Source organism: Levilactobacillus angrenensis (assembly GCF_003946085.1).
GTDB classification, from domain to species: Bacteria; Bacillota; Bacilli; order Lactobacillales; family Lactobacillaceae; genus Levilactobacillus; species Levilactobacillus angrenensis.
On sequence record NZ_RHOB01000004.1, the window covers coordinates 1 to 57,671 of the forward strand.

Below are 57,671 nucleotides of genomic sequence, written 5' to 3' on the forward strand. Positions count from 1 at the left end.
TTAATGTTTATAACGAGAAGTCTCTGAAGCGGATCCACCGAGGGTTCAAAGGACTCCAGGACACCTTGAAAGCATCATTTATTTAAGTTAGATACATATTATATGTACGAAGGCATTTCATTTACACAAGATTCTTGACGCTACCAATATGTTTGTACATCCCCAAGGATACCAACTTTCGGTTAAGCTTGTGGTAATCGGTAAAACTAAACGCGTTGCTGGACATCATGGCATTCCATAAACGGTTGGCATCTGAGTTTGACCCGTTGAGTGATTCCGGCGAAACAACAATAATTACTGGATCTGGAACACTGCTTGCATAATATCCCATATCTAAGCTCGCTGGATTGTAAGTCAGACGATTTTGATTGTTCTTGACCAAATGGACTGCCACCTTGGCATTTCCATCTTTAAACATATGACTTAGGCCCATCTGCTCTACATACTTTTGGGCCAATCTATTCGCCTGATTTTTCAGCTTTTCAGGGAATAAGAAATGCGTTACAGCATCATTTGCTTTAAACGACATTCCTTTTCCATGCCCATCCATCACATTATTGAGTCTGAGGTATTCCGCATTTACAACTAAAACATTTCCACCATTGTAGTAATCTGAATAATCATTGAAGTTTAAATGCCCGGAGCTTTCTGCACTATTATAACCAGCATAATTCGAAATTAAACCGTGATGCTTAGATGTCCATTCCACTAGCTTATAGGTTTGCTTATCTTCCGTATCCTGCTCCTCACTAGTAATATTCATGGAAAGACTTGGGCTATAACGTTCTTGTAATTTTGACCAAGTTGAAACTTGGCCCTTGATTTCTTGATTTGTAATTAACTGTTGTCCCAAAATTTATTTTTTATATTATTTTCGCCAGAAATTAACGTTTAGAAACAGGCCCTAACAACAATCATTAACTGAGCAATAAACGTGCCCCAGTACCGGTCAATTGACCTGGTGCTGAGGCACATTTGTTAACTTAGTCTTCTGGCTTCACAGCCCAGGCATCAACCGTAAAATGTTGACCGTCAGTCGTCGTCATGATTGTCACACTAGCAGTTGCCAACAGACCCTTCTGCCGAATGGCGTCAAGCGGCGTCCCGCGTAATGTCTCCAACAGACTGGTCAATAGCAAGCCGTGACTGGCAACCAAGATGTTGGCCGTCGTGGGTTGTTCGTGGCTGATTTGCCGCAGTGCTTGTCGACCACGAGTCGCCACATCGGCATACGTTTCGGCGTGTAGCCGTTCTCCGGAAAAGCGTGCTGGATGGTCAAAATAATCGGCATATTCCGGTTCGTTCACGTGACTGGCAATTGGCGTGCCGTCCCAGTCGCCCAGCGCCATTTCCCGCAGTAAGGGGGTGACCATTACTGCTGGCACCGGATGCGCATTTTCCGCTAAAATCAGTTGGGCCGTGGTCTGTGCCCGTTGCTGAGGCGACACATAGGCTGCATCAAAGGCCACTTGGCGGAGGTACTGTCCCAGACGTTGGGCGGATTGGCGACCAGCCGTCGTCAGTGGTGAGTCGACCCCACCACCATTGAAGGTATTGGCCTGATTATTTTGGGTCGCTCCGTGACGTACAAAGTAAACTTTCATTGTTTTTCTCCTATCGTAAAATCAATTCCGCCGCGACCGGCACGTGAGCCACCTGCCGACTTGCGGCCAGGTGAAAGGCCGCCGCCCCCACCTGTTGGAAGTGGTGATCGATGGTTGGCAACCCCAGCAATCGACCGGACAATTGGTTCTCCTGGCCCATCAATGGGGGTACCGTCAGCTGGTGATCTACGTAAAACTGCCGTATCCCTGCCGCAATATCGTCACCGTTACTAAAGATAAAATCCGGTTGACTGGCCTGCGTCGTCCACGTTTGTGCCGCTTGGTATCCGTCCGCAAAGGTCGTGACCCCCAGTGCCACTAAATCTGCTGCCGGGGCATGGCCAAAGGTCGTGGCGTACGTGGCCAGCGTCAGTCGGGTGGTCGCACTTAATTTATCCGAACGGCTAAAAGTCAGTCCAATGTGTCGGTAGCCTTGTGCTTGAATCCAGTGAAAGGCCGCCTGGTAAGCCGTGGCTCGCTGTGAATAGGCCGCAGCCAGGGGATAATCACCGGGGTCTTCACAGCAGATGATGGGGCCATATTTCCGGGCGGCAGCGAGTTCTGATAACGGAATCGCGCGCGAAGTAAAAATCAGTGCATCAAAGGCTTTACGGTGAAGCTGTTCCAGATAACCGCGCTCCAGGTCGGCATCGTATTTAGACTGTAGCAGGACCACGTTATAATCCGCCGCGAAGGCTGCCGTGAGAATCCCGTTGAACACCTGGGTGAAGTACGGGTGATTGAGGTGCGGGACCACCACGCCCACGTTGGCGGTACGTCCCTGACTCAGGTCCCGGGCAATGTCATTGGGCACGTAGTCCAGTTGGGCAATCACCGCTTGAATTTTAGCCGCAGCCTTCGCAGAAACGTAGCCACTGTGATTGATTGCTCGTGAAACGGTCGCCGGCGAATAACCGGCTAATTTAGCGACCTCTCTGATGGTTGTCACGGTCCACCCTCCTTTGTCAGGCTAATCTCGCGTTAGTAAATGCGTCAGCCCGTAAGCCACGCCATTTTCGTCATTGGTCTTGGTCACGTACCGCCCGGCAGCTTGAATCTCCAGGGCGGCATTGCCCATGACGATGGGCAGCCCGACTACTTGCAGCATCGGCAGGTCATTGTGACCATCCCCAAACGCCGCTGTCTCTGAAGCCTGAATCTTGCGCTGCTCCAAGATAGCCGCGATGCCCCGCGACTTTTGCGCCCGTTCGCTGGTGATTTCCAGATATTCTTGCCCCGACTGCTTGATGCTGACCGGCAGCTTCAGTTGCGTTAGTGCGTGTTGTAAGTTCACCATAACCGTTGTGTCGCCGACAATCAACATAATTTTCAAGAGTTGCTGTGTCTGGGCCAAAGTGGCTAAGCTAGTGCGCATCACCACGGGACTTTGGTGAGTCAACACTTGCTCATGCAAAATGCCGGCGTCCACGTGCTGCGTATACCAGGTCGTCTGGTCATACACACTGACACTCACACTGGGAAAGTCTCGTTCAATCGTCGTCAGTAAGGCGACACTGGCCGCCTTGGGCAAGGCCTGTTTCAACAGGGCCTGCCCATCGTGCGGCTGAAAGATCAAGCCACCGTTAAAGGCAATCTGCGGCGCTGTTAACCCCAATTGGCCAATCGCTTGCGCCATCTCCAAGGGGGCTCGCGCCGACACTAAGGTCACCGGCACTGGGCTTTGCTTCACGGCCGCAATCGTTGTGGCACTCAGTTCACCACGGCTATTTAACAAGGTTCCATCCATATCAGAAAAAATGTGTTTAATCATGAGAAAACTCCTCTCATCTTTTGAATACCCTTAGCATACCGTATGGAACGCGTTCCATAGCAAGCAAAACTTTTAGCGACTAGCGACTTGCTAGAGCCAAAACGGCGCCTGAAGCCAAAAAGAGGACCCAGGAAATCATCCCGGTCCTCCTACTGTTTAAGATTTAATGATCAGTCAACTTAAAGATCGGCACGTCCGGTACCCCACCGCCACCATTACCGTTGTCATTAGTTGGGTTGGTCCGTCGCGGTTCTTGGCGTTCTTTTTCGCGTTGGACCTGGGCCGCCGTCTTCAAGTTCTTGCGTTCCCAGGTGAGCAAAATACGGTCCATATATTTCAAACTGTACGCCTGGCTTAAGACGGCTTCCTTTAAGGCCAATTGAATCAGCTCGGGCCGGTAGTGGTCTTGATCCAGCCACTGGGTGATGCTTTCCATTTCCAGTGGTGATAGCGGCCGGCCAAATTCCGTTTCAATCTGGTTGAACACGGCGGAGCGGTCATTACTGACCGTCGCTTTGGCCTCCTGATGTGTCTCCTGCACGGCTAGTTGACTAAGCTTCTCCGTCAATAAGCGGAAGTCGTAGGCGTCTTGCTTTTGGCCCTGACTATCGGTCACCGTGGTAATCGTCATTAACTTATTGGTAATCAATTCATGTAATAGCTGATAGACTTTTTGCTTGTCCCAGCCCAAATGAGCCGCGATCTCATCGGCGTTGGGCAGTTGACGGCCGCGGTCCATGTAGCGCCGCAATTGAAAGTAGACCAGCAGTTGGTCGGTCGTCATCCCCACCTCGCGAAAATGGTCGAGCAGGTAGTTAGCCACGCTGGTCTGCCCCGCCTGCACGTAACGTTGGATAAAGTCATCCATGGTGAAAGCCTCCTGATTTGAATGAAAACGACCGAACCCAGTGCTGGCGGTCCGATCGTCATAAACGTGTTTAATCTGTTGTCATAAATGTTTGGAGCCGCGCCAGCGCTTCTTTCAACGAAGCCAAATCTGTCGCGTAGCTCAAGCGAATGTGGTTGGGTAAGCCAAAGGCCGTGCCCGTCACCACCGCCACGTGAGCCTGGTCCAAGACGGCTGCCACAAAATCTTCCGTCGTGGTCAAGCCCTTTAACCGCATGGCCGCGTGCACATCGGGGAACAGGTAGAACGCCCCCTGCGGCTTATGCGCCAACTGGAAGCCCGGCAAGGCTGTCACCAGCGGGTAAATGGTGTCCAGCCGTTGCTGAAACGCCGTGCGCATCTGTTCGACCGGTGCCTGGTCCCCCGTTAAGGCAGCTAATGCGGCGGCTTGACTAACCGCTGCCGCATTTCCGGTCACGTGCGATAACACCGTCGTTAGTGCGTTCATGATGGGGCGCGGTCCCACGGCATAACCGATCCGCCAGCCGGTCATCGCGTAAGTCTTCGAGACCCCGTTGACCAGGACGGTGTGGGCCGCAATGTCTTCGCCCAGCGTCAGCATGGACGTGGCCGGTCGCTGACCTGCATAGATCAAGTCACCGTAAATCTCATCCGCCACGATCAGCAGGTCATGACTGACGGCCCACTCGCCGATAGCCCGCAACTCAGCTGGGGTATACACCAAGCCGCTGGGGTTTTGGGGCGAGTTCAAGATAATGGCCTTGGTGGCCGGGGTCACGGCAGCTTCTAGTTGTGCTGGGGTGACCTTTAAGCTAGCCGTTGGTGCTACTTCGATGGGCACACCGCCGGCTAATTTGACCTGTTCGCTGTAACTGACCCAGTAAGGCGCCGGTAGTAACACGGCATCCCCCGGGTTCAACACCACCTGACACAGGGCGTAGAGTGCTAATTTGGCACCCGTCGTCACGACGACTTGGTCCGCGGTAACCGTCACGTGTTGGGTCGCTGCCAAATGGTCGGCGACTGCTTGACGCAACGGCAAGATGCCCGCCGTCGCCGTGTAACCATCGACCTGGTTGGCCCGAATCGCCGCCACGGTGGCGTCCTTAATAGCGGTCGGCGTCGGAAAATCCGGCTGCCCGACACTCAAGTTGATCACGTCGACCCCCGCATCTCTTAACTCTTGGGCCCGTTGCCCGGTCTTTAAGGTCGCGGAAGGTTGAACGGCTAATGCCCGTTTCGAAAGTTGCATCGTTACCCTGCCTCCAGTCGTTAAATGTTGGAAATTTGTTGCAGCATCTTACCCGTGCTGTATTGGTAGGTCACGTAGCACAGTTTACCACTGCGATTCAAATAGCTGACTTGCCAAGCAGGCTTACCGTTGAACACGCACAGTGCCGCGGATAAAACCTTCTTGGGATTCTTTTGCCAGACCCGTTGGAGCACCGTGTTGCGGGACAAACCGTCCGTTTGCTTCAAGACAGTGACGTTATTGCCAGTCTTGGGCACGATGGCGTAGACCGCTTGCTTAGCCTTGTTCTTCCCCGCCACGGTGTAGTAGGTCGTATCTAAGTTGGTCCAGTAAAAATTACTGGTACTGGTCAAATGACCCGATTTTTTAGCGACGGCTTCCGCGTGAGCTTGGTTTTGGGTCAGGGGTTTCGTGGCCTTATTGACCATCACCGCCGCACTGATCAGAATCACCAAGATCACCAGTAGCACGCTCAGCAAGACCCAATGACGCGGCCGCTGACGTCGTTGATACTGTTGTCTCATCAATTTCCATCGGTCTCCCTTGTCGAATTTCAATCTTTTCCAATTATATCAGACTTCGGGGGGTGTCACCGAATCGTCCGTCTTTTTTTCAAAAAAATTAACTAATCCTTGAGCAATCGCACTGGTGTCCCCGGTCGTCTGTGGCAGGTCATCCGGTAAGGCCCGCAAGATGCTTTGGCCGTAGTGCCGTTCGATCAAGCGTTGGTCCAAGATCACAATGGCCCCGCGATCGTGCGGTGTCCGAATCAACCGACCGATACCCTGCCGCAATTTCAACGTCGCCGCGGGCAAGGCCGCACTGTAAAACGGATTCTTCCCCGCCGCTTCTAAGCGCGCGTAATTGGCCTTGACGAAGACGCGGTCCGGTGAATCAAATGGCAGCCGCGTGACGATCAGTAACTCCAGCTGTTCGGCGGGCAGGTCAATGCCCTCCCAGAAGCTGGCCGCCCCCAGTAAAATAGCGCCGTGGCTGGTCGCAAAGCGTTTGGCAATGCGTTCCCGACTGCCACTGATGCCCTGCGCAAAGATTTCACGCTGCGCAAATTCGGGTTGGGCACACAATTTTTGATAGACCTGTTCGATCACGGCTAACGAGTTGAACAGGACCAGCGTCTGCTTATTGACCGCCCCGGCGATCTGACTGATGGCCGCGGCCAAGTAGGTCACGTAATCCGCGGGCGCAACTCGACTGAGATTCGGCCCGGCATCGCTGATGAACAGCTCGGCTTGCTGGGCGTAATCAAAGCTGGACCGCATTCGGTGCGTCGCCGTTTGGTCACGGTCCAAATCGAATTGGTCCAAGACGTACTGCGAGCGGCCGGAAGAAAATAACGTGGCCCCAGTCAGCAACACCGGCTGAAAGCCCGCGTACAAGTGGTTGCGCAAGAAGCCCTCGGTCGCCAGCAAGCCACTCGCCAGCTGGAGACTGTTGCGGTCGCCGACGTGGTTGATGGTCAGCCAAAAGAGACTGGCAGGTGCCTGGTCAACGACTTGCCGTAAAATAGTCAACAGTTGACTCATTTGGTCATCAAATAAGTGAATCCGGGTATCAACTTGCTCGAACAGGTAGCGTTCGGAAGCGGCAAACCGGTCGGCCTGGCTATCGAACCGTTGGCGCAAGGCACTGAGTTCGGCTAACAGGTCGTCAGTCGCGGTCGTCGCCTGAGCCACGGCATCCCCGCGGTCCAGTTCAGCCGCCAGGTCCGCCGCCGGAATCAGCTCTTCAATGATTTGGTTATGATTGTTGGGCCGCTTGCTGGCTAAGAACCGCAAGAACAGCTGACTGACCAAGGCGTCCAGTTGGGTCTCCAACGTTTGACTCGCCGCCAAGATGCGGTGTAGGGTCGTCACGGCCGCGGTGTCATTGGCAAAAAGACTCAACAGGCTCGGTCCGGTTTCGCGGCCGATATCGCGCTGCACGTGATGCAGTTCGTTGATCAGCTGCGCAAATTTGACCTGGGTCCGCCGTTGCTTGAGCGTGCTATCCGGCAGGTGCTGGGCTTCGTCGATCACCAGGTACGGCCGATGGAGCCGTTCACCGAGGTCGAGGGCGTGCTCGCTTAGATAAGCGTGGTTGACGATGACCATTTGGGCCGTTTCCAGCCGTTGGTCACGTCGCCGCAAGAAGTCATCCGCATAAAACGGATTGTCGGCGGTCACTGCCCCTTCGTGCATGATTTCTTGGAAATACGGTGCCCGGTAAGTCGCCAAATGCAGTTCATCCAAGTCTCCCGTCGTGGTCATGGTCAGCCAGACCAGCAAGCGTAACTTCAACAGTTGCGTCTGCTTAGACGTTTCGGCCACCTTGAGCGTCGTCGCAAAACGCTGGAGGTCCAGGTAATGGCGACTGCCCTTGACTAGGACCGCGTTGACCGGAAACGGCACGATGGCATTTAACAGCGGCATTGTCTGTTCCAGCAACTGCTCTTGCAGCAGCGTCGTCGCCGTACTGATGACCACGGGCCGCCCCGTTTGGCCCAAATAGGCCATGGGTAACGTGTAACCCAGGCTCTTACCAATACCGGTCGGCGCCTCGACGATCATCTGCTTGACGGGATGCTGGTCAGCATGCGCGTAGTTGTTGTAAATATAGTTCATCATCTTGGCTTGTTCCGGCCGCCATTCCAGGTTGTCCGGCATCAATTTTTGCTTTTGTTTCTTGGTCTTGGGATACTTGCTGGGGGCCGCTAACGTGGTCGTCGGCGTCTCCCCTGGTTTACGCAAGGCCAGGCCGTTCTTGATGTACAAGTAGTCTGGAAGCTTGCGCGGCTGTTGCTCATTTAGCCGGCGAGCCACGTCAAAAAGAGCCGCCGTTTGGAGCGGTAGATCTGGGTGTAAGTCGATCATCTTCTGTAGCGTGACTTGCGGTAAGGCCCGCAGTCGCCGGAACAGGAAAATAAACAATTCCGCCGTGGCACTGGCATCACTGTCCGCGGAGTGTGGATTGTCGTGTTCAATGTTGAAGTACCCACTCAAATCCCGTAGCCGAAAGCTCGGTGACGTGGGCAAAAGAATTTGACTCAAAGACACCGTGTCCAACGCCTCAATCGTGAGTTCAGGGTACCCGACCCGACTAAATTCCGCGTTGATAAACGGCAGGTCAAAATTGACGTTGTGGGCCACAAATACCGTATTGGTCAACAGACTATACAGGGTCCCGGCAACGTCATCAAAGAGCGGCGCGTGCCGGACTCGTTGATTGGAGATTCCCGTCAGTCGCGTAATGCCTGCGGGAATCTCGCGTAACGGATTCACGTCCGTTGCGAAGTGATTAATAATTTGATTATGCTGGACGAAGACGCACCCAATCTGGATAATGCGGTCGCCATCTGTCACACTGGTTCCGGTGGTCTCAATATCGACCACCGCGTAAACCGTGTCTTTATCCATAATATGCTCACCAATTTCTGCACAATTGCGATAATAACTGGCACTATGATACACCACTTGGCCCGCTAACGCTACGCCTGAGTAGCTGGACTGACCGCTTTTTTTACGACGGCATTGGTCGGATGGGCTGGTAAGGTCTTGATTGGACCAGCACCGGCAGAAAATTTTACGCAGAAACATTTACCATCGCAATTCCGGTCTAGTATGATAGTTAGGTTGTCCTTGACTGAGGTGCTGACAATTAATCGTGTTAGCCGCCTGACCGTTCACTGGAGATGATTGGGAACGTGGTGAGCGGAGTGAGTCAAAGGGCAGTCTCACAGCCTCGCTTTGAGCCGAAGGGCCGCGTCCCAGAGATGCCAGTTCTCGTAGCCATTGATTACCGCTATGCTTGCCCGACAAAGCTGACCGTCAACACCAATTTTGCCGGAGGAGGCCAGTGATGTAGCCAGCTGTGTCGACCCAGTTAGCTGGCGTTGTTTGCCAGGTTACTGGGTGGGGCGACTTCAGAGACACGCGCATTTGGCGTGGCTTTGAAGCGAACCGGAAGCCCGCTCTTCGGCTGGAGGTGTCCCCCATAGCAGGCGGAATCTCTGGCAGCCGCAGGCACTGGCTTGGTCAGTGTCTGGTTAGCGAACGGTCCGGCGGCCAGCAACCACACCTCTAGATTGTTTAGTCAATTATCACCGACTTTCTATAGAAAGGGTTAATTTTTGCGGGAATCCGGGATTTTAAAGGTCAAAGCTAGCGCAACGCCAATCAGTAGAGTATGATATTTTTTGGTAAGTAAAATTCGACAAGGAAAGTGAGCGAGGAGACTTGGGTCAAACGGCAAGCGGCAAAAGTAACGCGAAAATCATTCTTATTGGGGATCACAGCGTGGTGTATGGCCAACCAGCCATCGCGTTGCCCCTGCCGTCAGTGACGACGCGCGTGGTCATGGCACCCGCAGCCAGTGGCCAACGGATCTCTAGCCGCTACTTTGACGGCCCCGTTGCGCAAATGGGCCAAAACCTGGCGGGCGTGGCCGCGCTCATTGCCACGCTGTTAAATCGTTTTGACGCCCAGGAGACCCCGTTTGCCATGACCATCACCAGTGAGCTGCCGGCCGAACGGGGGATGGGTTCCTCAGCCGCTGTCGCCGTCGCCATTACCCGGGCCATGTACCACTTCTTTGACCGGCCACTGACGCGCGACCTATTGCTGGAGACGGCGGCCATCGCTGAAAAAATCACGCATGGCAACCCTAGCGGCATTGACGCCGCCACCGTCAGCTCCGACGTTCCCATCTGGTTCGTACCGCACCAAGAAACGCTCCAGATTCCCTTTACCCTCCAAGGCTACCTGGTCATTGCCGACAGTGGCATCAAGGGTCAAACGGGCCAAGCCGTGGCGGCCGTGGCTCGGCGCAAGATGGCCTTTCCGCAAGAAACGACCCAACAGATTCAACGTCTCGGTGAGCTGAGCCATCAGGCGCGGATTGCCCTGGCCGCTCCCGACCTGATGCATTTGGGTCAGATCATGAGTGACGCGCAGGACCAATTACGTGGGCTGGGCGTGAGTTCTCAAGAACTGGACCAATTGACCCAAGTTGCCCGGCAAAATGGCGCCTTGGGGGCCAAATTGACCGGTGGTGGCATGGGCGGCTGTTTGATCGCCCTGTGTCCTGACCTGGCAACGACGCACCACGTCGAAGCCAGCCTGCGCGCTGCCGGTGCCACCCAAACCTGGACCGAAGCTTTTAACTTAGAGGAGGATCCCCAATGACAGCCGTGACTGCACGCGCCCATACGAATATTGCCCTGGTCAAGTATTGGGGTAAGGCCGATACCGACCTGATCATTCCCCAGACCAGCAGTTTATCGCTAACACTGGACCAATTTTATACGGACACGACCGTTGCCTTTGATGCGACGCTGACCACCGACACCGTGACGCTGGACGACACGCGTTTGAGCACGACCGCCAGCCAAAAGGTCCACCGGTTTTTGGACCTGGTCCGTCAGCGCAGTGGTGAAACCCGGTTTGCGTCAGTCACCTCGACCAACCACGTGCCCACCGCGGCCGGCTTAGCCTCTTCCGCTTCGGCATTTGCGGCGTTGGCAGGAGCAGCTAGTCGCGCAGCGGGGCTGGACTTATCACGGGCTGACCTGTCACGGTTGGCTCGCCGGGGGTCTGGTTCAGCGACCCGCTCCATCTTTGGTGGCTTCGTCGAATGGCAAGCCGGCCATGATGACCAGACCTCGGTGGCCGTGCCGTTTCAAGAACACGTCGACTGGCCGATCGCCATGGTGGCGTTGTTACTAGACCCACACCACAAGAAAATCAGCTCCCGGCAAGGTATGCAAAGCAGCGTGACCACGTCGCCCTACTACCCGGCTTGGAAGCAAGTCGTCGCCGCCGATCTAGCCGCCATCAAGCCCGCCATTTTGGCCCAGGACTTCACCGCGACCGGCGAGATTTTAGAAGCCAACGCCATGCGGATGCACGCCCTCACGTTGAGTGCCAATCCGCCATACAGTTACTTCAACGGTGACACCCTGACGGCCATGCAGACGGTCCGCCATCTTCGTGAGGCTGGCGTGGCCAGTTACTACACGTTAGACGCGGGGCCGAACTTAAAAGTCTTTTGTCAAACGCCCGACCTGCCTGCCGTCACGACGCAACTGGCTGCCCAATTTGGCGCCAATCGTGTCGTGGTCGCCCATCCCGGTCCCGGCATTCAGTTTCTGTAGGTCCCTGTGACCTGTACATAGTGGTTGCCTGACAATCACACTATCATTCACGCTAAACGTAAGCGAAACAAGAAGGGACCTGATTTATTGATTTCCGCGCAAGCACCCGGAAAACTTTACATTGCCGGTGAGTATGCCGTGGTCGAACCCGGTTACCCGGCAATTATTGTTGCCCTCAACCAGTTTGTGACCGTGACCATCACCCCCAGCCAAGACTACGGGCGGATCGCGTCCAAGCAGTACCAAGAAAATTCACTGTACTGGCAACGCCAAGGAACGGAATTGGTTTTTGACAACCGTGACAATCCCTTCCACTACATTCTTTCGGCCATTCGCTTGACCGAACAATACGCCCAAGCCCTGGGCAAGCCACTGGCCATTTATCACCTGAACGTGAACAGCGACCTCGATAGTGCCGATGGGAAAAAATACGGCCTCGGCTCTTCAGCCGCTGTCACCGTCGCTACTGTCAAGGCTTTGTGCCAGTTCTACGACATTAAAATGAGCAAGGACCGCCTCTTTAAATTAGCGGCCATTGCCCACTTAGACGTCCAAGGCAACGGGTCGCTGGGCGACATTGCGGCTTCCGTTTACGGCGGCTGGATTGCCTACCAGGCCTTTGACCGCGACTGGCTAGCTTCGGCACGGCGAGAATTATCCCTGACCGAACTGCTGGATGCCGACTGGCCGGGCTTACAAATTGAACTGTTAACCCCCCCAGAGTCGTTGCGCTTGATGATTGGCTGGACCGGTACGCCGGCTTCCACTTCGCATCTGGTCGATAAGATTGCCCTCTTCAAGGCGACCCGCCGCCAGGACTACCACGCCTTCCTCCGGGAAAGTCGCGAATGCCTACAGCGCATGATCCAAGGCTTCCATGACCAAAATCTCGATGCCATCCAGCACGAGATCGCCGTTAATCGGCAGCTGTTAAATCGCTTGGCCTGTCTAAGCCACGTCACGATTGAAACCACCCTGTTGAAGACCATGTGTGATATCGCCGTGCACATCGGCGGGGCCGCCAAGTCTTCCGGGGCCGGCGGTGGTGACTGTGGTATCGTCATTATCAATGCCGCCAAGGACCTGGCCCGCCTGCTCAAGGAATGGGAAGGTCGCGGCATCGAACCGTTGAAACTCAACGTTCATCACGTTATCGAGTAAGGAGTGAACCCTCATGGATCTTGCACGTCACGCTCACCGCAAGGACGAACACCTGTCGTTGGCGGAAAAATTTTACCAACCCGTTGCCGCCAGTCAATTCGACCAACTCCGATTCATTCATCAGAGTCTGCCCGAAATCGCCGTGCGCGACGTGGACTTGACCACGCATTTGGGGCCGTTAACGTTGCCCGTGCCGTTCCTGATTGAAGCCATGACTGGCGGCAGTCCACGTACGGGGCAGGTCAACGCCCAACTGGGGCGGATCGCGGCGGCGACGGGGATGGCCGTGTCCAGTGGCTCGCAAAGCATTGCGCTCCAAGACGCCAGCACGGTCGAGACCTTTACGCCACTGCGGGAAAATAACCCCGATGGCATCGTCTTCGCCAATATCGGTGCCGGGCACACGGTCGCCCAAGCGCAGACGGCCATCGACATGCTGGCGGCCAACGCCTTAGAGATTCACGTCAATACTGCGCAAGAGATCGTGATGCCCGAGGGCGACCGTGATTTTCACTGGCTAGACAGCATTGGCCAGACGGTTGCGGGCGTCAACGTGCCGGTCATCATCAAGGAAGTTGGTTTCGGCATGGCCCAAGAGACCTTAGCCAAACTAGCGACCGTGGGCGTCCAATACGTCGATCTGGGCGGTCGTGGCGGTACCAATTTTGCGCAAATTGAGAATTTTCGGCGGCCGAATAAAGAACTCAGCTATCTGGCCGGTTGGGGCCAAACAACGGTAGAATCCCTCTTTGAGGCGCACCAAGTTCCCCAACTCCAGGTCATCGCGACCGGCGGGGTCCGTCAACCACTAGATGCCGCTAAGGCGCTGGCACTGGGCGCAAACGTCGTTGGCAGTGCTGGTCATATCCTGCACAGTCTGATCAAGACGGACGAAGCGACCACGACGGCGATGTTGCTGGACTGGCAAGACGGTCTACGCGACATCATGACCTTACTTGGCACCCGCAATTTGGCGGCATTAAAGGCTCAGCGACTCTTGTTATCACCAGCATTAGAGAGTTACTGTCGGCAGCGATGTCTCCAATACTAATCCTTTAAAATCAGCTTCTTGTTAGCTGCAATTAAAAAAATACCCTTTGACGCTACGCCAGGTTTGGCGGGTCAAAGGGTATTTTTGTATCAGTTTAACTGAAGGTTGAAAGATGAAAATCAGCTAGAAGCATTGTCACCACGCGACTCATGGCGTAAGAATTAGTCGTTTACAGCTTCGTAGTTTGAGCTGGCCGCCTACCGTCCGCCAACTATGGGTTGGAACGCGGTGGGCGGACCGGACCGAGCCTGAGGGACGGTCTCGGCCTCGCTTTCAAGCGAACCGGAAGCCCGTTTTTCAGGCTGGAGGTGTTCCCCAGAGCAGGCGGAACCCTGGCTGACGCAGGCCCTGTTTTCACTAGTTTTGGTGGACAAAACGCGGACGATCCGGGAGTCAAGACATTAATTAAACTTTCAACCTTTAGTCAGTTTAATTAGTTGGCTGCGGACACGTCATCATCGTAGACCGTAAAGCGTAAACCTTTCGGGAAGAAGTTCTTCACAGTCGTCCCGACGACCTTACCAAAGCCCACTGGTTGACCCGCACAAACTAACAGGTACCAGCCCTTCTTTGGCGCCGTCGTCAAGGTGAACGTTTCGCCGTGGACCCAGGCGCGCCACTGTGGATCCGTAATGGCCAGTGTCTGGGCGACCTGTTGCGGCTCACTGGCTAGTGCCAAGGCATAGGCCGGTTCGAAGCGATTCTTCTTAAAGGTCCCCAGGTGTAGCCCCGGCCGAAAGACGTGCAGTTTCTTCAAGTTAGGCAATCCCGCTGGCACGGCGAACAACTGGTCCTTGACCGTGACGAGGTTGGCAAATGCTGACCCGCCCAAGACGGTCTGGGCAAAGTCTTGCCAGAGCTTGCGTTGGTCGCCGGTCAAAGGCGTCCCTAACTTAGCGGTTCCCCGCGGCATTGGCGCGTCACCGGCGTCACGTTCGAGCTTGGCCACGAAATGCCCTTCACCCTGCAACAGATGAGGGAACAACCGCGCCGCCTTCTTGAGTTCTGGATTACCATCGGCCCAATCCGGCCGAGCGTCGATCACGCCACCGACCTTGGTAATAGGTACCAGATGAAACTCGGGATAATTCTTCAGCACCCAAGCCATCATCTGTTCGTCTTCTTCCGGCGCAAAGGTACAGGTCGAATAGATCAGCTGACCACCAGGCTTGACCATCTTGAGCGCTTCGGTCATGATTTCACGTTGCCGCGCCGCACATTCCTCGACGTAATCCAAGGACCAGTAGTCCATGGCCGCTGGGTCCTTCCGAAACATGCCCTCACCAGAACACGGTGCATCGACCAACACCTTGTCAAAGAAGTCTGGGAAAACGGGACTCAGGCGATCGGGCGATTCATTCAAAATCACCGCCGACTTCACGCCAAACCGTTCCACGTTTTCCGCCAGGACCTTGACCCGCTTGCGATTGATCTCGTTGGTCACCAGCAGGCCGGTCCCCTGGAGGTAGCTAGCCAAATGGGTGGTCTTGCCACCGGGGGCGGCACACAGGTCTAACACGGTCTCGCCCGGTTGCGGGGCCGCCGTGGCACCTACAAACATGGCACTGGGTTCTTGGCTGTAGACCGCGCCGCTTTGATGCATCAGCGTCCGCCCGCCGACTGTGCCAAAATGGCCGCGGGGTTCATAAGGCACTGCCGGTGCCATCGTCAACCGGTCCGGCAAGTCATGATGTGCCGGGTTCGTGCGGTAGCCACTGAGGCTGGGCGTGTCAAAGCTGGCAAAGAAATCCGCCGCGTCGGCCCCCAACAGTCGCTGATATTTTGTCTTAAAGTCCTCAGGTAAATTCACCGTTATGCCTCCATCTTGTTAGATACAATTTTAAAATTGCTATATACAGAATGCCATAAATCGTTCATTTCACGTTAACCATTATACCTGTTTCTATCGGTCAGCACTACCCTTTCTTCTCAGCGAAATAGTCGTAATTTTCTGCGACTTGTGTTACATTGAGAGGGCTAGTTTATTTTTGAACGAAAATCCAATCAACCAATGAAATGTGAGGTGTCTCTCTTTGGAAAGAAAATTAATCGCCATTGACCTAGATGGCACGACTTTAAACGCGGATGCCCAAATCTCCGCCAAGACCAAGGCCGTTTTGACCCAGGCCCGGGAAGCCGGCCACATCGTCAGCATCGTGACTGGCCGACCGAACCGGATCTCCGCTAACTTTTACGATGAGCTCCACTTGGACGGACCGATGATCAACTTTAACGGTAGTCTGGGGCACATCCCCCACCAGCAATGGGCCAGCGAATACCAATATACCTTCAATAAAGAGGTCGCCTTCGACCTGTTGGCGCACCGCCAAGAACTTGGCATTAATATGATTGCGGCGGAAGGTAAAAACCTCTTCCTGGCCGTCCGCGACCAACCTGTGGAAGTCGGTTTCTTCCCCTCCGTACTACAAAGCAATCAGATTTTAAATCAAAAGACTTTAAAGGAAAACCCGACCAGCTTAACAGTGGCGGTCGACCGCAGTCATCAGGAACACCTTTTAAGCTACCTGCAACACAACTTCAGTGATGAGGTCGATGCCGCTCCTTGGGGCGGTCCCAACTCCGTGGTCGAACTCGGCGTCAAGGGCGTGCAAAAGGCCACCGGCGTGGAAGTTCTGGCCCACCACTATCACGTGGAACGCAAGAACATCATTGCCTTTGGTGATGAACACAACGACACGGCCATGATCGACTATGCCGGTTGGGGTGTCGCCATGCAAAACGCCACGACGGCCATCAAGGGCTTAGCTCAAGACGTTACACCGTTGGACAACAACCACGACGGCCTGGCCGACTACCTGCAAGACTATCTCAAGTTGGCCGAGTAGGCATTTGAACTCGTAATTAAAAGGAAGCTCCGAGAAAATTTCTCAGGGCTTCTTTTTTTGTCCTACTAAGATTGCCACGACCGGGTCACAATGATTGTCACACTTTTTTACTTTACATAACATTAATTATCCGTAGTATCTCTAGAACTCTTATTTTTGCTAGGCCATTCCTCAATAACAAAGGGAAATGTCACTCAGTTGCCTTCCTTCCGACTTTACTTTGGTCATCAAATCCGGTTATAGCCCATCCTTGCTAGCTACAAGTGACTTGCAATGTCTTCCAAATCCCGCCAGCTCAGCATTGACACACCTAATTGCCATTTACCAATAATTTGTGCTTGAATCTAATCTTCGTATCACGCTTTTTGCATTCTACAAGTTCAGATACCCCGACAACAACTGTTGATATAACGTGATTAAGTCCAAATGCATCTTACTTGTCAATTAAGCTTTAGCCACCGGTCGCTGATGTTTGCCCAGCAACAAGACGCCGGTTCCAATCAGTAAAATAATAATTGAAACCCAATAGGCCGCAGACGGAGAAATTGCATTATAGATGAGGACAATGCCTATACTCCCCAGTGGTGCTGCAATGGTGACTGGCGAGCTGACCGTGCCAAAGATCGTACCCACAATATTTTGGTCAGCCAGACTGATAACCTGTGCATACAGCTTGGGATTCATGTTACCCAGACCAAAGGCAATTGCGAACATCAGGATGATCACCATCCAGTAGCTCTGCACCCAGAGAAAGTTCAGGTAGAGCAAGACCATGACGCCAATCGTCCCAACCATAACCGTCTTGAACGACTGACGATCTAGAAATCTCACCTTCAGCGTACTCCCCATCACCGTTCCTGCCACGAAAAGGACGTTAACGATAAGAATCGCCAGGCCAAATGACAATCCCGTGGCGCGCCCTGGATCCAAAATATACAAATTGATGACAGCGTCTACACTAGCTCCCACGACGTTAACTATGACTACAGCCGTCAGTAGGCGTATGATACTGACTCCAGATGATTGACCTAGGATATTACTCATCTTTCGCCAAAGCCCTGGTCCCTTCTCTCCTCTTCGAGCTGGCGGTACGGGAATGGGTGCAATATGAATTGCCCGACGTCCCAGTAGTAAGATCAAAGCAGCTAGGAAAAATGTACCCGCATTGACCAGCGCTGCTAGAGCATAGTCATGAGTCACTGCCAAAATAAAAACGCCAATTGACTGTCCCACCGGCTGGAACAACGACGCAATACTCTGGTTTAACCCTAAGACCTGTTGCCAATCATTTTGTGCCACCCGTTGACGAATGACAGGCAGGCGCAGACTACTACTAAGGAACCCTAAACCATCAGAAATCAAATCGTAGCGCGTTGCGAAGCGTCTAAAGTTCCCGTCTAAAGTCCTTCATCTGATCGAAAAAGTCTTCTATGAAATGACGTTCACAATTTCAAATATCCGGGCAACAACTGCTGATACAACGTGATGAAGTCCAAGAACATCTGCCGGTCTACGTGTTCATCGACCTGATGTGCCGTTTGGTTACCGGGGCCAAAAACGATGAATGGAAATTGGTGGCCCTTATCTTTCAAGAGATTCGAGGCATCGGTCACGGCTGGCAGCGGTAATTTGGGAATCGGCTGGCCAGCAAAGGGCTCACCCAACTTCGCTGCCAGATTGCTCAACGGATTGTCCTGAGGTTCCTGGACCGGCCACTGATCCATGTAAATGTCCATGGTCACCTGCGCACCTGCCTGATTCTGGTGGGCGATGAGCTGCGTCAATTCTGCCCGCACGGCCGCGTTATCAAATTCCGGAATCGTCCGCACATTCATCTCAGCCGTCGCACGTTCCGGAATCGAATTGACCTGGTTGCCGCCATGGAAGATGGTGGTGTTAAAGGCCAATTTACCCAGCAACGCGTTTTCTTTATCCGTGTGCCGGAAGACTTGGTTGGCTTGCGTCAAAATCGCTAGCAACGGGTCAATGGCGTTGGCGCCGAGTTCTGGCATTGAACTATGCGCCGCCTGCCCTTGTGACGTCAACCGCACGTCCATCGACCCCTTATGCGCTGAGAACAAATTGTAGCCGGTGGGCTCGCCAATCAACAGCGCGTCCACATCGTTCATGGCGCCTTGGTCGTAAAAGGCGCGCGACCCGGTCTCACCGACCTCTTCAGCGATCGTGGCCATCAAGCGAATCGTCCCGTGTTGGGGTTGCCCGGCTGCGTGCAGTTCAATCAGACTAATGACTAGCGCCGCCAATCCGGACTTCATGTCGGCGGCCCCCCGGCCATACAATTGCCCGTTCCGTTCGGTCAGCTCAAAGGGATCGCTTTGCCACTGGGCCACATCGCCGGGCGAGACCACGTCCATATGGCCCGAAACGGCTAGGACCGGGTGACCGGACCCAATCTCGGCAATGAGGTTCGTCCGGCCTGCAGTCACCGGCAACAGCTGCGCATCAATCTCATGCTCCGCCAAGAGTTGTTGTAAGTAGGTCGCCACGGCCGCCTCGTTATCATTGACCGAGTGAATCGCCACCAAGTCGCTAAGAATCTGAACTTTTTGTGCATCTGAGAAAACTGCCATCACTGATTCCTCCTTCAATACTACATTCATTGTACCCCGAAAGCGGTTATCAAGCAGTGTGTTGGGACCGGAAAAATTGTCGTTGCCAGTGTCAGTTAGCCGCCTGCCCCAAAATGGATTGGGTCAGCTACCTGAGACCTCCCCAAGAAAAAAAGTGAAACCCAGTCAGTTCCCCGACAGGTTTCACTTCTCTTAAGTTAATCTTGATGAAAGGCTTGTGTCGCCTTGATAGCTGCTTGCCAGCCGTTGTAGCAGTGCTCGCGCTTGTCTTCGGCCATTTGCGGCACGAATTCGTCGCGTGACTTGTGCATTTGCCGAATCGTATCCATGTCGGGCCAGAAGCCAACGGCTAAACCAGCCAAATAAGCCGCGCCCAGCGCCGTGGTTTCGTTGATAGCCGCCCGTTTGATCGGCGTGTTCAAGATGTCGGCTTGGAACTGCATCAAAAAGTTATTGTTAGCCGCACCACCGTCAACACTCAGGGATTGGAGGTTTAAGCCCGTTTCCTGGGTCATGGTGTCGACCACGTCACGGGTCTGGTACGCGATTGCTTCGACCGTCGCCCGGACGAATTGTTCACGCGTCGTGCCCCGAGTCAAGCCAAAGACGGCCCCCCGCGTTTCTTGGTTCCAGTATGGCGCGCCCAAACCGGTAAAGGCCGGCACGACATAGACATCGCCCGTCGTTTGTGCATCGACGGCCATCTTTTCCGATTCGCTGGCGTGTTCAAAGAACCGCATACCGTCCCGGAGCCATTGGACTGCGGACCCGGCCACGAAAATCGAGCCTTCCAGCGCATAGGTGACCTTGCCATTCAAGCCATAGGCAATCGTCGTCAACAACCCGTTGTGTGATAGCGTTGGCTCTTCACCCGTGTTCATCACGATGAAGGCCCCGGTGCCATAGGTGTTCTTGATCATCCCTTTATCAAAGGCCGTTTGCCCAAACAAGGCCGCCTGTTGGTCCCCAGCGATCCCGGCGATGGGCACTTGAACCCCGCTAAAGGTGTAGCCGGCCGTGTAGCCGTAAATTTCGGACGATGACCGGACTTCTGGCAACAGGGATTCGGGAATGTTGAGCCAGCTTAAGATTTCCTTGTCCCAGGCCAAATCATGAATGTTGTATAACATAGTCCGGCTGGCGTTGGTGTAATCAGTTGCGTGTACGCGCCCGCCAGTCAGCTTCCAGAGAATCCAGGTGTCAATGGTCCCAAATAACAATTCACCGCGTTCAGCGCGCTTCTGAGCCCCGTCTACGTGGTCGAGGATCCAGCGAATCTTAGTTGCGGAGAAATACGAGTCAATGACCAGCCCGGTCTTTTCGTGAATGGCGTCGGTGTGACCCTCCGCCTTCAATCGGTCAGCGATCTCACTGGTCTGTTTGGATTGCCAAACCACCGCGTGATAAATCGGCTCGCCGGTCTTCTTGTCCCAAATGATCGCCGTTTCCCGTTGATTGGTGATCCCGATGCCGCGGACCTTGTAAGGCTGGACATCTGAATCAATTAACGCGTCGGAAATCACGGATTGGACCGCGTTCCAAATCTCGTTGGCATCGTGTTCGACCCAACCTGGTTGCGGGAAGTACTGGTGGAACTCCCGTTGTGCCTGTCCCGCAATTTGGCCGTGCCGGTCGAATAAAATAGCCCGGGTACTCGTCGTCCCTTCATCAATTGCCATCATGTATTGTTGATCACTCATCGTTCAACTCTCCATTCATTCGTTCGTTAGCGACGGCCTAATCTTGCCGTGATGTCGCACTTGTTACCAGTATACCTAAAAGAGGTGGTTAAGCCAAACGTTTTTCAAAATGAAACCGCCACCAACACCGGTATATCAGGGTTGGTGGCGGTTTATAAGTTTTCGCAAATATTTGTTACTTTTCGTCACTCTTTAAAACGCCGGCCACGCCGTAACGGTTAGGTTGCATTTCGCGTAAGATGACGTGAACGTGTTCTGCGGGTGCGCCCGTGTTCTTGGTCACAGCGGTCGTGACGTCTTGAACTAACGCCTTCAATTGGTCTTGTGAACGACCAGCAATTAAGTCGATGTTTACGATTGGCATTTCTCTCGTTCCCTTCTCTGTGTGAATAGTGTTATTATACCGGTTCCAACGGTCCAGGGCAATCCTGAACCCTACTTTTGTTGCGTGGTTTGTTTTAATTTCAACTGCTCCGTCTCATTATAGAAATTCCCTTCGATATCCACGGTGTTGACCAGGTTGACGAAGGCCCCGGGATCGATGTCCTTGACCGCGTGCTCTAATGCATAAAGTTCATACCGTGATATAACGGTCATGAGGACCGCACTGTCTTTGCGGGTATACGCGCCGAATGATGGCATCACCGTGATACCCCTAATCAAAGTCTTATTTAACTCGACAATCACGTCATCTTGGCGGGTCGTCACGATAAAGGCCGTCAGTTTTTGGTGGCGGGTGTGAATGCTGTCAACGACCCGCGACATTGCATAAATCGAGATGATGGTGTATAAAGCACTCTCCCAACCAAAGAGGAAGCCGGCCAGGATCACGATACCAAAGTTGATCATCATCATGAGTGTCCCAATCGTTCGGCCGGTCGTCTTTTCTAAGACCACGGCCACAATGTCCATCCCGCCAGTGGAAAAGCCATTCTTTAAGGGATAAGCCACCCCGACCCCGGTCAGGATACCCCCGAACAACGCGGCCAGTAGTGAATTATTAGAAATATTATTAACGGGGACAATAATGGCCAGCACCGAGGTCAACCCGGCCACCATGATGGAATAGATGGTAAAGCTGCGGCCGACCTTGAACCAGCCCAGCAAGCCGATAGGAATGTTGAACAGCAAGATGAACCACCCAGTACTCAGATGGACCCCCGTCATGGCCAATAAGGTGGAAATAATCTGAGAAATCCCATTGATTCCAGCACTAAAAATCTTACCAGGAACTAAGAATTCATTCAGTGCGACCGCCGTAATCACCGCTGACCCCACTAAAATTATGAGATGTTTACCCAGTTCTCTTTCATTTTCTAATATCTTTCTCATTTCGTTTACCTCTCTCAGGAAAGTCATTTTCCTCATTTAACCACATCCCCCGGCCGTTGACCAGCGATACCGCGGGCTTGGCTGGGTCAATTAACTGGCAAAACGCCGGGAAATTGACATTTTTTCTGTATAAATATTTATTTTTATGAGAAATATAAACAAAATAATTAAAAACGCCCCGAAATGAATCGCACTGAAACTAAACATGCTAAAATGGGCAATGAACGTTTTTACCTAAACCTTGAAAGGAGCGCTCCCATTGAATTATTCCGCTTGTACCAGCATTTTAATTGGTCCCAAAGCCACAATGGACGGGTCGGTCATCATCGGCCGGAACGAAGACGCTAAGGCCGCTTGGCCCAAGCATTTCGTGGTTCACCCCGCCCGGACTGCGACCACCCCGCAACAATTCGTCAGCACGGACAACGGCTTTACCATGCCCTTACCCCTGACGGCCGCCAAGTACACGGCGACGCCTGAATGGACCGACAAATTCGGCCTATTTGAGGAAGATGGCATCAATGAATACGGTGTGGCGATGAGCGCCACCGAGAGTACCTACTCCAACGAGCGGGTCTTGGGCGCTGATCCCTTGGTCAAGGACGGTATCGGTGAAGAAGCCATGGTCACCGTCGTCTTGCCTTACGTCCGGACCGCCCGTGAAGGGATCTTGCGCCTCGGCCAACTGGTCGAAACGTATGGGACCTCGGAATCAAACGGGATTCTCTTCGCCGACCAACAGGAAGCTTGGTACCTGGAAACGGGCGCCGGTCACTACTGGGTCGCCCAACGGATCCCGGCTAACGGGTATGCCGTCGTCGCCAATCAAATGGCGATTCAAGCCATCGACTTCAACGACGCCGACAACTTCTTGTTTGCCCATGACCTGCGGAGCTTTGTGGCAGAGAACCATTTGAATCCGCACAGTGATCGCTTCATTTGGCGCGACATCTTCGGGACCCAAGATCAATCCGATCTGTACTATAATACGCCGCGGGTGTGGTACGGCCAACGCCGCTTCACCCCGCAAGTCGCTCAGCAACCGCAATCATTTGACCTACCATTTATTCAGTACGCTGACCACTTGTTGTCGGTCGATGACGCGCAAGGCTACCTCAGCAGTCATTTCGAAGACACGCCGTACGACCCCGTGGGTTCTGGTAGTGTCGCCGACCGGAAACGGTTCCGGCCCATCAGTCTGGCCAAAACGCAGGAATCTCACGTCCTCCAATTACGCCCGGATATGGACCCCAGCCTCGCCGGCATTCAGTGGCTCGCCATGGGTGTCGCCGCGCAGAGTGTCTACGTGCCCTTTTACGCGGGTATCGAGCATACACCAGCCGCTTATCACCTGGGTAAAGAGACCTATGACAGCCAATCGGCCTACTGGGTCTACAAGCTCGTGAGTGTCTTGCTCGACGCTCACTACCACGACGCCTGGCCAACCGTCAGTGCCGTGCAAAAAGACTTGCGCATCGCCTTCAAGCAGTCCGTCAAAGCAACGGACGCCGTGGGGCAACACTTGTCGGGCATCGAACTGAACCATTACTTAACGCAACAAGCCGCGACCAACGCCGCATTGGGAATTCGACGTTATCGTGAGCTGGCGGCGACCTTGATTACGCAGGCCACCGACCTGGGTCCCTTGAACTATCATCAGGACCTCAACTTATAACTACGGCTGAGATTAGCCACCACGACTAGTCTCCACCAATTTTGGGAGATAAAAAAATGAATAAGCAAAAAAAGATCGGCTTGTTTAGCCTGATCTTAATGATTTTTACGGCCATTTACGGCTTCGCCAACACGACGGTCGCCTATGACCAAATGGGTTACGCCAGCATTATCTGGTACGTCTTAGCGGCCCTCCTGTTCTTCTTGCCTAGCGCATTGATGCTGGCGGAATACGGGTCATCGTTTAAGGAAGCTAAGGGGGGGATCTACTCCTGGTTAGCCGGCTCAATCGGTGAAAAATGGGCTTTCATCGGGACCTTCATCTGGTTATCCTCATGGATCATCTGGATGCTGTCTACCTCAACGAAGGTTTGGATTCCTTTGTCCACGTTGCTTTCCGGTTCCGATCAAACGCAGACTTGGTCCTTCTTGGGCCTGAGCTCCACGCAAACGATTGGTCTGCTGGGAATCTTCTGGATTCTCGCCGTGACCTTCTTCGCCACGCGTGGGGTCAACTCCATCGCCAAGATTTCCTCATTGGGTGGGATCTTCGTGATGGTCCTGACTGGCGTCTTCTTCGTGGCCAGCATCGGCATCGTGATTTTAAATCACGGCCAACTGGCAGAACCTATCAACGGGATTCACAGTTTCATCGCCTCACCGAACCCCCAATTCTCATCCCCAATGGCCCTGTTGTCCTTCGTGACGTACGCGGTCTTTGCCTACGCCGGGATGGAATCCATGGGTGGTATCACGGATAGTATGGACAAGCCGGAAAAGACCTTCCCTAAGGGACTGATCATTTCCACGATTGCCATTACCATCATGTACTCCCTGTCGATCTTTCTCTGGGGGATCAGCACCAACTGGAGCCAGGTCTTGGGCAAGAGCCAAGTCAACCTGGGAAACATCACCTACGTTTTGATGAACAACTTGGGTCTGGTCTTAGGTAAAGCCATGGGTCTGACCGGAGCCGCCTCCGTTACTATGGGCCACGTCTTAGCTCGGTTGACTGGGTTAAGCATGTTCATGGCGTACTTAGGCTCCTTCTTCGTTCTGGTCTATTCACCACTGAAATCCTTTATCGTCGGGTCCTCACCGAAGTTGTGGCCCGCTAAGATGACGAAGCTAAACAAAGCCGGGATGCCTGGTTTTGCCATGTGGGTTCAAGCCATTGTGGTCGCCGTCTTCATCTTCTTAGTGGCCTTCGGGGGCAACGCTGCCAACCAATTCTACTTGATCTTGACGGATATGGGGAACGTTTCCACGTCTTTCCCTTACCTCTTCTTGATTGGTGCCTTCCCGTTCTTCAAGCGGCGGACCGATCTGGAACGGCCATTCGTCATTTTCAAGAGTCACCTGTGGACCAACGTCATCGTGACGGTCGTCTTAATCATCTTGGTTGGTGGGATTGGCTTCACCTGCCTGCAACCAATCTTGGATCACGACTACATGACGGCCTTTTGGACCATCATCGGCCCTATCTTCTTTGGTGCCGTGGCTTGGATCTTCTACCACAACGCCCAGAAGCGTTCGGCTAAGGAAAACCAACCCGCTAACGAAAACTAAGCAGACAGTCTCATTTCGGGAAACCTTTAATCTTAAGGTTTCCTTTTTTATTGGCCAATAGTTTGCACGGTAAGCCATTTATCTGATACGCTTGATTGGCTCTGTTTCAAATATTCCGGTAACATTAGCAGTAACAGGAGGGGGAGATCAGTATGCGAAACCTGTTGAAATGGGGTTGGGGAACCCTACTCATCTTTGGTGTCGTCCTGGCGGGGTGTACCGCTATCGACGGCCACCAGTCAGTCGCTCAAATTCGGGTCCGCACGCACAAGGTCACGCATTTAGACCGGGCTAAGGTCAAACGCACACGGACCCAGAAAACGAAGACACGTTTACACCAAGTCGGCTACGCAACGCCCACGTTGTTCATGCATGGATTTGGCGGCAATGCTGGCTCGACCAACCATTTGATCGATAGCGCCCAGGCAGACGGCTATGCCAACCGAACCTTACTGGCGACCGTCAGTCCCGCTGGCCACGTCGCTTGGAGTGGGGCTTGGCCTAAAGGCACGCGCCATCCAGAAGTTCAAATCGTTTTTCAGGACAACCGTAACCGTAATTACCACCAAGATGCGCGCTGGCTTAAGCGTGTCATCAAGCAACTGCAACGGCGCTACGGCATCACGAAATTCAATTACGTCGGCCATTCGATGGGCAACACGGATATCATGATGTACGAAACGCTCTTCGGCCAGCGGAAACGCCTGCCTCAGCTGCAAAAGTACGTGGCCATCGCGCCGCCAATGCTGGGCAATATCGTCATGAATCCCTGGTCGGTCCACACGACTAATGCCGCCAATGGCCGCCCGAGTCACTTCTCACCGACCTTCCAGCAACTCGTTGACAACCGGCAAAATATTCCGGATAACCAACTTCAGATTCTCAGTATCTACGGGACCCTAGGCAACGGCGCCAACACAGACGGCACCATCTCAGTCGCCTCTGCCCGCTCGCTGCGCTACCTGGTCCGCAACCGCGCCAAGTCCTTCAAGGAAGTCGAACTCACCGGCGAAGACGCCGCCCACGGGGCTTTGCCACGGCGAAATCCTGAAGTGGTGCGGGATATGGAAGCATTTTTGTGGGGATAATTGGGAGTTAGCTTAGAGATATTAGAGACATAGGAAAAGACCCACCTGGCCTTGGTTGGCTGGTGGGCCTTTTCCTATACATCTACTCTTTGGAGACATACAGCGACGGCTTGGGGATCACCCCTACATCTGTGGGGAATACACAATGATTGAGACACTGGACTACGACAAGATGGGATCACCCCCACACCTGTGGGGAATACTTGTTCAGCATCGGCCTTGGTCCGGCCGCCATAGGATCACCCCCACACCTGTGGGGAATACTCTATAAATTCCACGGACTTATTTGGGACGATAGGATCACCCCCACACCTGTGGGGAATACTGGGCGTTACCAACTGAGATTGTGCTAAACAGCGGATCACCCCCACACCTGTGGGGAATACCCACAGTTTACCCTGACAGCAAACTTGATATTGGGATCACCCCCACACCTGTGGGGAATACTTGAACTTGTTGAGCCATTCACTGGCTTCGATAGGATCACCCCCACACCTGTGGGGAATACAACAGCTAGAAGAAGTGGTCGAGAACGACTTGGGGATCACCCCCACACCTGTGGGGAATACGGTAAGACTATCCGGCCGGTGCACGGTGATTGGGGATCACCCCCACACCTGTGGGGAATACATAAAAAAGGCCACCCACAGGCAACCCTTCCAAGGATCACCCCCACACCTGTGGGGAATACGGGGCATACCCGTCACAAACGTCGTGCATCACGGGATCACCCCCACACCTGTGGGGAATACTTGCGATGGCCGAACCAGACTTGATTGAGAAAAGGATCACCCCCACACCTGTGGGGAATACCAAAATTGAGACTATCAACCCAGACGAAAATGGGGATCACCCCCACACCTGTGGGGAATACTGATGTAGGCCCGCTGCCCCCAGTACTTAGATTGGATCACCCCCACACCTGTGGGGAATACGTGTCATTTCTTGAACCCCCATATTTTGTGATAGGATCACCCCCACACCTGTGGGGAATACAAGCATAGAAAATTCATATAACACCTATAAATAGGATCACCCCCACACCTGTGGGGAATACAGGTAGTAGACTTGCTCGCAGACAAACTCCTGGGGATCACCCCCACACCTGTGGGGAATACCAGGGATGGGACGATGTGAATGTGACTTGTGAAGGATCACCCCCACACCTGTGGGGAATACGACTGTCGGTCAAGGCAAGCACCTTAAATCGCGGGATCACCCCCACACCTGTGGGGAATACGCTACGTGAGGCATACTTTTCACGAATGCGACAGGATCACCCCCACACCTGTGGGGAATACACTAAACAAACGCCGTCACACCGGGATTATGAAAATTCAAAAGTCCCGTTTTCATTTAACTTGGTTTTAGCATACACTATCCGACCAGCTTTGACAATCTACTTTCTAAATCAAAAAAAGGTCTCCGGATTTCAGGAGATCTTCAATAAATCAATCTATTCCTTCCGCCGCCGTAAAGTCCGGTCCGGATGCTGCCCAATGAACAATGGGACCCGTTCCTCGACCACATCACTGAAGGCTAAGCCGTACCAGCGTTGTGGTGACAGCGAGATACGTTGTAAGAGCAGTCGGCCGCCAATCAACAAACGGTCTAGCAGTGGCAAGTCCTCTTGGGCACCGAGGTCTTGGAACTGCTGGTTCAACATGACGAATTTGAAATTACCGACCCGCCGACCAGGGATACTGGAGTAGCGTGGCGTTTGATCATCCAGCACGCCCTCATTCAGCAAATCATTAACAATTTGCCGCAAGTAGACGTTTAATCTTTGGGGTTTCTTGAATCCCAGGTACAGCTGGACGTCCATCACACTGCGAGCTAGCTGCTGCACAGTATAAGTGCATTCATACGGCGTGTCCGTTTCATTGACCGTGACGAACCAGTAGACCTTGGCACGCTTGGGCTGCTGGTCCAAAATCGAGTAGACCGTGGCCCGTTTGACAGCGTAGTCCTCACCCACGTGACCGATGTACACCAAGTTCGTGGCAAACGGTGGGACCTGGTCATCCTGGCTCAATGCAGCCAGTTGTGGCACGAAGTCTAATAGGGAGACATTTTCCGTATTGGCCAGGTGCGCGTCTCGCCGCACATTGCCGACGTGCCAGAAGACCATGACCGTGAGAATTGCCAGCGTCAGCAGGACCGTCACGTACCCACCGTGGACAAATTTTGCCAGGCTGGCCAGTAGGAACAAGCTTTCTAGCAAGCCAAATGCCGTGACGTACACGTTAGCCAAAAGCCGGTGGCCGCGTTGCTGGAGGAAGGCGCGTAATAACAGCGTGGTCATCAGCATCGTGATGGTAATCGCCAACCCGTAAGCCGCTTCCATGTGCGCCGAGGTTTGGAAATACCATACGATTGATAGCGTGATACCGCATAGCAGCCAGTTAACGGCTCCCACGTAAAGCTGACTCTTGACGTTGCCGGGAAACTTGATGCGCAGTCGCGGCAATAATTTCAGTCCGATGGCCTCGTGGACCAGTGTGTAAGACCCGGTAATCAACGCCTGCGACGCAATGATAGCGGCGATGGTCGCAATCACAATTGCAAACATCCGCCAGTGCACGGGCACCATGGCGTAAAACGGGTTAAGTGGTCGGGCGCCCGTAATCAGCGCACCGTGTTGCAGTACCCAAGCGCCTTGGCCCAGATAACTCAGCATCAGCATCGCGTAGACGAATGGCCAGGTGCCATAAATATTTCGTTTACCAACCTGCCCCATATCCGAATAAAGTGCCTCGGCCCCGGTGGTCGCCAGGAAGATACTGCCCAGGATAAAAATGCCTTGGCGGTTCTCAGGACTCAACAAGAATTGGACTGCGTAGACCGGTGACAAAGCCCGCAACATTAGCGGCACCTGAATCAGATTGTGTAACCCGACCAGGCCGATAAACGTAAACCAAATCAACATCAACGGGCCAAACGACCAGCCAATCAATTGTGTGCCGAAACGCTGAACGAGAAACAAAATCAGTAGAATGCCGGTCACGACCAGCAAGACCCAGCTTTGCTCGGTACTAAAATGCAACGGCCCCACAATTTGGCCTTTTAGCCCTTCAATCGCTGAGGTGACCGTCACGGCTGGCGTCAACGTACCATCGGCTAGAATGGCCGCCCCACCAACCAAGGCGGGCACAATCAACCATTTGGCCTGGTTCCGAACCAGCGCATACAACGCAAAAATACCGCCTTCATCGCGGTTGTCCGCGCGCATCGCCAGCAGAATATATTTCACAGTCGTAATCAACATCAATGTCCAAAAAATCAGGGAGATGCTTCCCAACATCATGGGTGCCAGCTCCGCGGGCTTTTGTGGACCAGCCGCGCCGATGATGGCGTTCATGACGTAGAGTGGCGAGGTGCCAATATCCCCGTAGACGATGCCTAGGGTAATGATCATCCCTAATCCTGATAGCGTTCGTGTCGTGGTTTTCATGGCTTGAGACCCCCTTTGGATTCTGGCACCCATGATACTCATTTCGTATGACGTTGCCAACGAATACGCTGTGATTTAGTAAGTCATTAACCGAATTAAGGGGTAACACGATAGTTCTAGGCGAACACCCCTTTTCTCTGGTATCATCAAGGATAACTTAGGGGGGACGAACATGGACAATCAGTTGGGGACCATCTTAAAGGAAACACGCTTACAGCAGCACCTGTCGCAACAAACCGTGGCCACGGGCATCTGCGCGCAGTCAATGCTATCAGCCATCGAGACGGGCCAGGCGACGCCGAATGCCAAATTATTGATTCAGTTGTGTCAGCGGCTAAATATCAGCCTCAATGCTATTACCTTGGCACACGATTTTGACGTCAGTGAACGGGAAAATTTCAACACCCACGTCAGTGACCTGTGTGCGCAACACGACTACCATCAATTACGGGACTACTTGAATAGCGAGGCCGTCCTGTCCGCCATCGCAACGGCCGACCAGACGCAGGCGTATTACTACTACCTAGGCGTGACTGACTTTCAATTGGGCAGTCTGACCGCAGCGCAACAAAATTTCCGCTTGGCCCTGGCCAGTGCGGCGACCAAGCGGCCCACCGCATTGACGCGCCTATGTTACGGCTCCCTTGGGCTGGTCGCGGCTTGTGAGCAAAAACGCCAAACGGCCACGACCGCCATTCAAGCGGCCCTGGCCTATTTGGATGAGACGCCCTACGAAGAAAATCTCAACTGTTTATTCTATCTGGCCGCCTACGCCCATGAAAAGCTGGGGGACTCCGCCATCGCAGCCACCTACCTGAATCAGGGTATCGCCTTTGCCAGTGATCACAACTCCCATTACATGCTGGCCAATGACTATCATTTATTGGCGCTCTTGAGCACCCGTTCGGAGAATCCCACGTCGCCGTTATTAGCCAAACAATATGAGACCATGTTGACCACGTTATTTCACGAAAAAGTCTACGACGACTTTTAACGTTTAGGGAATCAACCGGTGCCGGAGTTCAAGTAAGGCAAATAGCAACAGACTACCACCCAGCCACACCAATCCCATCCCTTGATTTAGCGTCTGACCGTTCGCTTGACCGGTCGTGCGAGTAAGCTGGTAAAAGGCCAGGCCAAAGACCCGGAGATCCATAACCGACGCCCGGCCCATCTGCACCCAGGCATTGGCCGACGAAATGATGATCGTTAATAAACCGGCGGTGACTACCAAACTGATCAGCCCTTCCAGGCTCCAGCGACGCAGATTTGCCTTTACCATCACAATGCCCCCTCTTTCGGCGCTAATTCTAGCACAGGCCGTTGCGGGGCATCCGGTGGGTGAACAGGTTCAGTCGTTGGATTAACTAAAATCGAATCAAAAAAATCACTCACCATTCTTTTGAATGTGCGCGTGATTTTTTACTTTGAGAAGCTTGAATCTATTAACGGATTTCTCTGAGTCAGAGTACCAGCCTTTCTTAAACGCTGATAATTAACTTAGTAGAAAACATTTAATCAATACTTACTGTAACTCTGTTACTAACAGTTCAAGGCTATTGTTGAAATTTCAACAGTCGTTGACGTTTTTCTACATCCATGCAATCCAACAATCATCCGTTTTTTTAATTATCACGGACCACGCCAACGAACGGCCATGCTTGTTGGCAGACAGCAATCAATGAATATTTCAATTTCTCACCACAAAATTCTGTGCTATCTGACGTGCTTCCATGAATGATAGAATGTTCCGCCGTTAACGTTTTTCATCACGCGAACTTTCTTCCCTTTAATCCGTTTTGTTGCCAGATAATCAAAGTCAGCATCATCTTGCTTTGCTGAATAAAACCCAAAAATTGCTTCTTTATGCTTGTTAACTTTAACCTTATCATGCAAAACAAAGAGTTGTTTGTTTTGCAAATGCCGGGTCTTTTTCCAAGATTCTGAACGCTTGTCTTTTTGGTACCAGGTAACAGCATGTTTTCTAATGACAAGTTTTTCATAATTCAAATACGGGACATGACCATACCAGGTTCCTCGCGATTTTACTGGAGTTGCCCGTGTATAATTCATGAATCTTGCATCAGCTGTCGACAACATTGATAGACAAATTACTGTACCCACAAACAAACTCATTATCAGCAAAATACTTTGTTTAATTCGCTTTGACATTTCTTTTCTCTCCCTTTCAGCTATAAATTTTCAATCGGCTACCAATAGTAACCAGAGTTAGTATACAAAATGTGGGTGCCATAGTTTGTCACTTTAACTGCAAATATGTAAAAAAACGTCAATTTTTTCACACAAAAAAACCAACCACCGAAGTGATTGGTCTTTAAAGTGCAAACTAGTTGCGACGGCGTTCTGGAATCCGCGCTGCCTTACCGTTAAGTTCACGGAGGTAGTAGAGCTTAGCACGACGTACACGACCTTGACGAATAACGTCAATCTTAGCAACACGTGGGGAGTGTAATGGGAAAATCCGTTCCACACCGACACCGTTACTGATCTTACGTACCGTGTAAGTTGCTTGGATGCCAGCACCCTTACGCTTGATTACGACACCTTCGAACAACTGGATACGTTCGCGGGTACCTTCGACGATCCGGGCGTGAACCCGAACAGTGTCTCCGGCACGGAAGTCTGGAACATCGTCCCGTAATTGTTCTTGGTTGATCTTAGCAATTAAATTGTTTTGGCGCATAATATATTCTATCCTTTCGCCAACATTCATTCTCAGGAGCGACAGCGGAATGTTGTTTCTGTGGCTAAACAGCCAAAAGTAAGTGTACCATATCTGAAAATGCCTGTAAAGGTTATTTTCTTGACTCTGGTTCTGCGGCTTGCCGTTCCTCTTCTTCGATGCGCACGTCCGCCAGCAAATGCTTCTGTTGTGCGGTCAATTTGTGGTGGTCGATCAAATCAGGCCGGCGCAAATAAGTCCGCCGTAAAGCCTCTTTTTGCCGCCACTCGTCGATTTTACCGTGGTTGCCACTGATCAAGACGTCTGGGACCTTCATCCCCCGGAACTCAGCTGGCCGCGTGTATTGCGGATACTCCAGCAAGCCCGACGAAAAGGAATCGCCCGGCGCTGACTCCGCGTTACCCAAAACTCCCGGTAACAGTCGTACCGTCGCATCAATCATGACCATTGACGCCAATTCGCCGCCCGTTAAGACGAAATCGCCCAAGGAGACCTCATCCGTCACCAGTGTCCGAATCCGCTCGTCATAGCCCTCATAATGGCCACACAGGAAGGTCAAATGCTCTTCGTGGGCAAACTCCTCGGCCACGTGTTGATCAAAGGTCACGCCGGCTGGGTCGAGCAAGATGACCCGGCCCTTAGGCAAGCCCTCCGCCGCGGCCTGCTCTTCGGTGGCCTTGAGCGCATCGAAAATCGGTTGCGGCTGTAGCAGCATGCCAGCGCCCCCACCAAAGGGATAATCGTCGACGTTGCCGTGTTTGTTGGTCGAATAGTCCCGGAAGTTGGTCACGGGCATGGTCAGATGACCATTTTCAATCGCCTTACCGACAATCGAGTCATGCATCGGCCCGGAGAACATGTCGGGAAATAAACTTAACACATCGATTCGCATTACTCGAGTCCCTCCATTAATTCGACCGTGACCTGGCCCGCATCGAGGTCAACTTGCTTGACCACGTCGTCGATTTTTGGCAACAAGAGGTCGTCTTTGCCCGGTCGGTCCACGACCCACACATCGTTGGCGCCCGGCGACAAGATTTCCTTGATTTTGCCTAATTCTTCGCCATCAACCGTCACGACCTTCAGGCCCACGATTTGGTGGTAGTAGTATTCACCCGGTTGTAAGTCACTGGTCTCTAACTCGTTGTCCGTGACCTTGAGCGTGCTTTGCTTGTAGATTTCCACGTCATTGATGGATGGCTTGCCCGCGAACCCTAATAAATAGAAGTTCTTGTGCTTACGCATCGTCGCGACCGTCAGCTGGATGGGTTGAGTCTGACCCTTTTGAAAGGCATAGAGCGTTGACCCGACCGCAAAGCGGCTCTCCGGAAAATCCGTGGTCGCCACGACCCGGACTTCTCCCTTGATCCCGTGGGTGTTCACAATGGTTCCTACCGTATAATACGCCATGTCAGTAGCCTCCTTTTTAAGTCATAATTTATTTTAATTTTCTTTTTTAGTTACAAAAAAACTCGAGGAAACGTTGCCGCCTCACTCGAGTTTCTTTGCCGGGCGGTCATCAATGATGAGCCGGACCCGTTTATTGCCCTGTACGCGCACGCTATAGACAATCGTCCGGATAGCCTGTGCGACACGGCCTTGTTTACCGATCACCCGTCCGACATCATCGGGATGAACGGCTAACCGATATTCGTAGAAACGCTCCGTTTCGACCGGTGTAATCACCAAATCGTCAGGATGCTCCACGAGGGGGCTAACAATCGCTAGAATTAATGCCTTAAAATCGGTCATTGCTAATCACTACTTTTTAGTGTACTTAGCTTCATGATATTGCTTCATGATCCCTGCGTTAGAGAGCAAAGTCTTAACCGTATCTGAAGGTTGAGCACCATTGTTCAACCAGTTCAAGATAGATTCTTCCTTTAACGTCACTTGGGCAGGTTGGGTAACTGGGTTGTAGGTCCCAACTTGTTCGATGAACCGACCATCACGAGGGCTCCGTGAATCGGCAACCACGACCCGGTAGAATGGGCGCTTCTTAGAACCCATCCGCTTTAAACGAATCTTAACTGACATGTAGACACCTCCTGTATTTCTTTCAACGTGTAATAATATACCAGTTTCTCGATATGATGTAAAGGGTTTTTTCTTTACACCTTCAAATTATTCAAAATTCCGCTGTAACCAAGCAATATCGTTCGGCGTTAAAGCCTGCTGATGGGCACTGATCCACGCCTGAACTGCCGCATAATCATTGAAGTCGACGTGACTGTCGCCGACGCCCGCGGCCTGGAGGTCCAGGGCGAATTTTAAATCCGCAATCGTCATCGGTGCCTGGAACAACGGGTTTTCTTCGGCCCGGGCGGCCCACTCATCGGCCAAAATTGCCCGGGCATTGCGAAATGCCGCATCTTGCTTGAGTAATGATCGTAATTCGCTGGGTGTCAGCGTCATGTTTGTGACCTCCTTAGGGCTTGCCACTGCGGGTCGGCCGTCAGACTAACGACGGTCCCCGGGGCGGGCGTCACGGAAAATTCGGTAACGGGGCTGGTCAACAGCCACACCACCGTGACTGGCAGCGTCGGGCGCACGTGTTCTTCACCGTAGCCATCCGTTAAAATAACGACCAGCGACTGTGCTTGACCGGCCAACAAGCGCGGCAAACTATCAAACACTGCCTGAAACCGGGTACCGCCACCCCCGGTGCGGAGGAGGCGCTGAGGGCGCTTCTCCAAGCGAAAGCCCCAGGTCTCGTCCACGACCGTATCAAAGGGGTAAACGGTCACCTGGGCCGGATAAACGGCCAATAACGTGGCCATTTGCCCCAGTAGGTAGCTGATCTCCTGATTACCCATTGATCCCGACTCATCCACGAAGACCGCGACGCGTTGCCAGGTCCGCACGATTTGGCCAGGCAGGTCCATTCTGACTGGTTGGCGCCGGTTGAACCGACCATAAGCCGCCTGGCGACCAGCTGGGACCTGCCCTAGCCCCCGTTTCAACACGGCGCGCCAATCCAAGGCCGGCCGCTGAAGCGTTGGCTGCAAGGCCGCCTGGATGTGTCCCGGTAGCGTGCCGCGTTGCTTAGCCGACAGCGCACTGGCCACGCCTTGAAAGAGCTGAGCACGCCACTGCTCACGCGTTTCTGCCGCCTCATCCGTGGCTCTTTGCCAGCCCGCGTGCCCGTCAGCGGCCGTCCCGGTTGTTTCACCCGCGGGGCCACCGAGAGTCAATTGCTGGTCCGTTTGCGCCTGTTGGGCCTGCCAGTGCCGTAACTGGCGTAGGTAGACGGCCGAGTCTTGTTGCGGGGCCACGGGTTCTTGTAGCAGTTCGCCTAACCGTCGACTGGTCACAGCATTGCGCGGTAGATCGGTCAAATAGTCGTTGACCGCCGCATCGGTCGCCCAGCGGACTAAGCCGGCCAGAGCGGGCTTTTGCACCGCGCTGGCGTACCGTTGCGGGTGGCGCCACAGCAAGTGCAATACCGTGTGACGTAACATCGCCAAGAACTGGGCCCCCGTCCAATCCGTTTGGGCCAAGGCCCGCGGCTGGAGCTGGAGTTGCCACTCGCTGGTTGACGCCACCAGCCCTAACGGTGAACGCTGCTGGGCGGTTGCTGGAATCACGCGTAAGCGGCTGAGCACGTGGCCGTAAAAGGGGTCGTGCTGCAACAGATATAAGACCCCATGCCGATACAATTGCTGAGTTAATTGCGGCTGGTCCGCAGCTGAACCGCGGTGCAACCGTTGGAGGTCTGCCGTCAGACTAATCATCGGCTACACCTCGATTTCACTACTACGTTTCCCAATGAGGGTCAATTGCTGATACAGCTGCGCCACGGCGGGACGGTCTGCTTGAACGGCCGCCAGGTCCTCCAACAGGTTGGCTTGGTCGGCGATGCGCTGGGCGATGGCAAACTGACCATCCGGTGGACACGCCGCTAGCAGCTCACCAAACCGCGCAGCCGTCGTTGCCATGGTCAACGGCCAGTCGCTAGCCGCCAGGCAATTTTGCAAAATCGTCTGCTGTTGCGCGGGCGTCAGCGTCTGAAAGGTCGCGACGGCGTCCGGTGCACCCAAGGCCTGCGTGACCGTCAATCCCGGATGCTGGCGCAAAATCTCACTGGCAAACGCGGTGCCGACGCTCACGCCCAAATTGCCTTGCATCAACGCGGTCACCACCGCCGTTTGGCCCCAGAGGTGTTGGGCCGTTAATTCCCGCAACGCCCCGGAGACCCGTTCCCAGGCCCGCGGCGTTGGCTGGAGGTCATCATCCACAGCGTTATCCGTGGCCGTGACCTGTAAGTCCCCCGGATGGTCGCGCAGATACGTCGTGACCAGTGGGTCGATCCGCGGTTGGCCGTTTACCGTGGCCGTCGCCCATTTCAGCCAGCTCGGCGTGTCAGCTTGCAAAATCAGCCGGGTGGTCCGGTCGGCAATCGCTGCATCCCCGGGGGTCACCCCGTAACGGCTCTGGGCAAACCCCGCCATCGTGGCGTCCGGGTTCTCCGCTAAGATCAAATGGACTTGGGGTGGCAAGGTCAGCGTATTGATCTGCCGCTGTAAGACCAGGTTCATCAATTCACTTTGCACGGCCTGAGTGCCGCGGTTGAATTCATCTAAAAACCAAATGATTTCCTGCTGGGGATGGGCCTCAGCGTAGCGCACCATCGCCACCAGCGTATGGGAATAGCCAAATTGCACGTCGGCTAGTGAGCCATACTGCGCCGTTCGCACGAAGGAATCGCTGGTCAACGGCGGTACCGGAATCACCAGGTCGCCCTTTTCCACCAGACTGACCACGGTCGTGAACAATTTAGCCTGCCTGCGCTGTGCCAAATCAGCGACCAGCGCCGACTTCCCAATCCCAGCTTCACCCACGATGGTGGGCACGGCGCCGCTAGCCAAGACCACCTCAGTCGCCTGTAAACACGCTTGATACGTAAGTGCCATGCACGTTTCCTCCTTTTTCAGTCCACAAGAAAGAGCTTGAGCAAAACGCCCAAACTCTCGTTCACTAACTTCAGTTAGCCGAAACGTGCGCCCACGGGCAGCCGGTTCAGCTTAACACGAATCGTTGCCTAACCGCCCCTGGTCCCATTCTTGTTTAGGTCGCAAGTTAGTCTTATTTTAACATGCGACGCTGGAAGAATTTAACGATTTCTACGATGATAATCATCATAAATGAAGCGGCTAAGACGATGCCCCATTGGAACAGGTCCAGATGCGCCACGTGGAACATGCTGTTCAAGCCCGGCACCAGAATCGTCATGGCCAGTAAGGCAAAGGCAATCAGGATCGCCCAGTTGAAGAATTTATTCTTGAACAACCCAACGGTGAAGATCGACCCGTGGATCGACTTAGAGTTGAAGGCGTGGAACAGCTGAATCAAGCCCAACGTTGCAAACGCCATGGTCAAGGCATCGGCGTGCATCAAACTGCTTGTGGTGTGTACCGGGTAAGTGATCGCCAACCAGTAGACGAACAGGGTGATCCCCCCTTCTAGCAAGCCTTGGTACAAGATACCGCCCAAGACCCCACCGGAAAAGAAGTTTGACTGACGGCCCCGCGGTGGCTGTTTCATAATGTTTCGTTCCATCGGCTCAACACCCAAGGCAATTGCGGGCAGCGTATCGGTCACCAGGTTGATCCACAAGATGTGGACTGGCGCCAAGATCTGCCAGCCCAGCATGGTCATCATGAACAACGTGAGGACTTCCCCCAAGTTGGCGGATAACAGGTACTGAATGGCCTTTTGGATGTTGGCAAAGACTTTCCGGCCTTCTTCTACGGCTACCACGATCGTTGAGAAATTATCGTCGGCCAAGACCATGTCACTGGCACCCTTGGAGACCTCGGTCCCGGTAATCCCCATGCCGATACCAATGTCAGCGGCTTTGAGGGCGGGGGCATCGTTGACCCCATCACCGGTCATCGCCACGACCTTGCCGCGCTTCTGCCAAGCATTGACGATCCGGACCTTGTGCTCGGGAGCGACCCGGGCATAAACGGCGTAATCGCCGACCTTTTTGGCAAACGTCTCATCGTCCATGGCATCCAATTCGGCTCCGGTAATGACCGAACTCGTCTCACCTTTTTGGATGATACCTAGCCGCGCCGCAATGGCTGCCGCCGTATCCCGGTGGTCCCCGGTGATCATCATCGGCCGAATCCCGGCTGATTTGGCATCGGCGACGGCCTGAGCGACTTCTGGCCGTTCGGGGTCGATCATCCCGACCATTCCGGCCAAGATCAGGTCATTTTCCACGGCCTGGCTGGTCAGGTCAGCAGGCACTTGGTCCACGATGCGATAAGCAAAGGCTAAGACCCGCAACGCCTGAGTTGCCATGTCGTGGTTGGTCGTGAGAATCTGTTGGCGTTGCTCGGTACTGAGTGGACCTACGACGCCGGCTTGGGCCAAGCGCGTGACCCGTTTGAGCAACTCATCCGGTGCCCCTTTCACGGCAATCAAGAAACGCCCATCGGCCAACGGGTGCACCGTCGACATCAATTTACGTTCGGAGTCAAAGGGAATCTCAGCCACTCGGGGCATCGCGGTCAAGACCTGTTCGACCGGATACTGCCGGTCCAATTGGTACTGGACCAGCGCCGTTTCGGTGGGGTCCCCCGCCAAACCATCCGTGGTGATTTTCGTATCGTTACTTAAGATCATGACCTGTGCCAGTCGATTTTCTTGGTCGAAATCAACCTGGTGGGCATCCGCCAATTGTAAATTCTGGTAAACTTTTTCAACGGTCATCTTGTTTTGCGTCAGCGTCCCGGTCTTATCCGAGGCAATGATGTCGGTGCTCCCCAATGTTTCCACGGCCGGTAGCTTGCGGACGATGGCGTGACGCTTGGCCATACGTTGTGTCCCCAAAGCCAGCGTGATGGTCACGATAGCGGGTAGCCCTTCTGGAATGGCCGCCACGGCTAAGGAAATCGCCGTCAGCAGCATGTCAATCAGGCTTTCCGCCTGCCGCCACATCCCCATGGCAAAGACGATGGCCGCAATCACTAAGATTAAAATGGTCAACGACTTCCCCAGCTGGGTCAAATTGGCCTGCAGTGGCGTGGTCGTTTCATCGGCGGCTTCAATCATGCCAGCAATGCGACCGACTTCCGTTTGCATCCCCGTGGCCACGACGACCCCGGTTGCTCGACCATAGGTAACGTTAGAATTCATAAACGCCATGTTGTGGCGATCACCGATGGGGAGGTCGCTGCCAGTCAGCGTGCCGGCCGCCTTTTCCACCGGCACGGATTCCCCGGTCAGCGCGGACTCTTCGACCTTCAACGAGGCCACGTCGATCAGCCGAACGTCAGCGGGAATGATATCGCCAGCTTCTAGCAAAACGATATCGCCGACGACTAACTCGTCGCTCTTGACCGTCATGACCTGACCGTCCCGGCGAATCGTGGCGTTGGGCGCCGACATTTCTTTCAAAGCGTTGATGGCTTCTTCGGCCTTAGCCTCCTGAAAGACCCCGAAGACGGCGTTTAAGACCACCACGATCAAGATGATCACGGCATCGACGACTTCGCCGGTCAGCCCGGCAATCAAGGCCGCGACCAGCAAGACGATGATCATGAAGTCCTTGAATTGGGCAATAAATTTCTGTAGCAGTGACGTCGTTTGCTGTTGATTCAACGCGTTCCGTCCATTTTGAGCGAGCCGCTCTTGCGCCGTAGCTGAACTCAGCCCCTGCTCCCCCGTCTGTAACTGCTGATACAACGCAGCGACGGTTGCCTGATAAAACGGTAATTTGGCCATTGGCACTTTTCCTCCTGCAGTGTGCTGGTGAAGCTCCCTTTTGCCCATTTGGGGGTAAAAAAAGAGGCTTACGCGTGCACACAAATAATTTGTGCTCACACATAAGTCTCACTATTTAAGACAATCCCGGATTGAACCACCTTAGCGGGCCAAAAAAATCTTGCTGACGGGTATTGCCGCAGAAACGTTCTGCTAGTTACTCCCTTATGGTTGCTTTAGGGGTAGTATACCGGATTATTTAGCCGACGTCTACCCAAAAGCCATCAAAAAGTTAATAGTATTAGTAAGTTTTTGCTAAATTGACAACAAGTTGGCAGCCTTAACGCTCGCCAGCTAACCGCCTTTTTGCTCCACTCTTTTACCCTAACGCCGCTTCTTGCGCTTGAGCCGTTTCTTCTTATTTTTCTTCATTTGACGGGTCATGCGGTTCATGGCCATCTTTTGCATCCGACCACCGATGCCACCGCCACCCATGCCAGCGTTGCCCATGAGTTGTTCCATCCCGGACATATTGCCCTTGGAAACTTGGTTCATCATTTTCTTCATCTGGTTGAACTGCTTGATCATGCGGTTCACTTCATGAATCGGCCGACCAGAACCAGCCGCGATTCGCCGCCGTCGTGATGGGTTCAAGACATCGGGGTTGGTCCGTTCTTGCGGCGTCATCGAGTAGACGACCGCCTTCAAATGGTTCATATCCTTGGGGTCAACCTGGGCATTCTTCAACGCCGGGTTATTGGCCATCCCGGGAATCATCTTCATCAGCTCGTCCATCGGCCCCATCTTTTGGATCTGTTCGATTTGATCCAAGAAGTCGTTGAAGTCAAAAGAATTTTCCTGAATCTTTTCGGTCAGTTCCTTGGCTTGCTTTTCGTCGTATTCCTTTTGGGTCTTTTCAATCAAGGAGAGCATGTCGCCCATGCCCAAGATTCGTGACGCCATCCGGTCGGGGTGGAAGACGTCTAAATCGGTCATCTTTTCCCCTTGCCCGATGAACTTGATTGGCTTTCCAGTGACGGAACGAATCGACAGTGCGGCCCCACCACGGGTATCCCCATCTAACTTGGTCAAAACGACCCCGGTGACGTCCAGCTTGCCGTTGAATCCTTCGGCAGTGGCCACGGCGTTTTGCCCAGTCATGGCATCGACCGTCAACAGGATTTCGTCCGGGTGAGCCAGTTCCTTGATGTTAGCCAATTCATCCATCAGCTGTTCGTCAATCTGCAGACGACCGGCCGTATCAATGATGACGTAATCATTGTGGTCCTTTTCCGCTTGGGCTAACCCTTGGCGAACGATTTCCACGGGATCCACGTCGGTCCCTAACTGGAAGACCGGGACGTCAATGCCGGCAGCCACTTGGACCAATTGGTCGATAGCGGCTGGCCGGTAAACGTCACCCGCAATCATTAACGGCCGTGCGTTTTCTTCATTTTTTAACTTCAGTGCCAACTTGCCGGCCGTCGTCGTTTTCCCGGCCCCTTGAAGCCCAACCATCATAATGATCGTTGGAATCTTCGCCGACTTGTTCAAAGGAACGGCTTCGTCCCCCATCGTCTTAGTCAGTTCTTCGTCAACGATCTTGACGATTTGTTGTGCGGGATTCAAGCCTTCGAGAACGTCGGCGCCCATCGCCCGTTCACGGACCTGCTTCACAAAGTCCTTAACGACCGTAAAGTTAACATCGGCTTCCAATAAAGCCAGCCGAATCTCGCGCATGGTTTCGCGCAGGTCGCTTTCAGAGACTTTCCCCTTGCCGCGAAGCTTGCGCATTGCGTTTTGTAGTCGTTCTGTTAATCCTTCAAACGCCATTCGTATTGCCACCTAACTTTCATTGTTCTTCTAGATTTTCGAGTCCCGCTACCAAACGATTCAGCTTGGCATCTTGCGGGTAATTGGCCGCTACGTAGGCCTGAATCTCGTCAGCCTGCGCGTTGCGTGCCGTAAATTCTTGATAAAGGTGCAGTTTGGCTTCATAATCTTCGAGAATTTTTTCCGTTCGTCGCAGATTATCGTAAACCGCTTGACGACTCACGTTAAATTCTTCCGCAATTTCACCCAGTGAATAATCATCACCGTAATATAGCTGCATATAATTATTCTGTTTTGCGGTCAGTAGCGGCTGGTAGAACGCAAATAAGGAATTAATCCGATAATTTTTTTCAATTTCCATGATGGTCCTCCAGTTCGTGTCACACTCTACCAGAATACCGATTTTTAGCGGTTTCGTCAATTTTTTTCGCTGATTTCACCAGCAAACGACAAAACAGTTAGTGGGCTAGCGTAAATTATCATCAATAATATCGGCCAAGTTGTCCGCCCCCTATTTGGCGGACGGTAGGCGGCCAGCTCAAACTACGACGCGGTAACCGACTAATTTTCACACCATGAATCGCATCATAACAACGTTTCTAGCTGGCTTTCAGCTTCTAATTTTTTAACCGCTAACTAAAAAAACGGCCGCCCACATTTACCAGCGGCGGTCGTTTACCCTAAAGCTTAAGCCTTTTTGTCTAAAGCATTCACGTCGATCAAGCCCTTGAACAAGCCGTAGACGAACTCGTTCGGGTCAAATGGCCGTAAGTCTGAGATTTGTTCACCCAGACCAATGAACTTCACGGGAACGTGCAACTCGTTGCGAATCGCTAAGACGATTCCCCCACGGGCAGTCCCATCCAGCTTGGTCAAGACGATTCCCGTCACGTCCGTGGATTCCTTGAACAGCTTAGCCTGCGTCAAGGCGTTTTGCCCGGTCGTCGCATCCAAGACCAGTAAGACTTCGTGCGGGGCATCCGGAATTTCCCGGGTGATGATTCGTTTCATCTTTTCCAGCTCGTTCATCAAGTTGACCTTGTTTTGTAGCCGGCCCGCGGTATCCACGAATAAGATGTCGTAGTCTTCCTTCTTGGCCTTTTGGACAGCGTCAAAGACGACTGCGGCGGGATCCGATTGCGGTTTACCCGTCACAATGTCCACGTCAGCCCGTTTGGCCCAGACGTCCAATTGCTCGGTCGCCCCGGCTCGGAACGTATCGGCCGCCGCCAACAAGACCTTCTTACCCGCTTGGTGGTACCGGTTGGCCATTTTCCCAATAGTCGTGGTCTTACCGACACCGTTGACCCCGACAAACAAGATCACGGTCGGCCCGTCAGTCGCCATGTTCAACGCGGTACTTTCGTTATTCCCGGCTGCATCATAGATTTCGACCAACTTTTCCACCACGACATTTTGCACGTCCGCGGACTTCTTGGCGTTTTGAAGTTTGACCTCATCGCGCAACTCATCACTGAGCTTGACGGCCATATCAAAACCAACATCGGCACCAATCAAGGTCTCTTCCAAGTCATCGAAGAAGCTCTCATCAACGTGCCGGAAGTTGGCCAACAAGGCGTTCAGCCGCTGACCAAACGTGGTCCGGGTCTTTTCCAGCCCTTGGTCATAAAGCTGTTCATCCGTCTTCTCAGTGGGAGCGTCTGCATCAGTCGCCTCAGCCGGGGCAGTCGAAGTGGCGGCCGCTGACGTCTCTGTTGCGGCTGGCGCCTCACTAGTGGCTGCGGATGCTGGTGTGACATCAGGTGTTTCAGTCGGTGCTGCGGGGGCTGGGGCCTCACTGGCAGCGGCTGAACTGACTGGCGCCGTGCTTTCGGCAGTTACCGGTGCCTCGCTAGCAGTCGAGACCGGCGTTGCTGAAGCAGCCGGGGCGACCGAAGCGGCACTGGAAACCGGCGTGCTAGTCGCGACAGACTCTGCGGCTGACTGTGCCGCTTCACTGGCACTAGATTCTGGTGTACTGGACTCCGGTGTCGCACTGCTAGGGGCCTCACTGACCGCCGCACTACTGGCAACAGGATTGACACTACTAGCGCTGTCCAGTGTCGCTTGGCTAGCGGCAGAAACGGCCGCCTCACTACTAGCCGGCGCCTCACTGGTCGGCTCTTTTTTGGCGCGCCGACGAAAAATATCAAATAATCCCATTAGGATTGCTTCCTTTCCTGAGTGGTTTCTTGGTCCAAATCAACGGCGACCATTTTCGAGACGCCGGATTCTTGCATCGTGACCCCGTAAAGGATATCGGCTTGCACCATGGTTTCCTTACGATGGGTGATCACGATAAATTGCGTTTGATCTTGGAATTGGTGGATGTAGCGGGCAAACCGGGTCACGTTGGCCGGGTCCAGCGCCGCCTCCACTTCATCGAGGATACAAAACGGGACAGGTTGTACTTGTAAGATGGCAAATAACAAGGTGATGGCTGTCAATGCCCGTTCGCCCCCAGAAAGTAAGCCCATGTTCTGGAACTTCTTGCCCGGTGGCTGGGCCATGATGTCCACACCCGTCGTCAACAAATCATGCGGGTCGGTCAAGACCAGTTCGGCCTTACCGCCGCCAAACATCTGCTTAAACGTCGCGGTAAATTTCGCCGCAACTTGGTCGAAACTCGCTTTGAAGCGACTCTTGACCTGCCCATCGAGTTCGGTCATGGTTGCCGTCAATTGTTCCTTGGCTGTGACCAGATCATCGCGCTGTTGGGTCAAAAAGTCGTAGCGTTCCTTGACCTCGCGATACTCGTCGATGGCGTTCAAATTGACCGTACCGATTTCGTCTAAGCCTTTCTTCAACAGCTTCAACTGTACGGCCAGTTCATCAGCCGGCAAGTCGCTCACGTCTTGTTCCGCAGCGGCCAAGCTCAATTGGTATTTCTCAGCCAATTGATTCTGTTGCTGGTCGATCAGCGCGGCCAGCCGGGTCTGTTGGACCTGGGCCGCTTGGAAATCATCGTTGGCCAGCTGTAAAAGGCCGCTGGTCCGTTGATTAGCCGTTTCGGCAGCCGCCAGCTGGTCATTGACCGTGGTCAATTGCTCATCGGTAGCCGTCAATGCCTGTTGCACAGTTTCCCGGTCAGCTTGGGCCTGGGCCAACTGCTGCTTAGCTGCGGCCGGTGTCAACGCGGTTTGCTGCGTCAACGCGGTCAGCTGGGCGGACACGGTTTTCACCTGGTCTTGGTCAGCCGAAATGTCCGCTTGCAACGACGTCACCGTGTCTTGTTGCTGTTGGTGGCGTTCCTTGGCGCCGGCTAGCCAGGTTTGTTTGGCTGTTAGGGCCGCTTGTTTTTGCGACTGTTCCGCCGTGACCATGGTGATTTTCTGCTGTAAATCCGTAATCGCTTGTTCCGTCTCGGCCACTTGAGCTTCGCCGGCTTGAATCTGCTGAGCCAGTTGACTGCTTTGGTCATCTGCGTCGCTGGCTTGGGCCTGTTGAATTTCTAATTCAGCCGCCTTGACCTGCCGATTGGCCTGGTCTAACGTCGTTTGGGCGCTCGCCAAGCGGTCGTCTAATTGACGACACTTTGGCTGCAGGTCATTGATGGTACTTTGGAGGCGCTGACTGGTCTGCTCACTGGTTGCCAATGCCGCCCGCTGCGCCTTGATCTTGGCCTCTTGGGCCGTCAATGACTGCTGCATTTGGGCAATGTTGGCCTGCAATTGCTGGAGTTCCTGTTGCTGGCGGAGGACGCTACTATGGTTCTGCCGCGTTTGCCCCCCCGTAATGGCCCCGCTGGCACTAACCACGTCACCGGCCAGGCTCACCACGCGATACCGGTGGTGGATGCGCTGGCTGATGGCAACGGCCGTGTCTAGGTTGGCCGCAAAAATCGTGGTCCCCAACAGGTAGGCCAAAATCGTTTCCGCGGACCGATTGATTTTGACCAAATCACTGCCGACGCCGAGAAAGCCCGGCAGATTGCGGACCTGTTGTAACGTACTGTGGTCCATTTGCCGGCCCCGTACCGTGCTTAACGGCAGGAAGGTGGCCCGCCCAGCTCGGTGTTCTCGCAAATAGCCAACCGCTGCTTTGGCCGTAGTCTCATCATCGACCACAACTTGTTGCAGCTGGCCACCCAAGGCGTATTCCACCGCGGTGGTGTAGCGTTCCGGTACTTCCAGCAATTCGGAGACCGCCCCGAGTAATCCCCGGAAATGGTCCCGTTGCTTTAAAATGGCGCGGACCCCTTGGTAGAAACCGCCATATTCAGCGGAGGACGCCTGTTGGCTCGCGGCCTTGGTCTGTGCCCGTTGGTAGACTTCGAGGGCTGCTTGCCAGTTGTGCTGGAGCGTTTGGTACTGTTGCTGGTGCTGTTGGTACGCGCCGGCTTCGGTATCTAACGCTTGTTCGGCTTGGTTCAACGCCTTTTTTTGCGTCTTGGCTTGTGCCGTCAGTTCGGTGACCGTCTGTTGGGCCGCTCTCGCCTTGTCCTGCAGGGTCGCTAGCTGAGCCGCCACCCGTTGGCCTTGTTGCTGTAAGCGTTCTTGATTTTGTTGTAAATATTGGCGTTGGTTGCGCCAGTTGGCCACGGCCTGTTTCTGGTCGAAATACGTCGAGCGCTGGTCTTCCAACTGTTGGCGCAGGGCCGCAATCGTCTGGGGATCCGTGGCTGCCGTCAGTTCTCGGGCTTCACGTTTCGCCGTCTTCATGGCCGCCGTCAGCTCATCCACGGAAGCCTGGGCTTGGGTCAGGGCTTCTTGGTTAGCGGCCAATTGGTCCTTCAGTGTAGCCAGTTGGTCCTCTAACCGTTGGCGTTGATCGTCTTGGTGTTTTTGCTGCTCACCGGATAAGTTGACCTGTCCTTGGCGTTGTTCAACCAATTGTGTCGCCTGGACCAATTGCGCCTGCAAGTCATCTTTTTTCGCTAACAAACTGCTCTGCTGATTCTTGAGCGTCGTGACCGTTTGCGTCTGGGCCTTTTCAGCGGCCTGATGCTGGGTCACTTGCTGTTGCTTATCAGTGACTTGCGCGTCAGCGGTTTGCTTCTGGGCCATTTCGGTGTGTAATTGCCGCACCAGTTGCGTCCGGTCCAGCAGCGCAAATTTTTCCTGCTGATCCAAGTAATCTTGGGCCAGGTTACTCTGCTCTTCCAGTGGCTGCACGCGGCCTTCTAGCTCCGCGATGATGTCCTCGACCCGGTGTAAATAGGCCATGGTGTCGTCCAGCTCGCGTTGCGCCTTTTCCTTGTGCTTACGGTACTTGTAAACGCCGGCGACTTCTTCAATGATGTTGCGTCGGTCTTCGGGCTTACTGTTGAAAATGGCTTCAACGCGCCCCTGAGAAATGATGGAGAAGGAGTCTTGCCCCATCCCCGAATCCATCAGGAGTTCCGTAATGTCCTTGAGCCGACAGCTCTGCCCATTCAATTGGTAATCCGAATCGCCCGAGCGATAGAGGATCCGACTGATGGTCAGTTCCGTGTAATCACTTTTTAAATAGTGATCGCTATTGTCCAGCGTGATCGACACGGCCGCCCGATTCAACGGGTGCCGGTCAGCCGATCCCGCAAAGATGACGTCGGGCATCTTACTTCCCCGCAAGCTTTTGGCGGATTGTTCCCCCAAGACCCACCGAACGGCTTCGGAAATGTTACTCTTACCGCTCCCATTTGGGCCGACGATGCCAGTCATCCCCGGCAAAAAGTCAATCCGGGTTTTATCCGCAAAGGACTTGAACCCGCTAATTTCTAATGTCTTTAACCGCATCGTTAGTCATCCTTACTCTTCTTTCAAATTCGCCAACGCGTGGCGCGCGGCATTTTGTTCCGCGTGTTTCTTCGAGTGGCCGTGGCCCTCGCCCAATAATTTGTCATCCACGTACACGGCGACTTTGAAGGCCCGGTCATTGTCGGGCCCCTCTTCGTCTAATAACCGGTAATCGATGTCGACCGGCCCGTTTTGTTGGACCAGCTCTTGTAACTCGGTCTTGTGATCAAAGAACTCATCGAAACGGCCTTCATCCAGCTTGGGGAAGACGACCTTCGTGACAAATGGCACGACTTTTTCCAAGCCTTGGTCCATGTACAGCGCCCCGATGAAGGATTCAAAAATGTCACATAACAGTGAGTCCCGTTGCCGGGCTTGCGCCTTTTCTTCGCCCTTGCCCAAGCGAATGTACTTGTCGAAATGACATTCGCGGGCAAAACTGGCAAAGCTCTGCTCATTGACCATGGCGGCCCGAAGCCGCGTCAAGCGCCCTTGTGGCATCTTAGGGTAGCGCCGGAAAATGTAATTGGACACGACCAACTGCATCACGGCATCCCCTAAGAATTCGATGCGTTCATAAAATTTCAATCCCTGATTGGGATGTTCGTTGACGTACGAAGCTTGGGTAAACGCTTCGTCAAGTAACGATTGATCTTTAAAGTGAATATCAAAATTTTCTGCTAACTCTTGATTTAATCCAACAATCACGCGCTAATTCCCTCATTTCTGCTCTAAATCTTTCAGTACTCGCTCGTTCATTTGAAGACATACATGTCTATTATACCTGAACCCGGCTCACGCAACGGCAATTTACCAAAAATTTTCAGTAAATCCCCGAAATCTTCCGCCGTTTAAAGATTGAAAGAGCCCGGGACGAAGTAATCGACGGCCCGGACTCGCTCAGTGTTTATTTTTCTTGGTTTTGGTGAGCGTCGATGTAATCAACGACCTCGCCAATCGTGTTTAGCTTCTCGGCATCTTCATCCGAAATCTCAGCGCCAAACGTGTCTTCCAATTCCAACACGAATTCCACGAAATCAATGGAGTCAGCGTCTAAATCTTGCTTGAAGTTCAGTTGGTCGTTGATAGCATCCCGGTCGGTTTCAAACCGGTCAGCGATGATGTCCGCAATCTTGTCAAAAATTTCTGCTTTTGTCATTGTAATCCCTCACTCACAGTATTCAATAAGTAGTCTAACCGTTTTAGTGGTCCTTGTCTAGCCCATTATAGCTGGCTACTTCAAGGATTCCTTCAATGCCGCCATCTGGTCACCGTGTTCGGCAAAATACGTGACTAACTGGTCAGCACTCTTGCTGGCGAGCAATTCGCGAATCTGACCGATGGTGTTCTTCACCGTTGGCGCCTTCGTGGAGCCGTGGGTCTTGACGACTGGCGCCTTCAAGCCCAACAGGACCGCCCCACCATACTGTGAGTAATCCATCGCGCTCTGCACGTTTTTGAAGACCGGCTTTAAGAGGCCCGCCCCCAGCTTACCACCGAGGCCGCCACTCATGATTTCACCCTTGATCAGCTTCAACATGGATAGCGCCGTGCCTTCGATGGCCTTGAGCGTGGCGTTACCGGTAAAGCCGTCGGTCACGACCACGTCGGCCGCCCCGTTCAACAGTTCCCGTGATTCCACGTTGCCGACAAAATTAATTTCGTCCATCGCAGACAAGGCGTCGTGAATGGCGCGGTGGGCCTTGTCGCCCTTGTCCGCTTCGGTCCCGTTATTCAAGAGGCCCACGCGTGGCTGGGTCACGTGCATCACCGATTGGGCGTAGTACTGGCCCATGATGGCGTACTGGACCACGTTAAACGGCTTGGTATCGGCATTGGCACCGACGTCTAACATCACGAAGCTAGACTGATCTGGCTTGCGTAAAACGGGCAGTGTCGTGGTCAATCCTGGCCGGTCGATGCCCTTGATGCGCCCGACGATCAGAAGGCCCGCAGCCAACACGGCGCCGGTATTGCCGGCAGAAAAGAAGGCGTCGGCCTGACCCTCACGCACAGCCGTGGCGGCCAATACGATACTGGATTGTTTCTTGCGACGTACGGCCCGGACTGGTTCGTCCTCCATGGCAATGACTTCCGGCGCTGAGATCAATTCGATCCGCGTGCTATCCTGCAACAGCGGTTTGACCTGTTCTTCTTGACCATAGAGTAAAAATTCCAGGTCCGGATAAGCATCCCGGGCCAATTCGATGCCCTTAACGATTTCTGCGGGGGCGTAATCGCCACCCATTGCGTCTACGGCAATTTTCATGAGTACCCTTCCTTTGCATCACGTCTACGTGCTCAGACGGTATTTTTTGGTTTGATTAATTTTTTTACTTGGTTGGTGGGGTTGGGCGGAGCTGGCGCCTTACCGTTCGCTAAATATGAGCCGGTTCGCTGTGGGCGGACGGGGTGAGCCGAAGAGCGGTCTCACCACCTCGCCTTTGAGCCGAAGTTCACGTCTCAAAGACGCCAGTTTTCTAAGCGGCTTTACCGCTAAGAAAACTCCCACGGCTGAGTTCATATTTAGCGAACTCACGGCTACGTTTGTAGTTCAACCGCAGCAACGGCTAAGAAACCAACCCCTAAGATACAGCATCCTAGACGGCTTATAGCCATGAACCTAGAACGCTGACCTGACTTACCGACAACGGTTGCGAACACCCACATCGGTCAGCCGAGAGTGGAGCGAAGCTAGGCTCAGCCGGGGAATTTAGTAGCGACTTGGGCTACTAAATTGGCTTTATCCCCCAACAACACTTGAACGATTACAGCATAATAGCTTCATACACTACTTTCTCGGCATTATTAAAACCATCAACACTAAATTCACCATAACAAATCGATCAGCAGTCAGCATCACCCGCCACAGGTAGCCGATAGTTCGACAAATATGGGTTCAGCCGTGGGAGTTCACTTAGCGGCGGGTTGTGCCGGTTAGTGAACTGGCGTCTTTGAGACGCGTTTTTCGGCTCAAAGCGAGGTGACGAGACCGTCTTTTGGCTCGTCCCGTCCGCCCACCGCGTTCCAACCCATATTTGTCGAACGGCAAGGCGGCCAGCATCCACTAACTAGTCCATGGTCGTGTTCTGATGGGCAGTGGTGCTGAGGAAGGCGGCGAGAGCCAGGTTGGCGTCCTTGTCTGCCCAATCCGGCGCAGCCACCGTCTCCTTAGCGGCCTGCTGGGCGGCACTCAAGATGTTCAAGTCCGCCACGGGGTCGCCCACTTTGAAGTCCGGCACCCCAGACTGCTTTCTCCCTAGAATATCACCTGGGCCCCGCAATTCCAAATCCTTTTGCGATAAGACGAAGCCGTCGTTGGTGCTGGTCATGGTCGTCATGCGCTCCACGGCCAGTTGATTTTTAGGGTCCGCAATCAAAATGCAAGCCGAGGCCCGCGTTCCCCGACCGACCCGACCGCGTAACTGGTGCAATTGGGCCAAGCCGAAGTGGTCGGCATCATAGATCATCATCAACGTCGCGTTGGGCACGTCAACGCCGACTTCAATCACGGTCGTGGCGACCAGCACTTGAAATTCATTGGCCTTGAACGCCGTCATGATGGCATTTTTCTCGTCATCTTTCATCCGTCCGTGCAGCAGGCCCACCTTATACTCGGGCTCAAATTCTTCTTTGAACCGGGTGTAAATGGCCTCGGCATTTTTCATGTCCACCGCCTCCGACTCTTCAATCAAAGGCGTGACCACGTAGGCTTGTGACCCGGTGCTCAGCTCTGCCTTGACCTGGCGAAGGGTGGCATCGACTTGATTACTGCGAATCCAAGTGGTCTTGATGGGTTGCCGGCCGGCCGGTAATTCGTTGATGACTGACACGTCCATTTCGCCGTACGCCGTGATGGCTAACGTCCGCGGAATGGGCGTGGCCGTCATAGCCAAGACGTCGGGCTGTTGGCCCTTTTCGCGCAAGGCTTGGCGTTGGTTGACCCCGAAACGGTGTTGCTCATCAATCACGGCCAAGCCGAGTCGATGATAGCTCACTTCCGGTTGGATCAGAGCGTGCGTCCCAATCAAGAGGTCGACGCCGCCCTTAGCAATCTGCGGCAACAAGGTTTTCCGGGCGCTGGCCTTGGTGGCACCGGTCAATAACGCCACGTTGACCGGAAAGTCGGCAAACAGCTTAGCCAAATTGTTGGCGTGTTGTTCGGCCAAGATTTCCGTCGGCGCCATCAAAGCGGCCTGGGCCCCCGCAGTAATCGCAGCGTACATGGCAATGGCGGCGACCACGGTCTTCCCACTACCCACGTCTCCTTGTAACAGACGATTCATGTGGACCGGCCGTTTCAAATCAAAGCAGATCTCGTTGACGACCTTCTTTTGCGCGCCGGTCAATTCATACGGTAGCGAATCAATGAAGGCCTTAAGTTTGGGCAAATCGTAGTGCAGTGCCTGCCCGTGTAGGGTGTGGTCCTGTTGGCGCACGATTTGTAACCGCAGCTCAAATAAATAGAATTCCTCAAATTTTGCCGTTCGCCGCGCTGCTTGCGCTGCCGCCCCGTCCGCCGGAAAATGCATATCGTGAATCATTTGCTTGCGGTGTAACAAGCGGTACTGTTCACGTAAGGGCTCCGGAATCAGGTCAACGATGACGGATTCGTAGGCGTCATAAGCTGATGTCACCAATTTTTGAATCGTGCCCTGCCGAATCTCCTTGTTGGCGGGGTAAATGGACCCCATGCCGCTGTCAGCGCTGGCCAAGATTTTCATCCCCGCCAGCGACTGGCGTTTGGCGTCAAAGCGACCGTAGACCACGATATCATTGCCAACTTCCAGCTTGTCCTTCAACCAAGGTTGATTAAAAAAGGTCACCGGAATCACGGTGTGTTCGTCCAGCAATAGCCGAAAGTTCAGCCGATTCTTCTTGCGACCGAACCGCGTCAACACGGGGGCTCCCGCCACGGTACCTTTGAGCGTGACCTTGGCTTGGTCGGTCAACTCCGCGGGGTCTTTGGCCTGCAGGTCCTCGTAACGGAAGGGAAAGTACGTCAAAAGGTCATTGATATTTTCAATCTCCAGACTGTTGAGCGCCTGAACCCGTTTGGGACCGACCCCGGCTAATGCCGCCACGCTATCACTTAAACTTGTCATCTTGTTCCCTCCCGTCAGTTAGATAGCGAAAAAAAGACTGGACAGTCAGCCCAATCTTTTTTCGTTTATCGGTTATTCAACCGAGATCAAGAATGGGTAAACCGGTTGGTCCCCTTCATGAACTTCTGTTTCTAGTTCGTCATCCAATGCGGCGACTTGTTGCTGTAACTGCTGGGCAACGTCAGCCGTCGTATCGGCACCATAAATAATCGTAATAATTTCACTGTCATCATCCAACATGGCCTTAACGGTCGCCACAGCGGTCGTTAAGAGGTCGGCGTCAGTCACTTTGAGCGTGCCGTCAACGATTCCCATGTAGTTGCCTTCCTTGATGTCAAAGCCATCCAATTGGGTGTCACGAATGGCGTGGGTGACTTGCCCACTCTTCACGGCGCTCAAGTTGTCTTCCATGGCTGATTGATTTTCATCCAGTTCAGCGTCCGGGTTGTAGCCCAGCATTGCGGTCATCCCTTGTGAGACCGTCTTGGAATGGACGATCACGGCTGGAATGTCCGCTACCTTAGCGGCTTGTTCAGCGGCTAAGAAGATATTCTTGTTGTTCGGCAACACGATGGCGCGTTTGGCCTGGCTCTGGTTGATGGCATCCACGATATCCTGCGTACTTGGATTCATGGTTTGTCCACCATTTACCACGTGGGTCACACCCAGGCTCTTGAACAACGTCCCCAAACCTTCGCCGGCCGCAATCGCGATGATAGCCGTGTCAGCGGGGGTTTCTTCAGGCGCCGCGGCGACCGGTGCGTTACCGGCCTCTTCGTCGTGTTCCATGATGGTCTCTTGTTGCATCCGCATGTTGTCGACCTTGACCTTGGCTAAGTCACCAAATTCTTGACCCCAAGCGATGACCTTGCCCGGGTGTTCCGTGTGGACGTGGACCTTGACGATTTCTTCGTCGTTCACGACCAGCAAGGAGTCTCCCAAGTCAGCCAGGTACTTGTAGAAGGTGTCGTAGTCAAAATCATGCTTGACTTGCTTCCCACGACCGATGCGGACCATGATTTCCGTACAGTACCCATACTTGATACTGTTGGGATCCAGCTTACCCTGCACACTTTGGTGATGGGCAGCGTCGATCATTTCGTCCATTTCGGCGTCGTCTGGCTTGTAGTCGCCCTCTTCAGCCACCCGACCGTTCAATGAGTCGTTAAAGGCTTCGAGCACAAACGTCAACCCTTGGCCACCGGAATCGACCACGCCAACTTGTTTCAAGACGGGCAGTAAGTCTGGCGTCTTGGCTAAAGCGGCTTTAGCTGCTTCAAAGACGGCATCCATCACGGCTAAAACGTCATCAGAAGCCTTAGCGGCGTTTAAACCGGCCTGAGCCCCTTCACGGACAACGGTGAGGATAGTTCCTTCAGTTGGCTTCATAACCGCCTTGTAGGCCGTTTCTGCGCCCGCTGCGAAGCCATCCGCTAAATCTTGAGCAGTCAACACTTGTTTGTCGGCTAATTTTTTGGAAAAACCCCGGAAAATTTGTGACAAGATGACCCCAGAGTTGCCCCGAGCACCCATCAGTAAGCCTTTGGCCAAAGCTACCGCTAAGACCCCGACCGCCGTGCTATCAGCATCGCGTTCGTATTTCGCCCCACTTTGTAACGAGAGGCTCATGTTGGTTCCCGTATCCCCATCGGGTACTGGGAAAACATTAAGTGAGTTAATAAAATCAGCGTTTTGGTTTAGCTTTTGCGAGGCGGCTTGGACCATCTTACCAAACTCAAGATTAGTAATTTCTGTTACTTTCAACTAAGTTTCCTCCTTGATTTCAGTACGTCTGGCTAATCAGCCAACACCCGCACCCCTTGGACAATCACATTAACTGAGTTTGCGGTAACCCCCAGCATGGTTTCCAGGTTATATTTGACTTTAGCTTGCACGCTACGGGACACTTCAGAGATCTTCGTGCCATAGCTGGCAATGATGTACACGTCGATGGCCACGCCATTTTCTTCTTGACGGACGACCACACCGCGGGCAAAATTCTCCCGCCGTAAAATATCATTAACGTTATCACGAATCTGATTCTTACTTGCCATGCCCACGACACCATAATTATCAGTCGCGGCACCCCCAACTACGGTCGCAATTACTTCATTGGTAATATCAATTGTTCCGTACTGAGTCTTAATCTTAACGGCCATGGAAATAGCCTCCTTGTCTGGATATAAAATCTTAACAGAAATTAATCTTACCACAACCCACGCAAAAATAGAAATAGGAAGACCAAAATGCGTGTTCTGACGGTAAATAAGTGTCAAGCAAAATTACTTGAAAGAAAACATTGCGTTCCACAAAAGAGTATGGTAAATTAGTCAGGTGAGTAAAAAGCACTGCTTTTTAAAAGTAATGAATCCATAAAGGAGGGTTTACGCCATGGCAAAGGATTTTATCAACGGTAAGCGGACGCGCTTCGGTAACAAGCGTTCTCACGCTTTGAATTCAAGTCGTCGCGCTTGGAAGCCGAACTTGCAAAAGGTTCGCATCTTAGTGGACGGTAAGCCAAAGAAGGTCTGGGTTTCAGCTCGGACTTTGAAATCAGGCAAGGTCACTCGCGTCTAGTTAACGACACGATTAATCTTAAGAGCACTAACCAGTTTTCGCTGGTCAGTGCTTTTTTATTGTCCAAAATTCAAATAACGTGTCCTAGTCGCCTTACCGTTACGTGAAAGTCTAGGCTGGAACGCTGGGGCAGGACGGCCCGAGCCAAAGCCCGGTCTCGGACCTTGCTTTGAGCCGAAAACCACGTCTCAAAGTCACCAATTTAGTAGCCAAGAGCGCTACTAAATTCCTCGGCTGAGCCTAGATTTCACTTCACTCACGGCTGACACTGCATTAGGCTAATCCGTTTTCCACCGCATTCCCTAGCTAAATCATCCGACAACACCATATGACACCTAAGCTAACAGACCAGCACGCTACCACGTAACGCTCCTTGCCAATAGCAAAATTTCTTTTAATTTTTCGTATCTAGTCACTCATTGGTTAAACAAATCAACCATCTCTTCCATAAGATAGTTTACCAGAAGATGCCGTCGCCTGCTGAGATGAGCATTTGTCTTGGGCCCTTAAAAATTAATAATCACGCAACTGAGTCTGTTGGAATCAGTCGTTTACCGATTCGTAGCGGTAGCCGATCGCCTACCGTTCGCTAAATACGGGTGGCATGCGGTGGGCGGCTCGGACCTGAAGAACAGTCTCGGCCTCGCTTTGAGCCGAAGGTCGCGTCTCAAGCCGGTCTCGTAGCCAAAACATGCGCCAATAATCGTCGACTTAGTACTTAGCTATCAGCTAACACAATGTTGCTGATAAGCATCAACTTGCCGCAAACTCCTGGCTTCACTAATTTTAGTTAACAGAATACTGTCATTCCTGGCATCGAAAACAGAGCCAACCAGACGTACTTGCGTCCAGTTGGCTCTGTTTTTGATTTTAACTTAACTTAGGGTACCAGTTGTCCAAGCTACTCGTGGCGGGCCTCATACGTGTCACAGCTTTGAATCACGCACAAGACTCCCGTGTCGAACTGAAATTCCCCCGTCTCGCCCACAAACTCGTTGCTGGCTAGTGAGATGGGATACGGAATGGGTTCGTCATGCAGCTGGTATTTTTCATCCAACAGGCTCAGATGATCGATGGACGTCAGCGGAATAAAGGCCAGATAGTTTTTATCCGGTTCTTTACGCAACTGGTAGTGTCCCGGCAGGTAAAACGAAATCGTATTTTGCTTATCGATCAAGCGAATGCGATTGGCATAGCGCTTGTACTGCGGCTCCAACACGATAAATAGGTTCGCTAAAAAGTGGTCGAGTCGCCCACCCGTGGCACCGTAGATATCGACCTGCTCGGCACCGTAGTCCCCAAAGGCCACGGACACCGCCATTTGGGTATCAGTAAAATCCTTTTCGGGTTGCGACTGCCGAATATCTTTGACATTTCGCCGGACACGTTGCAGTTCCGGGGCGGCCAGGGAATCAAAATCCCCGATGGCCGCGACCGGTTGAACATTGTGTTCGATCAACCGCAAGGTCCCCCGATCAACGCCAATCCAGGGGCCAACGATTTTCTCGGTGAGGTCCACTGGCCAATTTGCCTTCGGGCCCCCCACCAATAAATTAAACGTTCCGCCCCGGGGCATTATTTTGTTGCGTCCTTCAGGGCTTGAATCCGGGCAGCTGGGTCGTCGGCGTTGAAGACGTATGAACCAGCTACAGCAACCGTGGCACCAGCGTTTGCGCAGTCAACAACGGTTTGATCGTTGACCCCACCATCGACTTCGATATCAAAGTCGTAGCCCTTGACCTTCTTGATGGCATCCAGTTCAGCGATCTTAGCGACCGTGCTGTGTAAGAACTTCTGACCACCAAAACCAGGGTTGACCGTCATCACTAAGACTTGACCGACCATGTCTAAGACGGGTTCGATCATGGCAACAGGAGTACCAGGATTAATGACAACTTCTGGCGTGGCACCGG

At 53.3% G+C, this 57,671-nt stretch carries 48 protein-coding genes and 1 CRISPR repeat array (1 of these 49 running past the window's edge); of the genes, 10 read left to right on the forward strand and 38 right to left on the reverse strand.

Annotation, left to right across the window (positions count from 1 at the left end; translation table 11 throughout):
* Positions 1–121: 121 nt before the first annotated feature.
* The 8 genes from EKM83_RS02810 to EKM83_RS02845 form a co-directional block, all read right to left on the reverse strand.
* Positions 122–853: a hypothetical protein gene (locus tag EKM83_RS02810; RefSeq protein ID WP_125575133.1), complete on the reverse strand. Its 732-nt coding sequence runs from the start codon at positions 851–853 to the stop codon at positions 122–124.
* 130 nt (positions 854–983) lie between these two features.
* On the reverse strand, positions 984–1,604 hold the full coding sequence (locus tag EKM83_RS02815; RefSeq protein ID WP_125575134.1) for a histidine phosphatase family protein: 621 nt from the start codon (positions 1,602–1,604) through the stop codon (positions 984–986).
* A 10-nt stretch (positions 1,605–1,614) separates the two neighbouring features.
* Entirely contained in the window at positions 1,615–2,553 is a 939-nt protein-coding gene (locus EKM83_RS02820; RefSeq protein ID WP_125575135.1) for a LacI family DNA-binding transcriptional regulator, read from the reverse strand.
* 21 nt (positions 2,554–2,574) lie between these two features.
* On the reverse strand, positions 2,575–3,375 hold the full coding sequence (locus EKM83_RS02825; RefSeq protein WP_125575136.1) for a Cof-type HAD-IIB family hydrolase: 801 nt from the start codon (positions 3,373–3,375) through the stop codon (positions 2,575–2,577).
* Between the two features lie 163 nt (positions 3,376–3,538).
* Positions 3,539–4,243 carry a DnaD domain-containing protein gene (locus EKM83_RS02830; RefSeq protein WP_125575137.1) on the reverse strand — a complete coding sequence of 235 codons (705 nt, stop codon included), beginning with the start codon at positions 4,241–4,243 and terminating at the stop codon, positions 3,539–3,541.
* A 70-nt stretch (positions 4,244–4,313) separates the two neighbouring features.
* The gene (locus tag EKM83_RS02835) at positions 4,314–5,495 is read right to left on the reverse strand and encodes a pyridoxal phosphate-dependent aminotransferase (protein WP_125575138.1); all 1,182 of its coding nucleotides are present in this window, start codon (positions 5,493–5,495) and stop codon (positions 4,314–4,316) included.
* A 20-nt stretch (positions 5,496–5,515) separates the two neighbouring features.
* Positions 5,516–6,019 carry a cell wall elongation regulator TseB-like domain-containing protein gene (locus EKM83_RS02840; protein WP_125575139.1) on the reverse strand — a complete coding sequence of 168 codons (504 nt, stop codon included), beginning with the start codon at positions 6,017–6,019 and terminating at the stop codon, positions 5,516–5,518.
* Positions 6,020–6,067: 48 nt separating this feature from the next.
* Positions 6,068–8,908 carry a helicase C-terminal domain-containing protein gene (locus EKM83_RS02845; protein ID WP_125575140.1) on the reverse strand — a complete coding sequence of 947 codons (2,841 nt, stop codon included), beginning with the start codon at positions 8,906–8,908 and terminating at the stop codon, positions 6,068–6,070.
* 819 nt (positions 8,909–9,727) lie between these two features.
* On the opposite strand from EKM83_RS02845, the gene mvk reads away from it, so the two are divergent.
* The 4 genes from mvk to fni all read left to right on the forward strand — a co-directional run bounded on the left by mvk (position 9,728) and on the right by fni (position 13,855).
* Positions 9,728–10,675, forward strand: a complete 948-nt coding sequence (gene mvk, locus EKM83_RS02850; RefSeq protein WP_125575141.1) for a mevalonate kinase — start codon at positions 9,728–9,730, stop codon at positions 10,673–10,675.
* A complete protein-coding gene (gene mvaD / locus EKM83_RS02855; RefSeq protein WP_125575142.1) occupies positions 10,672–11,643 on the forward strand; it encodes a diphosphomevalonate decarboxylase in 972 nt (323 codons plus the stop codon). Before mvk ends, mvaD begins: the two co-directional genes overlap by 4 nt.
* An 87-nt stretch (positions 11,644–11,730) precedes the next feature.
* Entirely contained in the window at positions 11,731–12,804 is a 1,074-nt protein-coding gene (locus EKM83_RS02860) for a phosphomevalonate kinase (RefSeq protein ID WP_125575278.1), read from the forward strand.
* 13 nt (positions 12,805–12,817) lie between these two features.
* On the forward strand, positions 12,818–13,855 hold the full coding sequence (gene fni / locus EKM83_RS02865; protein ID WP_125575143.1) for a type 2 isopentenyl-diphosphate Delta-isomerase: 1,038 nt from the start codon (positions 12,818–12,820) through the stop codon (positions 13,853–13,855).
* A gap of 433 nt (positions 13,856–14,288) precedes the next feature.
* On the opposite strand, the gene EKM83_RS02870 is transcribed toward fni, so the two are convergent.
* Positions 14,289–15,665, reverse strand: coding sequence for an RsmF rRNA methyltransferase first C-terminal domain-containing protein (locus EKM83_RS02870; RefSeq protein ID WP_125575144.1), 1,377 nt, complete (start codon positions 15,663–15,665; stop codon positions 14,289–14,291).
* A gap of 223 nt (positions 15,666–15,888) precedes the next feature.
* Between EKM83_RS02870 and EKM83_RS02875 the strand changes: the two genes are divergently transcribed.
* Positions 15,889–16,701, forward strand: coding sequence for a Cof-type HAD-IIB family hydrolase (locus EKM83_RS02875; protein WP_125575145.1), 813 nt, complete (start codon positions 15,889–15,891; stop codon positions 16,699–16,701).
* A gap of 444 nt (positions 16,702–17,145) precedes the next feature.
* Here the strand turns inward: EKM83_RS02875 and EKM83_RS13585 are convergent, their stop codons facing one another.
* The 5 genes from EKM83_RS13585 to EKM83_RS02900 form a co-directional block, all read right to left on the reverse strand.
* The gene (locus tag EKM83_RS13585) at positions 17,146–17,745 is read right to left on the reverse strand and encodes an MFS transporter (RefSeq protein WP_382337308.1); all 600 of its coding nucleotides are present in this window, start codon (positions 17,743–17,745) and stop codon (positions 17,146–17,148) included.
* Between the two features lie 398 nt (positions 17,746–18,143).
* A complete protein-coding gene (locus EKM83_RS02885; protein WP_125575147.1) occupies positions 18,144–19,292 on the reverse strand; it encodes an ArgE/DapE family deacylase in 1,149 nt (382 codons plus the stop codon).
* Between the two features lie 197 nt (positions 19,293–19,489).
* The gene (gene glpK / locus EKM83_RS02890) at positions 19,490–20,992 is read right to left on the reverse strand and encodes a glycerol kinase GlpK (RefSeq protein WP_125575148.1); all 1,503 of its coding nucleotides are present in this window, start codon (positions 20,990–20,992) and stop codon (positions 19,490–19,492) included.
* 175 nt (positions 20,993–21,167) lie between these two features.
* Positions 21,168–21,383: a 2-hydroxymuconate tautomerase gene (locus EKM83_RS02895; protein ID WP_263853771.1), complete on the reverse strand. Its 216-nt coding sequence runs from the start codon at positions 21,381–21,383 to the stop codon at positions 21,168–21,170.
* Positions 21,384–21,427: 44 nt separating this feature from the next.
* A complete protein-coding gene (locus EKM83_RS02900; RefSeq protein ID WP_125575150.1) occupies positions 21,428–22,324 on the reverse strand; it encodes a YitT family protein in 897 nt (298 codons plus the stop codon).
* 259 nt (positions 22,325–22,583) lie between these two features.
* Between EKM83_RS02900 and EKM83_RS02905 the strand changes: the two genes are divergently transcribed.
* From EKM83_RS02905 to EKM83_RS02915, 3 genes are all read left to right on the forward strand, one after another.
* A complete protein-coding gene (locus tag EKM83_RS02905; protein WP_125575151.1) occupies positions 22,584–23,999 on the forward strand; it encodes a C69 family dipeptidase in 1,416 nt (471 codons plus the stop codon).
* 56 nt (positions 24,000–24,055) lie between these two features.
* Positions 24,056–25,567, forward strand: a complete 1,512-nt coding sequence (gene yjeM / locus EKM83_RS02910) for a glutamate/gamma-aminobutyrate family transporter YjeM (protein ID WP_125575152.1) — start codon at positions 24,056–24,058, stop codon at positions 25,565–25,567.
* A 152-nt stretch (positions 25,568–25,719) separates the two neighbouring features.
* Positions 25,720–26,655: an alpha/beta hydrolase gene (locus EKM83_RS02915; protein ID WP_125575153.1), complete on the forward strand. Its 936-nt coding sequence runs from the start codon at positions 25,720–25,722 to the stop codon at positions 26,653–26,655.
* Positions 26,656–26,769: 114 nt separating this feature from the next.
* Positions 26,770–27,956: direct repeats of the CRISPR family, unit length 28 nt; unit sequence GGATCACCCCCACACCTGTGGGGAATAC.
* A gap of 155 nt (positions 27,957–28,111) precedes the next feature.
* Here EKM83_RS02915 and EKM83_RS02920 read toward each other — a convergent pair.
* Positions 28,112–30,109 (reverse strand): KUP/HAK/KT family potassium transporter, encoded by a 1,998-nt coding sequence (locus tag EKM83_RS02920; protein WP_125575154.1) that lies wholly within the window; start codon positions 30,107–30,109, stop codon positions 28,112–28,114.
* Between the two features lie 172 nt (positions 30,110–30,281).
* Here EKM83_RS02920 and EKM83_RS02925 point away from each other — a divergent pair, with 172 nt between their 5' ends.
* Positions 30,282–31,103: a helix-turn-helix domain-containing protein gene (locus tag EKM83_RS02925; protein ID WP_125575155.1), complete on the forward strand. Its 822-nt coding sequence runs from the start codon at positions 30,282–30,284 to the stop codon at positions 31,101–31,103.
* Positions 31,104–31,106: 3 nt separating this feature from the next.
* Here EKM83_RS02925 and EKM83_RS02930 read toward each other — a convergent pair whose 3' ends face one another.
* From EKM83_RS02930 to EKM83_RS03030, 21 genes are all read right to left on the reverse strand, one after another.
* Positions 31,107–31,391 (reverse strand): LlsX family protein, encoded by a 285-nt coding sequence (locus EKM83_RS02930; protein WP_125575156.1) that lies wholly within the window; start codon positions 31,389–31,391, stop codon positions 31,107–31,109.
* A gap of 434 nt (positions 31,392–31,825) precedes the next feature.
* Complete coding sequence (locus tag EKM83_RS02935) at positions 31,826–32,281, reverse strand: hypothetical protein (protein ID WP_125575157.1); 456 nt, start codon at positions 32,279–32,281, stop codon at positions 31,826–31,828.
* 175 nt (positions 32,282–32,456) lie between these two features.
* Positions 32,457–32,813, reverse strand: coding sequence for a 50S ribosomal protein L19 (rplS, locus tag EKM83_RS02940; RefSeq protein WP_048736156.1), 357 nt, complete (start codon positions 32,811–32,813; stop codon positions 32,457–32,459).
* A gap of 112 nt (positions 32,814–32,925) precedes the next feature.
* Entirely contained in the window at positions 32,926–33,705 is a 780-nt protein-coding gene (gene trmD, locus EKM83_RS02945; RefSeq protein WP_125575158.1) for a tRNA (guanosine(37)-N1)-methyltransferase TrmD, read from the reverse strand.
* Entirely contained in the window at positions 33,705–34,223 is a 519-nt protein-coding gene (gene rimM / locus EKM83_RS02950) for a ribosome maturation factor RimM (protein WP_125575159.1), read from the reverse strand. The genes trmD and rimM overlap by 1 nt, the downstream gene beginning before the upstream one ends.
* A gap of 81 nt (positions 34,224–34,304) precedes the next feature.
* Positions 34,305–34,565: a KH domain-containing protein gene (locus EKM83_RS02955; RefSeq protein ID WP_125575160.1), complete on the reverse strand. Its 261-nt coding sequence runs from the start codon at positions 34,563–34,565 to the stop codon at positions 34,305–34,307.
* Between the two features lie 9 nt (positions 34,566–34,574).
* Entirely contained in the window at positions 34,575–34,850 is a 276-nt protein-coding gene (rpsP, locus tag EKM83_RS02960; protein WP_024525325.1) for a 30S ribosomal protein S16, read from the reverse strand.
* An 87-nt stretch (positions 34,851–34,937) separates the two neighbouring features.
* Positions 34,938–35,228 carry a hypothetical protein gene (locus EKM83_RS02965; protein WP_125575161.1) on the reverse strand — a complete coding sequence of 97 codons (291 nt, stop codon included), beginning with the start codon at positions 35,226–35,228 and terminating at the stop codon, positions 34,938–34,940.
* Positions 35,225–36,547: a vWA domain-containing protein gene (locus EKM83_RS02970; protein WP_125575162.1), complete on the reverse strand. Its 1,323-nt coding sequence runs from the start codon at positions 36,545–36,547 to the stop codon at positions 35,225–35,227. The genes EKM83_RS02965 and EKM83_RS02970 overlap by 4 nt, the downstream gene beginning before the upstream one ends.
* 3 nt (positions 36,548–36,550) lie before the next feature.
* Positions 36,551–37,726, reverse strand: coding sequence for an AAA family ATPase (locus tag EKM83_RS02975; protein ID WP_125575163.1), 1,176 nt, complete (start codon positions 37,724–37,726; stop codon positions 36,551–36,553).
* Between the two features lie 172 nt (positions 37,727–37,898).
* On the reverse strand, positions 37,899–40,547 hold the full coding sequence (locus EKM83_RS02980) for a cation-translocating P-type ATPase (RefSeq protein WP_125575164.1): 2,649 nt from the start codon (positions 40,545–40,547) through the stop codon (positions 37,899–37,901).
* Positions 40,548–40,910: 363 nt separating this feature from the next.
* Positions 40,911–42,359, reverse strand: a complete 1,449-nt coding sequence (gene ffh, locus EKM83_RS02985; RefSeq protein WP_125575165.1) for a signal recognition particle protein — start codon at positions 42,357–42,359, stop codon at positions 40,911–40,913.
* Between the two features lie 19 nt (positions 42,360–42,378).
* On the reverse strand, positions 42,379–42,720 hold the full coding sequence (locus EKM83_RS02990) for a putative DNA-binding protein (RefSeq protein ID WP_125575166.1): 342 nt from the start codon (positions 42,718–42,720) through the stop codon (positions 42,379–42,381).
* A 326-nt stretch (positions 42,721–43,046) separates the two neighbouring features.
* Complete coding sequence (gene ftsY / locus EKM83_RS02995; protein ID WP_125575167.1) at positions 43,047–44,522, reverse strand: signal recognition particle-docking protein FtsY; 1,476 nt, start codon at positions 44,520–44,522, stop codon at positions 43,047–43,049.
* Positions 44,522–48,076 (reverse strand): chromosome segregation protein SMC, encoded by a 3,555-nt coding sequence (smc, locus tag EKM83_RS03000; RefSeq protein WP_125575168.1) that lies wholly within the window; start codon positions 48,074–48,076, stop codon positions 44,522–44,524. The genes ftsY and smc overlap by 1 nt, the downstream gene beginning before the upstream one ends.
* A 12-nt stretch (positions 48,077–48,088) precedes the next feature.
* Entirely contained in the window at positions 48,089–48,784 is a 696-nt protein-coding gene (gene rnc, locus EKM83_RS03005) for a ribonuclease III (protein WP_125575169.1), read from the reverse strand.
* A gap of 199 nt (positions 48,785–48,983) precedes the next feature.
* Positions 48,984–49,235 carry an acyl carrier protein gene (gene acpP, locus EKM83_RS03010; RefSeq protein WP_125575170.1) on the reverse strand — a complete coding sequence of 84 codons (252 nt, stop codon included), beginning with the start codon at positions 49,233–49,235 and terminating at the stop codon, positions 48,984–48,986.
* Between the two features lie 75 nt (positions 49,236–49,310).
* A complete protein-coding gene (gene plsX, locus EKM83_RS03015; protein WP_125575171.1) occupies positions 49,311–50,345 on the reverse strand; it encodes a phosphate acyltransferase PlsX in 1,035 nt (344 codons plus the stop codon).
* An 802-nt stretch (positions 50,346–51,147) separates the two neighbouring features.
* Positions 51,148–53,181, reverse strand: coding sequence for an ATP-dependent DNA helicase RecG (gene recG, locus EKM83_RS03020; RefSeq protein ID WP_125575172.1), 2,034 nt, complete (start codon positions 53,179–53,181; stop codon positions 51,148–51,150).
* Positions 53,182–53,253: 72 nt separating this feature from the next.
* The gene (locus EKM83_RS03025; RefSeq protein WP_125575173.1) at positions 53,254–54,945 is read right to left on the reverse strand and encodes a DAK2 domain-containing protein; all 1,692 of its coding nucleotides are present in this window, start codon (positions 54,943–54,945) and stop codon (positions 53,254–53,256) included.
* 32 nt (positions 54,946–54,977) lie between these two features.
* Positions 54,978–55,340 (reverse strand): Asp23/Gls24 family envelope stress response protein, encoded by a 363-nt coding sequence (locus tag EKM83_RS03030; protein ID WP_125575174.1) that lies wholly within the window; start codon positions 55,338–55,340, stop codon positions 54,978–54,980.
* A gap of 232 nt (positions 55,341–55,572) precedes the next feature.
* On the opposite strand from EKM83_RS03030, the gene rpmB reads away from it, so the two are divergent.
* A complete protein-coding gene (rpmB, locus tag EKM83_RS03035; RefSeq protein ID WP_125575175.1) occupies positions 55,573–55,758 on the forward strand; it encodes a 50S ribosomal protein L28 in 186 nt (61 codons plus the stop codon).
* Positions 55,759–56,659: 901 nt separating this feature from the next.
* Here the strand turns inward: rpmB and EKM83_RS03040 are convergent.
* Together EKM83_RS03040 and rpe are read right to left on the reverse strand one after the other, a co-directional pair.
* Positions 56,660–57,334, reverse strand: coding sequence for a thiamine diphosphokinase (locus EKM83_RS03040; protein WP_125575176.1), 675 nt, complete (start codon positions 57,332–57,334; stop codon positions 56,660–56,662).
* Positions 57,334–57,671 carry the 3' portion of a ribulose-phosphate 3-epimerase gene (rpe, locus tag EKM83_RS03045; protein WP_125575177.1) on the reverse strand. 316 nt of this gene lie beyond the right edge of the window, so 338 of the gene's 654 nt are visible here — the last part of the coding sequence; its start codon lies beyond the right edge, outside the window; the stop codon is at positions 57,334–57,336. The genes EKM83_RS03040 and rpe overlap by 1 nt, the downstream gene beginning before the upstream one ends.

Coding starts and splice junctions, on each gene's coding strand:
- EKM83_RS02815 (WP_125575134.1), bottom strand. CDS start 1,604: ATGAAAGTTTACTTTGTACGTCACGGAGCGACCCAAAATAATCAGGCC.
- EKM83_RS02825 (WP_125575136.1), bottom strand. CDS start 3,375: ATGATTAAACACATTTTTTCTGATATGGATGGAACCTTGTTAAATAGC.
- EKM83_RS02830 (WP_125575137.1), bottom strand. CDS start 4,243: ATGGATGACTTTATCCAACGTTACGTGCAGGCGGGGCAGACCAGCGTG.
- EKM83_RS02835 (WP_125575138.1), bottom strand. CDS start 5,495: ATGCAACTTTCGAAACGGGCATTAGCCGTTCAACCTTCCGCGACCTTA.
- EKM83_RS02840 (WP_125575139.1), bottom strand. CDS start 6,019: ATGAGACAACAGTATCAACGACGTCAGCGGCCGCGTCATTGGGTCTTG.
- EKM83_RS02845 (WP_125575140.1), bottom strand. CDS start 8,908: ATGGATAAAGACACGGTTTACGCGGTGGTCGATATTGAGACCACCGGA.
- mvaD (WP_125575142.1), top strand. CDS start 10,672: ATGACAGCCGTGACTGCACGCGCCCATACGAATATTGCCCTGGTCAAG.
- fni (WP_125575143.1), top strand. CDS start 12,818: ATGGATCTTGCACGTCACGCTCACCGCAAGGACGAACACCTGTCGTTG.
- EKM83_RS13585 (WP_382337308.1), bottom strand. CDS start 17,745: ATGAGTAATATCCTAGGTCAATCATCTGGAGTCAGTATCATACGCCTA.
- EKM83_RS02885 (WP_125575147.1), bottom strand. CDS start 19,292: ATGGCAGTTTTCTCAGATGCACAAAAAGTTCAGATTCTTAGCGACTTG.
- glpK (WP_125575148.1), bottom strand. CDS start 20,992: ATGAGTGATCAACAATACATGATGGCAATTGATGAAGGGACGACGAGT.
- EKM83_RS02900 (WP_125575150.1), bottom strand. CDS start 22,324: ATGAGAAAGATATTAGAAAATGAAAGAGAACTGGGTAAACATCTCATA.
- yjeM (WP_125575152.1), top strand. CDS start 24,056: ATGAATAAGCAAAAAAAGATCGGCTTGTTTAGCCTGATCTTAATGATT.
- EKM83_RS02915 (WP_125575153.1), top strand. CDS start 25,720: ATGCGAAACCTGTTGAAATGGGGTTGGGGAACCCTACTCATCTTTGGT.
- EKM83_RS02920 (WP_125575154.1), bottom strand. CDS start 30,109: ATGAAAACCACGACACGAACGCTATCAGGATTAGGGATGATCATTACC.
- EKM83_RS02925 (WP_125575155.1), top strand. CDS start 30,282: ATGGACAATCAGTTGGGGACCATCTTAAAGGAAACACGCTTACAGCAG.
- EKM83_RS02930 (WP_125575156.1), bottom strand. CDS start 31,391: ATGGTAAAGGCAAATCTGCGTCGCTGGAGCCTGGAAGGGCTGATCAGT.
- EKM83_RS02935 (WP_125575157.1), bottom strand. CDS start 32,281: ATGTCAAAGCGAATTAAACAAAGTATTTTGCTGATAATGAGTTTGTTT.
- rplS (WP_048736156.1), bottom strand. CDS start 32,813: ATGCGCCAAAACAATTTAATTGCTAAGATCAACCAAGAACAATTACGG.
- trmD (WP_125575158.1), bottom strand. CDS start 33,705: ATGCGAATCGATGTGTTAAGTTTATTTCCCGACATGTTCTCCGGGCCG.
- rimM (WP_125575159.1), bottom strand. CDS start 34,223: ATGGCGTATTATACGGTAGGAACCATTGTGAACACCCACGGGATCAAG.
- EKM83_RS02955 (WP_125575160.1), bottom strand. CDS start 34,565: ATGACCGATTTTAAGGCATTAATTCTAGCGATTGTTAGCCCCCTCGTG.
- rpsP (WP_024525325.1), bottom strand. CDS start 34,850: ATGTCAGTTAAGATTCGTTTAAAGCGGATGGGTTCTAAGAAGCGCCCA.
- EKM83_RS02965 (WP_125575161.1), bottom strand. CDS start 35,228: ATGACGCTGACACCCAGCGAATTACGATCATTACTCAAGCAAGATGCG.
- EKM83_RS02970 (WP_125575162.1), bottom strand. CDS start 36,547: ATGATTAGTCTGACGGCAGACCTCCAACGGTTGCACCGCGGTTCAGCT.
- EKM83_RS02975 (WP_125575163.1), bottom strand. CDS start 37,726: ATGGCACTTACGTATCAAGCGTGTTTACAGGCGACTGAGGTGGTCTTG.
- EKM83_RS02980 (WP_125575164.1), bottom strand. CDS start 40,547: ATGGCCAAATTACCGTTTTATCAGGCAACCGTCGCTGCGTTGTATCAG.
- ffh (WP_125575165.1), bottom strand. CDS start 42,359: ATGGCGTTTGAAGGATTAACAGAACGACTACAAAACGCAATGCGCAAG.
- EKM83_RS02990 (WP_125575166.1), bottom strand. CDS start 42,720: ATGGAAATTGAAAAAAATTATCGGATTAATTCCTTATTTGCGTTCTAC.
- ftsY (WP_125575167.1), bottom strand. CDS start 44,522: ATGGGATTATTTGATATTTTTCGTCGGCGCGCCAAAAAAGAGCCGACC.
- smc (WP_125575168.1), bottom strand. CDS start 48,076: ATGCGGTTAAAGACATTAGAAATTAGCGGGTTCAAGTCCTTTGCGGAT.
- acpP (WP_125575170.1), bottom strand. CDS start 49,235: ATGACAAAAGCAGAAATTTTTGACAAGATTGCGGACATCATCGCTGAC.
- plsX (WP_125575171.1), bottom strand. CDS start 50,345: ATGAAAATTGCCGTAGACGCAATGGGTGGCGATTACGCCCCCGCAGAA.
- recG (WP_125575172.1), bottom strand. CDS start 53,181: ATGACAAGTTTAAGTGATAGCGTGGCGGCATTAGCCGGGGTCGGTCCC.
- EKM83_RS03030 (WP_125575174.1), bottom strand. CDS start 55,340: ATGGCCGTTAAGATTAAGACTCAGTACGGAACAATTGATATTACCAAT.
- rpmB (WP_125575175.1), top strand. CDS start 55,573: ATGGCAAAGGATTTTATCAACGGTAAGCGGACGCGCTTCGGTAACAAG.
- EKM83_RS03040 (WP_125575176.1), bottom strand. CDS start 57,334: ATGCCCCGGGGCGGAACGTTTAATTTATTGGTGGGGGGCCCGAAGGCA.